General features: G+C 47.0%; 63 protein-coding genes (2 of these 63 only partly in view). 50 read left to right on the forward strand and 13 right to left on the reverse strand.

All coding sequences use genetic code 11. The annotated features are described in order from the left end of the window. On the forward strand, window positions 1-233 hold the 3' portion of the coding sequence (locus ACNFN4_RS06285) for a sucrose-6-phosphate hydrolase (protein WP_072176922.1). The gene continues 1,207 nt to the left of window position 1, outside the view; only the last 233 of its 1,440 coding nucleotides appear in the window; its start codon lies off the left edge, out of view; the stop codon is at window positions 231-233. A 63-nt stretch (window positions 234-296) separates the two neighbouring features. After that, complete coding sequence (locus ACNFN4_RS06290) at window positions 297-572, forward strand: hypothetical protein (RefSeq protein ID WP_042635591.1); 276 nt, start codon at window positions 297-299, stop codon at window positions 570-572. A gap of 30 nt (window positions 573-602) precedes the next feature. On the opposite strand, the gene ACNFN4_RS06295 is transcribed toward ACNFN4_RS06290, so the two are convergent. Further along, window positions 603-1,415: a bifunctional hydroxymethylpyrimidine kinase/phosphomethylpyrimidine kinase gene (locus tag ACNFN4_RS06295; RefSeq protein ID WP_021494752.1), complete on the reverse strand. Its 813-nt coding sequence runs from the start codon at window positions 1,413-1,415 to the stop codon at window positions 603-605. 149 nt (window positions 1,416-1,564) lie between these two features. Here ACNFN4_RS06295 and ACNFN4_RS06300 point away from each other — a divergent pair, with 149 nt between their 5' ends. The 8 genes from ACNFN4_RS06300 (at window position 1,565) to ACNFN4_RS06335 (ending at window position 6,947) form a co-directional block, all read left to right on the forward strand. Continuing rightward, window positions 1,565-1,903, forward strand: a complete 339-nt coding sequence (locus ACNFN4_RS06300) for a PadR family transcriptional regulator (RefSeq protein ID WP_003150960.1) — start codon at window positions 1,565-1,567, stop codon at window positions 1,901-1,903. Next, window positions 1,896-2,531, forward strand: coding sequence for a permease prefix domain 1-containing protein (locus tag ACNFN4_RS06305; RefSeq protein ID WP_021494753.1), 636 nt, complete (start codon window positions 1,896-1,898; stop codon window positions 2,529-2,531). Before ACNFN4_RS06300 ends, ACNFN4_RS06305 begins: the two co-directional genes overlap by 8 nt. Before the next feature lie 44 nt (window positions 2,532-2,575). Next, a complete protein-coding gene (locus ACNFN4_RS06310) occupies window positions 2,576-3,103 on the forward strand; it encodes a hypothetical protein (protein ID WP_017418661.1) in 528 nt (175 codons plus the stop codon). An 84-nt stretch (window positions 3,104-3,187) separates the two neighbouring features. Continuing rightward, on the forward strand, window positions 3,188-3,994 hold the full coding sequence (locus ACNFN4_RS06315) for a glycosyltransferase family 2 protein (RefSeq protein ID WP_007407698.1): 807 nt from the start codon (window positions 3,188-3,190) through the stop codon (window positions 3,992-3,994). Window positions 3,995-4,008: 14 nt separating this feature from the next. Beyond that, entirely contained in the window at window positions 4,009-4,692 is a 684-nt protein-coding gene (locus tag ACNFN4_RS06320; protein ID WP_012118732.1) for a uracil-DNA glycosylase, read from the forward strand. Window positions 4,693-4,751: 59 nt separating this feature from the next. Continuing rightward, window positions 4,752-5,174: a YwdI family protein gene (locus ACNFN4_RS06325; RefSeq protein ID WP_448200102.1), complete on the forward strand. Its 423-nt coding sequence runs from the start codon at window positions 4,752-4,754 to the stop codon at window positions 5,172-5,174. 18 nt (window positions 5,175-5,192) lie between these two features. Beyond that, on the forward strand, window positions 5,193-6,512 hold the full coding sequence (locus tag ACNFN4_RS06330; RefSeq protein WP_053285328.1) for a purine/pyrimidine permease: 1,320 nt from the start codon (window positions 5,193-5,195) through the stop codon (window positions 6,510-6,512). A gap of 63 nt (window positions 6,513-6,575) precedes the next feature. Then, window positions 6,576-6,947, forward strand: a complete 372-nt coding sequence (locus ACNFN4_RS06335) for a DUF423 domain-containing protein (protein ID WP_003150969.1) — start codon at window positions 6,576-6,578, stop codon at window positions 6,945-6,947. Window positions 6,948-6,993: 46 nt separating this feature from the next. On the opposite strand, the gene gerQ is transcribed toward ACNFN4_RS06335, so the two are convergent. Beyond that, window positions 6,994-7,590 (reverse strand): spore coat protein GerQ, encoded by a 597-nt coding sequence (gene gerQ / locus ACNFN4_RS06340; RefSeq protein ID WP_014419171.1) that lies wholly within the window; start codon window positions 7,588-7,590, stop codon window positions 6,994-6,996. Between the two features lie 280 nt (window positions 7,591-7,870). Here gerQ and ACNFN4_RS06345 point away from each other — a divergent pair, with 280 nt between their 5' ends. The 20 genes from ACNFN4_RS06345 to ACNFN4_RS06440 all read left to right on the forward strand — a co-directional run bounded on the left by ACNFN4_RS06345 (window position 7,871) and on the right by ACNFN4_RS06440 (window position 29,260). Beyond that, window positions 7,871-8,641, forward strand: coding sequence for a glycosyltransferase family 2 protein (locus tag ACNFN4_RS06345; protein ID WP_014419170.1), 771 nt, complete (start codon window positions 7,871-7,873; stop codon window positions 8,639-8,641). Between the two features lie 4 nt (window positions 8,642-8,645). After that, on the forward strand, window positions 8,646-10,070 hold the full coding sequence (locus tag ACNFN4_RS06350) for a capsular polysaccharide export protein, LipB/KpsS family (RefSeq protein ID WP_448200061.1): 1,425 nt from the start codon (window positions 8,646-8,648) through the stop codon (window positions 10,068-10,070). A 22-nt stretch (window positions 10,071-10,092) separates the two neighbouring features. After that, window positions 10,093-11,262, forward strand: a complete 1,170-nt coding sequence (locus ACNFN4_RS06355) for a DegT/DnrJ/EryC1/StrS family aminotransferase (protein WP_029972902.1) — start codon at window positions 10,093-10,095, stop codon at window positions 11,260-11,262. Then, complete coding sequence (locus ACNFN4_RS06360; protein WP_017418668.1) at window positions 11,263-12,126, forward strand: GNAT family N-acetyltransferase; 864 nt, start codon at window positions 11,263-11,265, stop codon at window positions 12,124-12,126. It begins immediately after the preceding gene. Continuing rightward, entirely contained in the window at window positions 12,126-13,247 is a 1,122-nt protein-coding gene (locus tag ACNFN4_RS06365) for an N-acetylneuraminate synthase family protein (protein WP_129091313.1), read from the forward strand. The genes ACNFN4_RS06360 and ACNFN4_RS06365 overlap by 1 nt, the downstream gene beginning before the upstream one ends. Then, window positions 13,240-13,980: a cytidylyltransferase domain-containing protein gene (locus tag ACNFN4_RS06370; RefSeq protein ID WP_448200062.1), complete on the forward strand. Its 741-nt coding sequence runs from the start codon at window positions 13,240-13,242 to the stop codon at window positions 13,978-13,980. Before ACNFN4_RS06365 ends, ACNFN4_RS06370 begins: the two co-directional genes overlap by 8 nt. Window position 13,981: 1 nt before the next feature. Further along, window positions 13,982-14,986, forward strand: a complete 1,005-nt coding sequence (locus ACNFN4_RS06375; protein WP_021494761.1) for a PseG/SpsG family protein — start codon at window positions 13,982-13,984, stop codon at window positions 14,984-14,986. Window positions 14,987-15,013: 27 nt separating this feature from the next. Further along, a complete protein-coding gene (locus ACNFN4_RS06380) occupies window positions 15,014-15,751 on the forward strand; it encodes a sugar phosphate nucleotidyltransferase (RefSeq protein ID WP_029972897.1) in 738 nt (245 codons plus the stop codon). Window positions 15,752-15,753: 2 nt separating this feature from the next. After that, window positions 15,754-16,701, forward strand: a complete 948-nt coding sequence (gene rfbB / locus ACNFN4_RS06385) for a dTDP-glucose 4,6-dehydratase (RefSeq protein WP_160183104.1) — start codon at window positions 15,754-15,756, stop codon at window positions 16,699-16,701. 20 nt (window positions 16,702-16,721) lie between these two features. Further along, on the forward strand, window positions 16,722-17,570 hold the full coding sequence (gene rfbD, locus ACNFN4_RS06390) for a dTDP-4-dehydrorhamnose reductase (RefSeq protein ID WP_015418465.1): 849 nt from the start codon (window positions 16,722-16,724) through the stop codon (window positions 17,568-17,570). Continuing rightward, complete coding sequence (locus tag ACNFN4_RS06395; RefSeq protein ID WP_003150986.1) at window positions 17,567-18,022, forward strand: dTDP-4-dehydrorhamnose 3,5-epimerase family protein; 456 nt, start codon at window positions 17,567-17,569, stop codon at window positions 18,020-18,022. The genes rfbD and ACNFN4_RS06395 overlap by 4 nt, the downstream gene beginning before the upstream one ends. Window positions 18,023-18,380: 358 nt before the next feature. Beyond that, window positions 18,381-19,307, forward strand: a complete 927-nt coding sequence (locus ACNFN4_RS06400) for an ABC transporter ATP-binding protein (RefSeq protein ID WP_025649399.1) — start codon at window positions 18,381-18,383, stop codon at window positions 19,305-19,307. 64 nt (window positions 19,308-19,371) lie between these two features. Further along, a complete protein-coding gene (locus ACNFN4_RS06405) occupies window positions 19,372-20,076 on the forward strand; it encodes an ABC transporter permease (RefSeq protein WP_448200063.1) in 705 nt (234 codons plus the stop codon). 20 nt (window positions 20,077-20,096) lie between these two features. After that, window positions 20,097-20,963, forward strand: coding sequence for a DUF4097 family beta strand repeat-containing protein (locus ACNFN4_RS06410; protein ID WP_021494767.1), 867 nt, complete (start codon window positions 20,097-20,099; stop codon window positions 20,961-20,963). Window positions 20,964-21,154: 191 nt separating this feature from the next. Further along, window positions 21,155-21,853, forward strand: coding sequence for a response regulator transcription factor (locus ACNFN4_RS06415; RefSeq protein WP_014419158.1), 699 nt, complete (start codon window positions 21,155-21,157; stop codon window positions 21,851-21,853). 1 nt (window position 21,854) lies between these two features. After that, window positions 21,855-22,790 carry a sensor histidine kinase gene (locus ACNFN4_RS06420; RefSeq protein ID WP_182072101.1) on the forward strand — a complete coding sequence of 312 codons (936 nt, stop codon included), beginning with the start codon at window positions 21,855-21,857 and terminating at the stop codon, window positions 22,788-22,790. Between the two features lie 231 nt (window positions 22,791-23,021). Beyond that, window positions 23,022-24,308, forward strand: a complete 1,287-nt coding sequence (locus ACNFN4_RS06425; RefSeq protein ID WP_014419156.1) for a Glu/Leu/Phe/Val family dehydrogenase — start codon at window positions 23,022-23,024, stop codon at window positions 24,306-24,308. Between the two features lie 207 nt (window positions 24,309-24,515). Then, window positions 24,516-26,063, forward strand: coding sequence for an L-glutamate gamma-semialdehyde dehydrogenase (pruA, locus tag ACNFN4_RS06430; protein WP_182072099.1), 1,548 nt, complete (start codon window positions 24,516-24,518; stop codon window positions 26,061-26,063). 71 nt (window positions 26,064-26,134) lie between these two features. Continuing rightward, entirely contained in the window at window positions 26,135-27,817 is a 1,683-nt protein-coding gene (locus tag ACNFN4_RS06435; protein ID WP_182072097.1) for a M20 family metallopeptidase, read from the forward strand. A gap of 24 nt (window positions 27,818-27,841) precedes the next feature. Further along, window positions 27,842-29,260: an amino acid permease gene (locus ACNFN4_RS06440; protein WP_012118711.1), complete on the forward strand. Its 1,419-nt coding sequence runs from the start codon at window positions 27,842-27,844 to the stop codon at window positions 29,258-29,260. A gap of 32 nt (window positions 29,261-29,292) precedes the next feature. Here the strand turns inward: ACNFN4_RS06440 and ACNFN4_RS06445 are convergent, their stop codons facing one another. Further along, entirely contained in the window at window positions 29,293-30,495 is a 1,203-nt protein-coding gene (locus ACNFN4_RS06445) for a multidrug effflux MFS transporter (protein ID WP_014419153.1), read from the reverse strand. A 222-nt stretch (window positions 30,496-30,717) separates the two neighbouring features. Here ACNFN4_RS06445 and ACNFN4_RS06450 point away from each other — a divergent pair, with 222 nt between their 5' ends. The 7 genes from ACNFN4_RS06450 to ACNFN4_RS06480 all read left to right on the forward strand — a co-directional run bounded on the left by ACNFN4_RS06450 (window position 30,718) and on the right by ACNFN4_RS06480 (window position 38,016). After that, complete coding sequence (locus tag ACNFN4_RS06450; protein ID WP_215797196.1) at window positions 30,718-31,956, forward strand: MFS transporter; 1,239 nt, start codon at window positions 30,718-30,720, stop codon at window positions 31,954-31,956. 161 nt (window positions 31,957-32,117) lie between these two features. Next, the gene (locus tag ACNFN4_RS06455) at window positions 32,118-32,732 is read left to right on the forward strand and encodes a bacilysin biosynthesis protein BacA (protein WP_017418682.1); all 615 of its coding nucleotides are present in this window, start codon (window positions 32,118-32,120) and stop codon (window positions 32,730-32,732) included. Then, on the forward strand, window positions 32,722-33,432 hold the full coding sequence (locus ACNFN4_RS06460; protein ID WP_003151000.1) for a cupin domain-containing protein: 711 nt from the start codon (window positions 32,722-32,724) through the stop codon (window positions 33,430-33,432). The genes ACNFN4_RS06455 and ACNFN4_RS06460 overlap by 11 nt, the downstream gene beginning before the upstream one ends. Next, window positions 33,429-34,190: a dihydroanticapsin 7-dehydrogenase gene (bacC, locus tag ACNFN4_RS06465; protein WP_014419150.1), complete on the forward strand. Its 762-nt coding sequence runs from the start codon at window positions 33,429-33,431 to the stop codon at window positions 34,188-34,190. The genes ACNFN4_RS06460 and bacC overlap by 4 nt, the downstream gene beginning before the upstream one ends. A 17-nt stretch (window positions 34,191-34,207) precedes the next feature. Then, the gene (locus ACNFN4_RS06470) at window positions 34,208-35,626 is read left to right on the forward strand and encodes an ATP-grasp domain-containing protein (RefSeq protein WP_007407672.1); all 1,419 of its coding nucleotides are present in this window, start codon (window positions 34,208-34,210) and stop codon (window positions 35,624-35,626) included. Further along, window positions 35,623-36,804 carry an MFS transporter gene (locus ACNFN4_RS06475; protein ID WP_007407671.1) on the forward strand — a complete coding sequence of 394 codons (1,182 nt, stop codon included), beginning with the start codon at window positions 35,623-35,625 and terminating at the stop codon, window positions 36,802-36,804. Before ACNFN4_RS06470 ends, ACNFN4_RS06475 begins: the two co-directional genes overlap by 4 nt. 12 nt (window positions 36,805-36,816) lie before the next feature. Then, window positions 36,817-38,016 (forward strand): aminotransferase class I/II-fold pyridoxal phosphate-dependent enzyme, encoded by a 1,200-nt coding sequence (locus ACNFN4_RS06480; RefSeq protein WP_448200064.1) that lies wholly within the window; start codon window positions 36,817-36,819, stop codon window positions 38,014-38,016. A 16-nt stretch (window positions 38,017-38,032) separates the two neighbouring features. Here the strand turns inward: ACNFN4_RS06480 and ACNFN4_RS06485 are convergent, their stop codons facing one another. Both ACNFN4_RS06485 and hemQ read right to left on the reverse strand, forming a co-directional pair. Then, window positions 38,033-38,812 carry an SDR family oxidoreductase gene (locus tag ACNFN4_RS06485; RefSeq protein ID WP_007407669.1) on the reverse strand — a complete coding sequence of 260 codons (780 nt, stop codon included), beginning with the start codon at window positions 38,810-38,812 and terminating at the stop codon, window positions 38,033-38,035. Between the two features lie 119 nt (window positions 38,813-38,931). Beyond that, complete coding sequence (hemQ, locus tag ACNFN4_RS06490) at window positions 38,932-39,696, reverse strand: hydrogen peroxide-dependent heme synthase (RefSeq protein ID WP_003151011.1); 765 nt, start codon at window positions 39,694-39,696, stop codon at window positions 38,932-38,934. A 256-nt stretch (window positions 39,697-39,952) separates the two neighbouring features. Here hemQ and pta point away from each other — a divergent pair, with 256 nt between their 5' ends. Beyond that, window positions 39,953-40,924 carry a phosphate acetyltransferase gene (gene pta / locus ACNFN4_RS06495; RefSeq protein ID WP_003151012.1) on the forward strand — a complete coding sequence of 324 codons (972 nt, stop codon included), beginning with the start codon at window positions 39,953-39,955 and terminating at the stop codon, window positions 40,922-40,924. 37 nt (window positions 40,925-40,961) lie between these two features. On the opposite strand, the gene ACNFN4_RS06500 is transcribed toward pta, so the two are convergent. After that, entirely contained in the window at window positions 40,962-41,939 is a 978-nt protein-coding gene (locus tag ACNFN4_RS06500; protein ID WP_448200065.1) for a YeiH family protein, read from the reverse strand. A gap of 115 nt (window positions 41,940-42,054) precedes the next feature. Here ACNFN4_RS06500 and ACNFN4_RS06505 point away from each other — a divergent pair, with 115 nt between their 5' ends. From ACNFN4_RS06505 to ACNFN4_RS06530, 6 genes are all read left to right on the forward strand, one after another. Next, window positions 42,055-42,954: a LysR family transcriptional regulator gene (locus tag ACNFN4_RS06505; protein WP_007407666.1), complete on the forward strand. Its 900-nt coding sequence runs from the start codon at window positions 42,055-42,057 to the stop codon at window positions 42,952-42,954. A 46-nt stretch (window positions 42,955-43,000) separates the two neighbouring features. Beyond that, window positions 43,001-43,864, forward strand: coding sequence for a lipoate--protein ligase family protein (locus tag ACNFN4_RS06510; RefSeq protein WP_007407665.1), 864 nt, complete (start codon window positions 43,001-43,003; stop codon window positions 43,862-43,864). Between the two features lie 151 nt (window positions 43,865-44,015). Further along, window positions 44,016-44,195, forward strand: coding sequence for a hypothetical protein (locus tag ACNFN4_RS06515; protein ID WP_003151018.1), 180 nt, complete (start codon window positions 44,016-44,018; stop codon window positions 44,193-44,195). A 48-nt stretch (window positions 44,196-44,243) separates the two neighbouring features. Continuing rightward, window positions 44,244-45,167 carry a DUF6895 family protein gene (locus ACNFN4_RS06520; RefSeq protein ID WP_448200066.1) on the forward strand — a complete coding sequence of 308 codons (924 nt, stop codon included), beginning with the start codon at window positions 44,244-44,246 and terminating at the stop codon, window positions 45,165-45,167. Beyond that, on the forward strand, window positions 45,136-45,933 hold the full coding sequence (locus ACNFN4_RS06525; protein ID WP_032868176.1) for a hypothetical protein: 798 nt from the start codon (window positions 45,136-45,138) through the stop codon (window positions 45,931-45,933). The genes ACNFN4_RS06520 and ACNFN4_RS06525 overlap by 32 nt, the downstream gene beginning before the upstream one ends. After that, window positions 45,924-46,760 carry a hypothetical protein gene (locus ACNFN4_RS06530; protein WP_047936276.1) on the forward strand — a complete coding sequence of 279 codons (837 nt, stop codon included), beginning with the start codon at window positions 45,924-45,926 and terminating at the stop codon, window positions 46,758-46,760. The genes ACNFN4_RS06525 and ACNFN4_RS06530 overlap by 10 nt, the downstream gene beginning before the upstream one ends. Here ACNFN4_RS06530 and ACNFN4_RS06535 read toward each other — a convergent pair. The 5 genes from ACNFN4_RS06535 to ACNFN4_RS06555 form a co-directional block, all read right to left on the reverse strand. Next, complete coding sequence (locus tag ACNFN4_RS06535; protein WP_014419138.1) at window positions 46,750-47,703, reverse strand: ABC transporter permease; 954 nt, start codon at window positions 47,701-47,703, stop codon at window positions 46,750-46,752. The two genes, ACNFN4_RS06530 and ACNFN4_RS06535, sit on opposite strands and share 11 nt — an antisense overlap. Further along, complete coding sequence (locus tag ACNFN4_RS06540; RefSeq protein ID WP_007407659.1) at window positions 47,700-48,620, reverse strand: ATP-binding cassette domain-containing protein; 921 nt, start codon at window positions 48,618-48,620, stop codon at window positions 47,700-47,702. The genes ACNFN4_RS06535 and ACNFN4_RS06540 overlap by 4 nt, the downstream gene beginning before the upstream one ends. Before the next feature lie 97 nt (window positions 48,621-48,717). Next, the gene (locus tag ACNFN4_RS06545; protein WP_095060297.1) at window positions 48,718-49,272 is read right to left on the reverse strand and encodes an HAAS signaling domain-containing protein; all 555 of its coding nucleotides are present in this window, start codon (window positions 49,270-49,272) and stop codon (window positions 48,718-48,720) included. Further along, window positions 49,273-49,587: a PadR family transcriptional regulator gene (locus ACNFN4_RS06550; RefSeq protein WP_012118696.1), complete on the reverse strand. Its 315-nt coding sequence runs from the start codon at window positions 49,585-49,587 to the stop codon at window positions 49,273-49,275. 260 nt (window positions 49,588-49,847) lie between these two features. Continuing rightward, window positions 49,848-50,621, reverse strand: coding sequence for an RsfA family transcriptional regulator (locus tag ACNFN4_RS06555; RefSeq protein WP_429774387.1), 774 nt, complete (start codon window positions 50,619-50,621; stop codon window positions 49,848-49,850). A gap of 202 nt (window positions 50,622-50,823) precedes the next feature. Between ACNFN4_RS06555 and ACNFN4_RS06560 the strand changes: the two genes are divergently transcribed. From ACNFN4_RS06560 to ACNFN4_RS06570, 3 genes are all read left to right on the forward strand, one after another. Continuing rightward, window positions 50,824-51,048, forward strand: a complete 225-nt coding sequence (locus ACNFN4_RS06560) for a DUF1450 domain-containing protein (RefSeq protein WP_003151034.1) — start codon at window positions 50,824-50,826, stop codon at window positions 51,046-51,048. Window positions 51,049-51,207: 159 nt separating this feature from the next. Then, window positions 51,208-52,509, forward strand: a complete 1,302-nt coding sequence (locus ACNFN4_RS06565; protein WP_003151035.1) for an HD domain-containing protein — start codon at window positions 51,208-51,210, stop codon at window positions 52,507-52,509. A 39-nt stretch (window positions 52,510-52,548) separates the two neighbouring features. After that, window positions 52,549-53,049, forward strand: coding sequence for a YwgA family protein (locus ACNFN4_RS06570; protein ID WP_007407653.1), 501 nt, complete (start codon window positions 52,549-52,551; stop codon window positions 53,047-53,049). 65 nt (window positions 53,050-53,114) lie between these two features. On the opposite strand, the gene ACNFN4_RS06575 is transcribed toward ACNFN4_RS06570, so the two are convergent. Continuing rightward, complete coding sequence (locus ACNFN4_RS06575) at window positions 53,115-54,494, reverse strand: amino acid permease (protein ID WP_032865071.1); 1,380 nt, start codon at window positions 54,492-54,494, stop codon at window positions 53,115-53,117. Window positions 54,495-54,879: 385 nt separating this feature from the next. Here ACNFN4_RS06575 and ACNFN4_RS06580 point away from each other — a divergent pair, with 385 nt between their 5' ends. Then, window positions 54,880-55,299 (forward strand): MarR family winged helix-turn-helix transcriptional regulator, encoded by a 420-nt coding sequence (locus ACNFN4_RS06580; RefSeq protein WP_020957978.1) that lies wholly within the window; start codon window positions 54,880-54,882, stop codon window positions 55,297-55,299. A gap of 37 nt (window positions 55,300-55,336) precedes the next feature. On the opposite strand, the gene ACNFN4_RS06585 is transcribed toward ACNFN4_RS06580, so the two are convergent. Further along, window positions 55,337-55,525 (reverse strand): 2-hydroxymuconate tautomerase, encoded by a 189-nt coding sequence (locus ACNFN4_RS06585; protein ID WP_020957977.1) that lies wholly within the window; start codon window positions 55,523-55,525, stop codon window positions 55,337-55,339. Window positions 55,526-55,630: 105 nt separating this feature from the next. Here ACNFN4_RS06585 and ACNFN4_RS06590 point away from each other — a divergent pair, with 105 nt between their 5' ends. Together ACNFN4_RS06590 and ACNFN4_RS06595 are read left to right on the forward strand one after the other, a co-directional pair. Then, window positions 55,631-56,290 carry a site-2 protease family protein gene (locus tag ACNFN4_RS06590; RefSeq protein WP_003151043.1) on the forward strand — a complete coding sequence of 220 codons (660 nt, stop codon included), beginning with the start codon at window positions 55,631-55,633 and terminating at the stop codon, window positions 56,288-56,290. Between the two features lie 12 nt (window positions 56,291-56,302). Next, window positions 56,303-56,405, forward strand: partial view of a YwhD family protein gene (locus ACNFN4_RS06595; protein WP_215797195.1) — the start only. The gene runs 416 nt beyond the window's last position; 103 of the gene's 519 nt are visible here — the first part of the coding sequence; its start codon is at window positions 56,303-56,305; the stop codon falls past the right edge of the window.

A 56,405-nucleotide genomic window follows, 5' to 3' on the forward strand; every position in this document is an offset into this window, starting at 1 on the left:
CTGTGCTGGAGCGCACCGCTTTCAGCGGAGAAGAAAAAGAAAAGAGAATCTGCGCCATCAGCGAGGTGCATTCCGTGCAGCTCTTTCTGGATGCATCCTCCATCGAATTGTTTTTGAATGATGGAGAAGAGGTTTTCAGCGCCAGATATTTTCCTTTCCCGGGAAATGATGACGTAACCGTCACTTCGATAGGAAAAACGGAAATAAATGGCTCAATTTGGACACTTTTGTAGAAAATCGTTCTTTTTTCTTATGTGAAACCTATGCCATCTGTGCTATTCTTCAAACGAAAGACTATGATTCCAGGAATAAAAGGAGTTGTTTTCTCAGTTTTGAAAAATCAGAAGATGACGCCGAAATGTTTACTTGTCAAAGCCGCAGAGCAAGTGGAAGATAAGCGGGAAGAATATAAAGAAGTATTGCTTCAGCTGAATCGCATGCTCAAGAGGGCTGAGCCGCACAATGAATGGAGTGATCGGCTGATGCATACATATGAACAGATGAAGGAATATGCGCTGTTTGTGCAATCGATTGAGATGTTTTTGCGGTCATCCGCGAAAAAAATGAAATAATCCCCCTCGATCATGAGGGGGATATTTATTTTATTTTCCGCTAAGACGCATCGCCGAATGTTTAGTCGGTCCGATGTATTGGTTCAGCGGGAAGGATTCTTTGATTGCCGCGGTGATAAATTCTTTCGCCGCATAGATGGCTTCCTTCACTTCAGCGCCTTTGGCCAGTTCTGCCGTCACGGCGGCGGAGAATGTGCATCCGGCTCCGTGCGTGTAAGGTGTATCAATCATTTCGCTTTCTAATACTTCCGCGGTTTCTCCGTCATACAGCACGTCGATCGCTTTTTCATGTTTCAATTTGCCTCCGCCTGTAATCAATACATATTTCGCGCCGAGTTCGTGAATTTTCTTGGCCGCTTCTTTCATGTCTTCCACCGTTTTTAATTCATCCATACCGCTCAGCTGGCTTGCTTCAAACAGGTTTGGCGTGATGACGGTTGCCAGAGGCGCCAATTGGGTGCGAAGCGCTTCGGCATGCTCCGGATACAGCACTTCGTTCGCTCCTTTGCAGACCATGACAGGATCGATAACGACATTCTTCAGCTGTTTTTCTTTAATCGTTTTCGCCGCAAGCTCTATGATCTCCACGGTAGGGAGCATTCCCGTTTTCATGGCGTCTGCGCCGATTCCGTCAACAATCGTCGCCAGCTGTGCGCGAATCGTATCAGCATCGATCGGAAATACTTGATGATCCCAGCTGTTCTCCGGGTCCATCGCTACGATCACGGTCAAAGCCGTCATTCCGTATACGTTTTTTTCTTGAAATGTTTTTAAATCGGCCTGAATTCCCGCGCCGCCGCTGGAATCAGAACCGGCAATAGTAAGTGCTTTGTGCATTGACATATCAATGGCCTCCATCAGTGTTTTATATCTCATTATAGTTAGATTTTCTCCCGATCACAATACGGAAGGCTTGGAGGAACGATTTGACAGCCGCGGGGGATGTGCGTACAATACCTACATAAGATTACTAGGTAAGGGTGAGAAAATAAATGCTCAACAGGGAGCTTGTAAAGGGAAGCACGGTCATTCTGGTGCTGACGCTGCTGAATGAACGGCCCATGTACGGGTATGAACTAGTGAAAGAAATGGAGAAAAGAAGCGGGAATGAACTGCAAATGAAGGAAGGCACGCTGTACCCATCGCTTCATAAGCTTGAACGCCAAAGCTATATTTCTTCTTACTGGGAAAAGCAGACCAAAGGGCCGGACCGAAAATATTACCGGATCACCGATGAAGGAAAAAACATTCTAGCCGAACGGACGAAGGAATGGAATCTGTTCTCTGCTCTGATGGACCGGATGCTGAAGCGGGGCGGGCAGAATGGATAAAGACCTTTATGTGCAGGAAATCAGAAAAGGGCTGGAAGGCAAGGCCGGAAGCCGTGAATTATTAAAAGAAATCGAAAGCCATATTCATCATGCCATATGTGATCATCTGGAAAAAGGCAAAACCGAAAGCGAAGCGATGGCGCTTATTCTGCGGGAAGTGGGGACTCCGTCTGAGATTATCTCTGCTTTTCAAAAAGCTTCGGCGGTGCCCGCGCGGACTTTTATGTTCTTTTATCTGTTCTGCAACTGCGGTCTTTTTGTGATGGGGGCGATGATTACGATGATGCACGCGTGGAGGATTCATCCCGCTGTTGACGCGCTGTGGAAAGGAATTTCCGTGTCAGTATGGCTGATTATGATCGGTTATGTGCTGTATTGGTTCCAAATCGGCTATCAAGCTGGCAAGGAGTTCGGGGCTGGCGGCAAAAAGCTTGCTGAGCGGACGGTATGGGCTTCAATGGTGCCGAATCTATGTTTTATGTTTGTCTTTTTGTTCAATCTGGTTCCGGCTGGGCTGTTTCCTTCGGCGGTCACACCGAGTTTTGCGGCAGTATGCGCCGTTGTGACGGTATGTTTTCCGTTTTGCGGCAAAATAGGTTTTTACGCAGGCAGGCAGAGACTTGCCTGATCTTTTTCACTATATACATAGGGAATCTATATAGGGGTGTTAAAATGAGATTAGGTTCGTGGATGTACGGCGCGTGCGCCCAAATAACCGTTACCGTATTTACCGTCTGCGGCTTGGTTCTTGCATTGCCCGTTGTGAGTCTTTTTATTATGGTTCTGAATGGGATGCAAGACGCTATTTTTGTTGTTTTCAGTATTTTGCTTCTTCTATTGTTTTATGCGCTGGGATGGATTTGGGCCGTTTCGTTTGCGCGTGAGTGGAAGGTGAAACTTTTCGAGCTGCAGATCAGTTCGCTCATTCCGCTGGCGGGTATATTATACTTGTACATTGACAGCGGAGTGAGTATACCGGAACTGATTCATGATTGGCATGAGGATGGATGTGCGCTTGTCCCGCCGGCTTTTGTCTGCTTGTGCACATGCTATGCGATGGTGTTGGTGCCTGTTTATCAATCAAAACTTTGGAACGCCATGGAGGCGGGCAGACTTAATGCCAAGGCGGTATGCACTGTTTGGGGAGACCTTCTGATCATTCTCGTTTTGCTGGCGGGCATGACCTGGATTTGTTTCTGAATGGGCCGAAATCAAAAATCCCCCCTGATCTCTCCGCCGCTTTATGTTTTAATAGAACATGAGAAAAAGCAGAAGGAGCGGGTCATGAATATATCAATTGTCATAGTCACGTATAACCGGATTCCGGCTTTGTGTGAGCTGCTGGAGTCGATTTCCATGCAGACCATAAAGCCTTATGAAGTGATCATCGTAAATGATGCCGGGGAATCGGTCGAACAAGCGAAGCAGCTGTACAGCGATCTGCCGATTCAGATTATTGATTTAGAACAGAATGCCGGACATGTGGAAGCGCGGAACGCAGGTGTGAAAAAAGCGTCGGGTGATTGTATCATGCTGTGCGATGATGATGATTTCATTACGCCGGGCCATTTGGAAAGAATGGCGGCTGCACTTGCTGATGCGGATTTTGTCCATTCTGACGCGGAAATTGTGTCATTTGAAGAACGGGGCGGCACGAGATACCCGGTGTCACGAAAGCCGTTCGCCTATACGGCGGATTATGCGGATATGCGGGTGTTTTCCACGTACGTTCCGTCAGGCAGCATGTACAGGCGTTCTCTGCATGACACGTTAGGGTATTTTGATCCGGATGTCCATAATTATTGGGACTGGGACTTTTATTTGCGCGCCGCGAAACAGCACCGTGTGAAGCGTGTTCCTTGCGCGAGCGTCATATATGCGTTTTTTGAGGGAGGCGGCAATCAGTCCGCGGATCTCGGCGGCAAACGGAAGCGGTACTTAGACCGGTTAAGCGAAAAGCACGGGCTTGGGGAGCTCCCGACGAAAAACTTCGCGGTTCTTCTTGAAGAGCCGGACATGAAGAGGCGGGAGGCGCCGACTGACATTGTGTGGGACGGAAAGCCCGTCCATTCAAGACTGCACAGTTCATAAGGGGGACGGACAGTTTGAAACAGCTTTTAAAGGACAGCTGGTGGAATCAGCTGAAAGATGAATTTGACAAACCGTATTATCAAGAGCTGAGAGAGATGCTGAAACAAGAATACAGCAGCCAAACGATTTATCCTGACAGCCATGATATTTTTAACGCCTTGCATTATACGCCCTATGAGGATGTAAAAGCGGTCATTCTCGGACAGGACCCGTATCACGGACCAGGACAGGCGCACGGGCTTAGTTTTTCCGTTCAGCCCGGGGTCAGACAGCCGCCGTCTTTGAAAAATATTTTCATAGAGCTTCAGGACGATATCGGCTGCTCCGTACCGAACCACGGATCGCTCGTCAGCTGGGCGAAGCAGGGAGTGCTTTTGTTAAACACAGTGCTTACGGTTCGCCGCGGTCAGGCCAATTCCCACAAAGGCAAGGGGTGGGAGCGGCTCACTGACCGCATCATTGATGTGGTGAATGAAAGAGAGAAGCCGATTGTCTTTATCCTGTGGGGGCGTCACGCGCAGATGAAAAAAGAGCGCATTGACACATCGAAACACATTATTATTGAATCGACTCATCCGAGCCCGTTTTCGGCAAGGAACGGTTTTTTCGGGAGCAGACCGTTTTCCCGTACAAACGCCGCCCTTGAAAAAATGGGGGAGCAGCCGATCGATTGGTGCATCCCCGACCTGCCGCAATAAACGTTTTTTTTGAGGCGCTTCCGCCCGGCGGAAGCGTCTTTTTTGACGTTCCGGGCGGTATGCGGTCAGAAAAAATAACAAACTCAATTCTGCGATTCGCTCAGAAATTTGATAAAATGCAGGAAGAAGACAAATTACTGCTGGAGGATTTACTCATGAACATACATATCTCTGCTTTGATTCAGAAGATGGAAGAAGAACTGAGGCAGGCGAAAACAGCGACCCGCACCGAGGAGGTCAAAATGCACGCGGCCGCCATCCGCTCTCTGTGTGATGTCGTGCTCGGCACTCAGACGCACACCGCTCCGGAGCCTGTGCAGAATCCGATTCCGAAAGCGGCGCCGAAACCTGCCGCGTCTCCTTCGACAGACCCGCTGCTGCTTGAAAAAATGATGGGCAGCGCCGGGCTGAACCAATATCAGAAAAAAGCGAAAGACGAACATGAGGAAGACGGAAACGGGGATTCCATTTTCGATTTTTAACAGGAGAGGTTGATTGACTTGAAACTGATACTCGGGGGTTTGCAATGGACGGCATTTATGATTGCGGCTGCGATTGTAGTTCCTGTCGCCATCGCACAATCATTTCACTTGAACCATGCCGATTCTGCCGCATTGATTCAGAGCACATTTTTTGTGCTTGGCGTCGCCGCGGTCATCCAATGTCTCCAGGGACATCGTCTGCCGATTAATGAAAGCCCGGCAGGCTTATGGTGGGGCGTATATACGATTTACGGCGGACTGACGGGCACGGTGTTTGCGACATTCGGCGAGACGCTGCGGGCGCTGCAGGGGGCGCTGTTATTAAGCGCTGTCTTTTTCTTTTTGTTCAGCCTTTTTAAAGTGATTGAACGGCTGGCCGTGCTGTTTACGCCGGTTGTGACCGGTGTGTATCTGCTGCTGTTGGTCATGCAGCTGAGTCAGCCGATTGTGAAAGGCCTTTTAGGCATCGGCTATTTAAAAAACAGCGTCGACGGCCTTGTATTCGGGCTCGCCATGGTTGTGACGGCGGCGATGTTCATCATGTCCCGATCGAATGTTACGTTCTTAAGACAGTATGCGATTCTCCTTTCGCTTGCCGGCGGATGGATCTTATTCGCCGTCTTCGGCGCAGCCAAACCGATTCAAATACCGGACCGCGTGATTCAGCTGCCGGCTCTTTTTCCGTTTGGAAAACCCGTGTTTGACAGCGGCCTGATCATTACGTCACTCTTCATTACCGTTCTTTTGATTGTCAACATGCTCGCGAGCATACGGGTTGTAGAAGCGGCGGTGAAAAAATTCGGCGGCACCGTTGGGAAGCGGCGTGAGCGTCCGGCAGGGTTTGCGGCTTCGATCAGCCACCTTTTGAGCGGGCTGTCAGGGGGCATTGCGCCTGTACCGATTTCAGGGGCGGCCGGTTTTATTGAGACGACGAAGCTTCCTTCGAAAAAGCCGTTTCTTTTGGGAAGTGTATTTGTCATGATCATCAGTATGATCCCGCTATTTATGAATGCGTTTGCGAGTCTGCCCTCACCGGTCGGCTTTGCGGTAAACTTCGTCGTTTTTTCCACGATGGCGGGTCTTGCCTTTACGGAGTTTGACTCTTATGAGAAAGCGGAGCAAAAACGAATCCGCTCCATTATCGGTCTGGCGCTCCTGACGGGGGTCGGCGTCATGTTTGTGCCGGAGAGCGCGTTATCAGGGATGCACCCGATCCTGATTTCGCTCTTAAGCAACGGCCTTGTGCTCGGGACGCTGCTGGCGATAGCGATTGACCGAATCCAGCTTATCAAAAAGAAAAAATCCGACAATCTCGTGTCATCGGATGACGGACGTTGAATTTTGCCGATGTTGGGTTATGATTGAATTGGAAACTTTAACGAAAAGGCGGGAGAAAAATAGATGAAAGTGTTTATTATTCTTGGTGCGATTAACGCTTTATTGGCCGTGGCGCTGGGCGCTTTCGGCGCGCATGGGCTTGAAGGGAAAATCCCCGATAAATATTTGCAGGTGTGGCACACAGGCGTGCAATATCATATGTATCACGCGCTCGGTCTTCTGGCTGTCGCGTTTTTGGCCGAAAAGCTCTCTGGCGCAGGCAGTGTTTCTGTTGCGGGCTGGCTGATGTTTGCGGGCATCGTTCTGTTTTCAGGAAGCCTGTACGTATTGAGCGTGACGCAGATTTCTATTCTCGGCGCGATTACACCGCTCGGCGGCGTGGCGTTTATCATCTCTTGGATTATGATTATCGTCGCGGCCGTCAAATATTTATAAAGAAAAAAAGCCAATCCTCTGTCAAGTGAGCGATTGGCTTTTTGATTTATCTCGGAGAATAAGAAGACATGGAGTACGGATAAGTATAAGCGATTTCCTCATCAAACGTGATGTAATCAAGGTAAATGGTCAGAAGCAGATAGCGGGTGCCCGTTTTCGGATCGCTGATGATGATATGGTCACGTCCCGCCGCCTGAATCACACCGCGGAAAATCTTTGAATTCCATTCTTTGCTGTTTTCAAATGTCATATAAATCGTCGCCGTTTTGCCCCGGTTCAACCGCAGAATATTTTCAATGTATGACTCTTCAATCGGCAGCATGCCGGGAACGTTTTGTGACGATGATGGACCTGACGGAATCTGAAAGCTGCCGCCGCCCTGCTGCTGCGGCTGGCCGGGGAACCCCCCGCCGAAGCCCTGCTGGCCCTGCTGCTGCGGCTGGCCGGGAAACCCCCCGCCGAAGCCCTGCTGGCCTTGCTGCATCGGCATTGTCATTTGCTGCTGCATCGGCATCATTTGCGATCCTTGGCCGCCCTGAGGCTGCGGATAAGGATTAGGCCCGAGCTGCGGCTGGTATCCTTGCATATCCATTCCCATCCCCATCCCTTGCATTTGCTGATATTGATTCTTTTTCGGTTTCATATTGTTCCTCCTTTGATGAAAACCTCTTCATGCTGAAACCTCCTGACAAGTATCAGACAGCCGACAGAGAAGCTGCTGTTTTTATCTATTCCACCATATGAGCCCGCAGAAAGATTTATGCGAAAAAAGAAAATACGCTCCAATGAGTCCGGACATCAGAGCCGGTTTTTTTTGTGCGCGCAATGCTGACTTTTCACATAATAGTCTGTATTCCTATCGCATCTTCCGCATAATGAACATATGATAGCGGTAGTTTCAGGTGCGAAAAGGGGGTGACGAGTTGCCTAAAGTGTCAGTGATCATGACGAGCTATAACAAAAGTGACTATGTGGCCCGCTCTATTAAAAGTATTCTGTCTCAGACGTTTACGGACTTTGAGCTGTTCATTATGGATGACAACTCAAATGAAGCGACATTGGCGGAAATACGTCCTTTTCTCACGGATGCCCGCGTCCGGTTTTATCAAAGCGATGTATCGGGCGTCAAAGAAAGAACGGAAAAAACACGCTACGCCGCCTTGATTAATCAGGCAATAGAAATGGCGGAGGGCGAGTACGTGACGTATGCGACCGACGACAACACGTATGTGCCGGAACGGCTTGAGAAAATGGTGAAAGAGCTTGATGAAGACCCGGAAAAAGCCGTCGTGTATTCAAGTTCCAAAACCTATCATCTGAATCAGCGGAAAGAGACGGTGAAGGAGACGGCCAGGCCCGCCGAACGGATCGTGTGGAACGCGCCGTGCGCCATTGACCATTGTTCGGTCATGCACCGGTTTTCCGTGCTGGAACAGGTCAAATCGGCATTCGGTTCCTATTGGGATGAAAGCCCGGCGTTTTACCGGATCGGTGACGCCCGTTTCTTCTGGAGAGTGAATCATTTTTATCCGTTTTACCCGATTTCTGAGGAGCTTGATATCAATTATATTACTGATCAATCCATCCATTATCAGCTTTTCGCGGCGGAGAAAAACGAGTTTGTGAACAGCCTTCCGCAGCAGACCACGTGCCGGGAGCTGAGGGAATCATTAAAAAAGCTTGGAAAGGGGTGAGGGCTTGTCGGCATACTTAGCGAATTATTGGGTGCTGTACCGGCAGTATATTGACCTTTTTCAGTCACTTCGCTACAAAGACATCCCGCTCGCATTGATCAGTAATTTTTATCAATATATCAGTCCGGCGCTTCGGGAGAGCATGGAGCAGAACCCAGAGCTTTTCGGTCCGGCTGATCAGCATATTCCTGAAGCCGGTATACAGCCATATTATGATCAAAAAAGGCAAAACATTAAGAAAACAGATGAGAAACCGGTAAACGGAAAAGTCATTCTGCATTTCGATCATCTTCGGTTCACCGAGGGAAGCTACCGGCAGTTTGATCCGGCAAAAACAGCGGTACTGGCCAGATGGAGTCTGCCTGACCATTACGGGCTGCCCGTTATCTGCAAATTGGAGCTGACGGGAATGGGGCAAAAAGGGAACCCCGTCCCTTATATTGAAAAAGCCCATTCCATTTTGAAAGAGCTTCACAGCCATCCCGCTTTCGGAAACAGAGAATTTCAGGAACGTTTGTATAAAGACATTCCATTATTTATTGAAGCGATTGACGCCGTTGATATTTTGTTTACGGCCGAGAAGATTTCCGCCGTTGTAGTCGGCACGGCGGAGGATATTTACAGCCGTGTGCTGGCGCTGATGTCAGCGAAAAAAAACGCCGTCAGCATCTGTCTGCAGCACGGAGCGCTCATGGGAGATGAAGCGTTTCTGCCCGTATTTACGGACTATCAGGCTGTATTCGGGGCTTATGAAGCGGAGTGGTATAAAGCAAAAGGCTGCAGGGATGAACAAATCATCATCACGGGGCATCCCCGTTTCGACGAGATTTTCTCAAGAGAGCCGATAGATCAAGACACGTTTTACCGCAAACTTTCTTTTCTCCCGTCACAGCGGACGGTGCTGATCGCCACGCAGCCGTTTTCTGATGAATTTTATACGGGCGTGCTTGAAAAGCTTGCCGGCCAAAAGAACATGCAGCTCATTATTAAACCGCATCCGTGGGAAATCGGCAAAAACAAGCTGGATGCTTACAATCAGGTGCTGCGGAAATATAAAGCAGGAAAAATCATCAAAAAAGAGATGGAGCTGTATGATATTCTCCCGTATGTTGACACTGCGGTGACACAGACATCAACGGTCGGTCTTGAAGCGATGCTGTTTCAAAAGCCCGTGCTGATCGGAAAATCAGCGGGAACCCGTCGATACCCTTATTATCATTCACTTGGAGAATTTGTTTTTGAGGACCCGCAGGCACTTGCTCAGGAATTAATCCGGATATGCGAAAGCCCCGCGGAATATCAAAAAGCGGAACAGGCGCGCCGTGCTTTTGTCGCCGCGAACTACCCGGTTCAGGATTCGCTTGCCGCTTTATGCCAAGTGCTTCAGGAAAAAACCGGAGTCAGCTTCAGACGGGTTGACCCTTCATAAAAAAGATAGGAGCGCAAAGAAAATGGTGCAAAAAAGATCAGCTTTTCTTCCTTATTCATTGCCCATGATCGGGAAGGACGAAATTCAGGAGGTTATTGATACGCTTGAATCGGGCTGGCTTTCAAAGGGACCGAAAGTAGAGGCGTTTGAAAAAGCCTTTGCCAACTGGACGGGGGCAAAGCACGCGATCGCGCTGAACTCATGTACCGCCGCTTTGTTTTTGGCCCTGAAAGCGAAAGGGATCGGTCCCGGCGATGAGGTCATCACGTCTGCCGTGACGTTCAGTTCAACAGCCAATACAATCGTGCACACAGGCGCCGTTCCGGTGTTTGTTGACATCGATCCGCTTACGCTGAATGCGGACCCTGAAAACATTGAGGCGGCCGTCACCCCGCGGACAAAGGCGATTGTACCCGTTCATTTCGCCGGCCAGTCGTGTGATATGGATGAGATTCTGGCCATTGCCGAAAAGCATCAGTTATTTGTCTTAGAGGATGCCGCACATGCCGTGTATACCACTTATAAACAGAAAATGATCGGATCAATCGGTGATGCGACGGCATTCAGCTTCTACGCGACAAAAAACCTGGCAACCGGTGAAGGCGGCATGCTGACGACGGACGATGACGGGCTTGCCGATCAGATCAGGGTGCTCAGCCTTCACGGCATGAGCAAAGGCGCGTGGAACCGCTATTCTTCAAACGGAAGCTGGTACTACGAGGTCGAAACGCCCGGCTATAAAATGAATATGTTTGATCTTCAGGCAGCGCTTGGGCTTCATCAGCTGAAACGGATTGACAGCATGCAGCAAAGAAGAGCCGACATTGCGAGCCGCTACCAGGACGCCTTCAGACACATGAAAGGGCTGACCATCCCGCATGTCAGTGATGACGGACGGCATGCATGGCATCTGTATGTTCTTCAAATAGAGGAGCAGGAGGCCGGGGTCAGCCGGAACGATCTGATTTCCGCTTTAAAAGACCAATATCATATCGGCACAAGTGTTCATTTTATTCCGGTTCCGTTCCATCCGTATTATCAAAAAACGTACGGATATAAGGAAACTGACTTTCCGGCCGCGGCAGCGTATTATCACCGCACCGTGTCACTCCCTCTTTATCCGTCAATGACAGATGACGACGTTGAATACGTCATTGCAGCCGTTACGGATATCGTCAAAGGGGCTGATTAGGTGTACAGACTGAGGGAAAATCTTGCTCAGGACATGATTCATGCCTTCCTGCATCAGAAGGGCATCCAGCCGGAAGCCTATGAATCGTCGCTCTGTTTATTGGAAGAAAACAGCCTTCAAGGCGTGATTTTATATGAAAACTCTTCGTGGGAAAGTCAATTGTTCCGAAAAAATATCATCAATGTGAAGCTTGCAGCCGCAAACAGCACCGGACAGCTCAAAAGGCTGTTTCAGGAATTTTACGCGGCAAGGCGGGCGGCAGGCACTGATTTTATATTTATTAAAATACCGGCTGAAGATATCGGCGCGATGCAGGTCGTTCAGCAGCTTCCGAACGCTTATTTTGTAGGGAGTCTGCTCAAGCTCGTCAGTCCGGTGCGTGTATATAACAGCACGCCGCCGTTTGAGATTACAGAAGCCGGACCCGGCGACACGGAAGCGATCAGCCGGCTGGCCCGCGACGCCTTTACAAAAAGCAGGTATTACCAAGATCCCCGCCTCAGCTATGAAAGTGCAAACCGCCTGTTTGAAGAGTGGGCGCGGAATAACGCGGAAGGCAGAGCTTCGTTACAATTCGCCGCCACATATAAGGGAGAGACCGTGGGCTTTGTTCAGGGGCTGTCTAAAGGCGATGAATTCGTCCTTGATCTGATGGCGGTAAAGCCGGGCTTTGAAGGAAAAGGAGCGGGATTCCATTTAGCGGCGCACGTGATTGAACAATCATTGCGCTTTCAGCATAAGACTGTATCAGCGGGAACGCAGCTCCACAATGTAAGAGCCATCCGCCTGTATGAAAGAATGGGATTTAAAGCGGATGCGTCCTATTACTACTATCATGTGTGGCCCGGGAAGGAGGCGGACTGATGGCATCATGCAAAATCGGAACGAAGTCAATCGGCGAAGGTTCGCCCGTATTCATCATCGCCGAAGCCGGAATTAATCATGACGGAAAACTGAGCCAGGCGTTTGAATTGATAGATGCGGCCAGTGAGGCCGGCGCGGACGCGGTCAAGTTTCAAATGTTTCAGGCTGACAAAATGTATCAGAAAGACCCCGGCTTGTACAAAACCGCTGCGGGAAAAAACGTCTCTATTTTTTCTTTGGTGCAATCAATGGAAATGCCCGCCGAGTGGATCGAACCGCTGCTTGAATATTGTAAGAAAAAAGGCGTGCTGTTTTTAAGTACGGTATGTGACGAAGGCTCTGCCGACTTACTGTATGCGACTTCCCCTTCAGCCTTTAAAATCGCCTCCTACGAGCTGAACCATCTGCCGTTATTGAAATATGTCGCGGGGCTGAAGACCCCGATTATTTTTTCCACCGCGGGCGCTGATATTTCAGATATTCAGGAGGCTTATCAAACCATTACCGGCGAGGGGAACACAGAAATTGCGATCATGCATTGTGTGGCGAAATATCCCGCGCCGCCTGAATACAGCAATCTGAGCGTCATTCCCATGCTTGCCGCCGCATTCCCGGATGCAGTGATCGGTTTCTCCGATCACAGCGCCCATCCGTATGATGTGCCGTGCGCGGCTGTCAGGCTCGGAGCGAAACTGATTGAAAAGCATTTTACGATCGATAAAAACCTGCCCGGTGCCGATCACTCCTTCGCCCTCAATCCGGATGAATTAAAAGAAATGGTTGCGGCGATCCGCTCAGTTGAAGCGGAGCTGCGGCAGGGTCTTCACGCTCCGGTGCCGGAAGTGCTGTCGGGAAGTTCTCATAAAACGACGACACCGATTGAAGGGGATATCAGAAGGTTCGCTTACAGAGGCATTTTTTCAACAGCGCCGATTCAAAAAGGCGAATATTTTACGGCGGAAAACCTTGCCGTCCTTCGTCCCGGCCAAAAACCGCAGGGGCTTCACCCGAGATATTTTGAGCTTTTAACTGACGGGGCGCGTGCGGTCAGGGATATCCCCGCCGACACGGGCATCACTTGGGATGACCTTTTGACGAAAGGCAGCCCATATGATGACTGACATTTTGTTTATCATTCAGGCGCGGATGGGAAGCGGGCGTCTTCCCGGTAAAGTGCTGAAACCGATCGGCGGGTATACGATCCTCGATATGATTGTCAAAAGGGTTCGGCAAAGCGCGTATTATGATCAATCACGGGATAATCTGATCGTCGCCTCGTCTGACAGCAAGACCGACGACATTCTGTCTGCGCACTGCATCAGCAAGAACTACCGTGTGCACCGCGGCAGCGAGCAGCGCGTGCTTGACCGGTTTGCACAAGTCATCGAACAAGTAAAACCGGACATCGCAGTCAGACTGACGGGGGATAACCCGTTTGTCGACCCTTCGCTGCTTGATTTTCTGATTCAATCGCATTTAGATCAGCACGCAGACTACACGTATATCTGCGGTACACCGCTCGGCATCGGCGGCGAGGCGGTAAACGCGCGTCTTTTAACGGAGATCAATGCGGACAAAACGCTGGCGGACAAATATCAGGAGCATGTCACGCTTTTAATAAGAGAATCCTCTGAGAAGTACCGGCTTCTCTTTCCTGAGCCCCCGCAGGAACTCCGGGCTCCTCACTTGCGGCTGACCGTCGATACCGAAGAGGACTACAGGCTGGCCCGCGAGCTGTACGTAAAAGCGGGCTCGCGTCCTGATATTCCGGCAAGAGAATTGATCCATCTGCTGAATAGTGATCCGGAGCTCAGGGCCATTAATCAAATGATCCGGCAAAAAGAGGCTGATTAGCATGCGGGTTTTGATTTTCGCGGACGGGGGCCGTGACATCGGCATGGGGCACGCGGTCCGGATGAAGCTGCTTGCCGGTGCCATTAAGAACAATTGCGCAATAACGTTCTACACAAATAAAGAGGCTTCTTCTTATCTGTCTTCTGATCAATGGGAAGTGATCATCAAGCCTGACAAGGGACAGAAGGAATTTATTGTCCGGGAAATAAACAGGCAGGCTCCTGACCTTCTCATATTCGATCTGCTCGATATGCCGTGTGACTGGTTAGAGGAAGTCAAAAAGCATTCATCGGCACGTATCGTCTTATTTGAAGAAAAACGGGAACATGTCATTCATTTATGCGATGCCGTTATAAACGGCATTTACGGAGGGCTGAAAAGCCGGACGGTTCAAATGGGCGGCGCCGTTGTATATGAAGGCCCGGAATATATCATTCTTCATCCGGGTTTTGAAAAAGCAAAGCAGCTCTATCAGCTGAGAAAAGAATGCCGGACCATATTGGTCTCATTAGGAGGAAGCGACCCGAAGAAGCTTGTCTTTAAAGTGATGGAAGCATGCCGCCGCATCCCCGATATTCAGCGAAAACGAGTGATCATCGTCATGGGCGGCGCCGCGCCTCATGCTGATGACGTGCGCGCGCATCTTACACAAATGCCTTATGCCGAGATGGTAAGGCAGACAAATGACATGGCCGCGCTTCTTTCGAGGGCTGATATGGCCGTCGTGTCCGGCGGGATCACTTTATATGAGACCATTTGTACGGGTGTGCCCTGCATCGTACTTTCTCAAGTGGAGCATCAAACTGAGACGGCGGAAAAATTCGCCGCACGGGGGGCCGCCGTTCATCTCGGCCTTGGTGAATGCATATCAGCGGACGTTCTCGCACGGCATATGTCTGACATGGCCGCTGATTATCCGATGCGGTCCGGACTTCATCAAAACGGAAAGCCGCTGGTTGACGGCAGGGGCATCAAACGGGCGGCGGCGATTCTTTATGATTTGTGATAAAACCACACGTAAGGAAGTGTTCATGTGAAAGGTGTTATCTTAGCCGGAGGCACCGGCTCACGCCTTATGCCGCTGACAAAAGCGGTCAATAAGCATTTACTCCCTGTCGGTCCATATCCGATGATTTACTGGTCGATCATGAAGCTGGAAGAAGCGGGGATTACGGATATCTTGCTGATTACGCAAAAAGAATATATTCCGCAATTTCATAAACTTCTCGAAACCGGAGAAGAACTCGGCGTCTCAATCACATATCAGGTTCAGCCAGCCGCATCCGGCATTTCCGACGGTTTATCATACGCAAAGCGGTTTACCGGGCGCGACCCGTTTGTCCTGCTTTTGGGAGATAATATTTTTGAAGATTCATTAAAACCTTATACGGAGCGTTTCGCAAAGCAGGGAAAAGGAGCGAAAGTGCTGCTGAAAGAAGTGGACGATCCGGAGCGCTTCGGCATCGCCGAGATTGATGAGGAAAACAAACGGATCAAGTCGATCATTGAAAAGCCGGAGCAGCCGCCGACCAGACTATGCGTCACAGGGATCTACATGTACGACGCAGAAGTGTTTTCTTATATTGAACAGATTTCCCCTTCAAAACGCGGCGAACTGGAAATTACAGATGTCAATAATTTATACATTGAACACAGTGAGCTGACGTATGATGTGTTAACGGGCTGGTGGGTGGATGCGGGCACGCATGAATCGCTCTACCTCGCCGGAAGCCTGGCGCATCAGGCAATACAGAAAGGACAGGAGCATTAATCATGCCAAAATCATATTTAATTACAGGCGGCGCCGGATTTATCGGCCTTACCTTCACAAAGATGATGCTGAAAGAAACGGACGCGCAGATTACCGTCCTGGATAATCTCACGTATGCAAGCAGGCCGCTTGAAATAGAAGCCTTAAAAAAGAACGGCCGTTTCCGTTTTATCAAAGGTGACATTTCTAAAAAAGAGGACATTGACAAAGTCTTTTCCCACATGTATGACGCTGTCATTCATTTTGCGGCTGAATCCCATGTGGACAGAAGCATAAATCAGGCAGAGCCGTTCATCACAACAAATGTGATGGGCACATACCGACTGGCGGACGCGGTGTTGCAGGGAAAAGCCGGCAGGCTGATTCACATTTCCACAGATGAGGTGTACGGAGATTTGGCGCCGGATGATCCCGCTTTTACAGAGACGACGCCGCTTTCTCCGAACAATCCGTATTCCGCCAGCAAGGCAAGCTCAGACCTGCTCGTCATGTCTTATGTGAAAACTCATAAGCTTCCAGCCATCATTACAAGATGCAGCAACAATTACGGGCCGTACCAGCATCACGAGAAAATGATTCCGACCATTATCAGGCATGGCGTAAACGGCACGCCGGTTCCGCTGTACGGCGACGGATTGCAGATCAGAGACTGGCTGTTTGCCGAAGACCATTGCCGCGCCATTAAGCTCGTCCTGGAAAAAGGAACACTCGGTGACATTTACAATATCGGCGGAGGAAATGAACGGACGAATAAAGAGCTTGCGTCATTTATCATGAAGGAGCTCGGTGTCGAGGAACGGTTTGCTCATGTCGAAGACAGAAAAGGGCATGACCGCCGCTACGCCATCAATGCTTCAAAGCTGAAAAATGAGCTGGGATGGCGGCAGGACGTCACATTTGAAGAAGGAATGAGAAGAACCATTCGCTGGTATACAGACAGCCAAGACTAATCGGAAAGAAGGTGATCCGATTGACGAAGGTATTAGTAACCGGAGCGGCCGGCCAGCTGGGGCGGGAGTTATGCCGCCAGCTGAAGCGGGAAGGGTATGAAGTGATCGCCTTGACAAAAGCGATGATGAACATATCCGACCAGCGTTCGGTGCGGCACTCGTTCAGCCATTACAAGCCGGATATCGTCGTCAATACGGCGGCATACACCTCCGTTGACAAATGTGAAACGGAGCTCGACAAAGCGTATTTAATAAACGGAATCGGCGCTTATTATGCCGCGCTTGAGGCTGAAAACACCGGCGCGAAATTCATTCACATCAGCACCGATTACGTCTTCAGCGGCAAAGGAACACGGCCATACCAGACCGACGATCCCGCAGATCCGGGCACGATTTACGGAAAAAGCAAAAAACTCGGCGAAGAACTGATCCGGTTAACGGGAAAAAACCACACCATTATCAGAACATCGTGGGTGTACGGCAGCGGCGGGCACAACTTTGTCAATACGATGCTGAAACTTGCGGATACACATGATCAGGTGCGTGTCGTTAACGATCAAGTCGGCGCACCGACGTACACAAAGGATTTAGCCGAAACGGTGATCGGTCTGTTTGACAGGCCGCCGGGCTTATATCACGCCGCAAACAGCGGAGTGTGCAGCTGGTATGAATTTGCCAAGGCTATTTTTGAAGAAAGCGGCAGAACCGCCGCCGTGCTGCCCGTCACGACGGAGGAATACGGAAATGAGACGCCGCGCCCCGCTTATTCGGTGTTGAGTCTTGAGTCGATTGAACGGCAGGGGCTCGGCATGAGGCATTGGCGGGAAGCGCTGCATGATTATTTACAAAGGGAGGGACAGTGCAAGTGATCGAAGGCGTAAAAATCAAAAAGCTGATCAAACACAGCGATGACCGGGGTTTTTTCTCAGAACTCGTCCGTGACGATGAACATCTCTTAGAGCGTTTCGGGCAGGCTTCCTGGTCCAAAAGCTATCCCGGCGTCATTAAAGCATTTCACTATCATGAGAAACAGGATGACCTGTGGTTTTTTCCGACGGGTCACGCCCAGGTCGTGCTCCATGACCTTCGCGAAGAGTCGGCAACCAAGGGAGAAACGGATGTCTACTACATGGGAGAAGACAATCCGATGCTCCTTCTCATTCCCAAAGGCGTCGCACACGGGTACAGAGTGCTGGGCGAAACCCCGCTGACCATTATTTATTTCACGACGATGTCCTACAATCCGGATCAGCCTGACGAAAAAAGAATTCCGTGGAATGATGACACCATCGGATTTGACTGGCAGACGGCTCACCGGTAGCGCACAAGACGAAGACAGCGGATGTCTTCGTTTTTTTGTGCTGATGTTAGCATTTGCTGTGAATGGAGCTAGTGAATAAGATACGACCGTCGACTATCATGATTGCTGGCCTGAAGGACAATTTCATCAAAAATGTCTTGGAAGATGTCAGTTAATCCTTAATGGAACCAAAAATTAAAAGATTCTTATTTTCTTCTCCTATGAAGAACATACATCCTAAAAAACAATAAATGATTTATAGAATGGGGATAGGATTAGGATTTAATTAGAAAAATCTTAAGAAAAAAGTAATATTTGCTTAAGGGAAAAGAGAACTTTCCTTTATATAGTAGGAGTATATATGGAAAGGGGAAAGCGAATGACATACATCTTAAAAACGAGTCAGCTTACAAAAACATTTAAAGGAAAAGAAGTTGTTTCCGGGGTTAATATGCACGTGAAAAAAGGGGAGATTTATGGATTCTTGGGTCCCAATGGTGCAGGTAAAACAACCATTATGAAAATGATTACCAATTTAATCAAGCCAACAAGTGGGGAAATAGAAATTTTCGGTGAGAAATTAACAGATACGTCATTTGAAGTTTTAAAACGAATGGGCACCATTATTGAATATCCCATTTTCTATGACAACCTCACTGCTAAAGAAAATTTAGATTTCCATTGTGAATATATGGGCTATTACGATAAAAAATCCATTGACCACGCTATCGAGCTTGTAAAGTTACATAATATTGATAATAAAAAAGTGAAAGAGTTTTCTTTAGGAATGAAACAAAGGTTAGGAATAGCCAGAGCTATTTCTACAAGACCAGAACTTCTCATTTTAGACGAGCCGATTAACGGTCTGGATCCAATAGGTATAAAAGAGTTGAGGGATCTCTTTAAGTTACTTTGCAGAGAATATGGAATTACATTATTAGTCTCCAGTCACATTTTAGCCGAAATGGAACAAATGTCAGATACTGTTGGTATCATACAGAATGGCAAGTTAATAAAAGAAGTTTCTATGAAGAGTATAAACGGAAAACAAACAGAGTATGTAGAGGTAAAAGTCCAAAATATAAAAAAAGCGTTATATATTTTAGAGCAAAATCTGGGGATAAGAAATTTTAAAATGATTGACCAGCAATTAATTCGTATCTATGAAACAGCAGTTACACAACAAGAAATCTCTAAAGCACTTATTCTGAATGACATTGGTATAGAAAGTATAAATAAAAAACACAGTTCTTTAGAAGAATACTTCTTAAATTCTATGAATGGGGAGGGAATACACACTAGATAGATTGCCCGTCTGTGTTATGCACCTATTTGCATTGTCTTAAATTCTTCTGCTGGAGGCTATTAGCATGTTAAAACTTATGAAATTAGAGTACAAAAAACATCACTTATCACAGTATTTTAAATGGGTGGCACTTTGGATATTCATCATCTTTGCCTTAGCGGCTTTTATGGGATGGGAATCTAAAAATGAAAATGAACTTATGTTTCGTGATTATGCAGATTTTATATCTCTAACTAATATTTTAATCAGAATTGTGTTTATTTGTTTTTCTGCTGTGATTTTATCCCGTTTAGTTATTGATGAATATAAAAATAAAACAATACAATTGCTGTTTACTTATCCTTTACAAAGAAAAAAATTAATGCAAGCTAAACTATCTATTGTCTTCCTATTCTGCTTTGTAAGTATTGTTATTGCTACGTTTGTTATTAACTTGTTAATTCTCTTCGTGAGTCCGCACTTATATTTATTCGAGAAGCCTGTTGAAATGAGTGAAGTTATTTCCGCTATGCCATCGACTCTTCTCACCGCTTTTATGATGGGAGGAGTGAGTCTGATTCCTTTATTTTTCGGCATGAGAAAAAAATCAACTTCTGCTACAATCACTTGGGCTGTCATAATCGGGGTCTTTATCAATGCAACAGTTTCCGACGGAGGAGAAACAGTCAGTTTAAGTCAATTTATTATCATTCCAATTATACTTTGTTTATTTGGTTTTTTAGTGGGTTATCTTTCTTACCGTAAGGTGGATCAGAAAGATTTATTGTAGATAAAAGGAGAAATTATACAATGAAGAAGATTATAGCATCATGTGCAGTGTTAATCGTAATCGGCGGAATTGTTTTAAGCCTTTATAAGACAGATACTAAAAACTTTAAAAAGAACGTGTCCTACAATGTTGAAAAAATTGATACTTTAAAAGTATATACTGACTCATGGGATGTGAAGTTTAAAAAGAGTAATTTAAATAAGGTAACAATATCTGCTGAGGGGAAACAGAAAGATAAGGCTCCAGTTACATTTCAAGAAAATGGGAGAGATTTGGTCGTTAGTCAAAAAGAACAAAAGAATGGCGGCTTTTTGGATGGATTTACTTTTGGGAAGCAGGGCGGCACAATCTATATTAATGTTCCCGATTCAGGTATGAACAATATTGAAATAACCAATAAAGATGGGAATATACAATTAAGTGAAATTTCAGCTGAACATATTGTCGTTGATAATCATTCCGGTGATGAAAAAATCAATAATGTTTCGGCTCATACTGGAAAGTTTTCATCCAAGGATGGGGCGTTAAGCGTTGAAAATAGTTCTTTTGAGAAATTAAATATAACATCTGCAAGCGGCGATAACGAGATGAAGGAAATACATAGTTCCAATGTAAAGGTTACTTCTAAAGATGGAGCGGTTTCAATCAAGGACATAACAGAAGGAACATCTTTATCAGTAAATACGAAATCAGGAGATATAGGTGTATCTTATAAAAAAGCGCCAACTTCACTTGCTGTTTTTGCTCAGAGTAATTCTGATGTAACGTTTGATCTAGATGGGCTTAATAAGAGCCATGATGGCGTAAAACTGAAAAAAGGTGAAATTGGCGCGGGAAGTAATAAAGTAAGTCTATCTAGTGAAGATGGTTCGATAAAGGTGAGATAAAAAGAGAAAAACACAAAACAACAATTCCCGCTATTGAAGAATGGTTGTCTTATTTGTTTGTATTTAAAATGTTTTGGAATATTTATCTCCTTTTGTATAAAAAATAATTATAATGAGATTAATTATCTGTATAATGATTGAAATAAACAGTGAATTAAGAATATCAGTTTTATATTTAAGGAGCGGAAAGCTTGGGTTACAAAATATTAATTGTAGAAGACGACCAATTCATAAGCGATATGGTAAGCGAAAGCTTAACGAAAGAAGGGTTTGAAGTAACAGCAGCTTTTGATGGTGAAGAAGCTTTAGACATATTGAACACCCAAAAGTTTGAGGTTATATTGTTGGATTTAATGCTTCCGAAGATAGATGGGATGGAATGTTTAAGAATGATTCGTTCCAAAAGTATGGTTCCCGTTCTTATCATGTCTGCAAAAGATGAAGATGTAGATAAGGCACTTGGTCTCGGCCTCGGGGCTGATGATTATATTTCTAAACCTTTTTCTATGCTGGAGGTAATAGCCAGAATTAAAGCAACCATTAGAAGAGAAAGACACTATAAGAGCTCCCTGTCTTCAAAGGAAGAAAAAATCATTAAAATAGGTGATTTAAGTGTTGACCTGCATGGCTTTTCTGTTAAAAAATTCAATGAAAAGATTAATCTCACGGCAAAAGAATTTAATATTTTAAAACTCTTTATTTCTAATCCTTCACAAGTATATACTAAGTCTCAACTTTATAAATCCGTATGGGAAGATGAGTATCATGGAGATGAGAATGTAATTAATGTTCATATTAGACGGCTCAGAGAGAAAATTGAGGACGATCCATCTCATCCAATGTACATAAAAACTTTGTGGGGAATCGGTTATAAGTTGGGAGATTTTTAAATTGTTTTATATGTTGGTTATTTTATTCATATGCTCTGCAGCAGTAAATATATTTCTTTTCCGAAGCCGATTAAATCTAAGGACTGAGATTAAATATATAAGAAATAAACTTCGAAAAGTTGTTAATGAAGAGACAGGCGAAAGATTATTGCTTAACACGGAAGATAAATATATAAAATCCTTGTTAATTCAAATAAACCGTCTTTTAGACCATAATCAAAAGATCAAAGGGAACTACAATAGTATTGAACTGTCCATGCGAAAAATGTTATCAAATATTTCACACGATTTAAAGACGCCTTTAACAGTTATACTAGGTTATATTGAAATGATAAATAACGATAAAAGTCTGACTTCGGAAAAGGTTATGAGTTTACTAAAAACAGTTAATTTAAAAACGGTCGAGGTATTAGCGTTAATAAACCGTTTTTTTGAACTTGTAAAATTAGAGTCAGGAGATAAAAAATTAAATTCTTCACGAATTGACATATGTGAAGTCAGCCGAAAAATAATTTTGGATTACTACGAAATTTTAATCAGCAAAGAATTTGAAGTAGTGATTGATATACCCGATGATTCTGTCTTTGTTAGCGGAGATGAAGATGCAATTGAGAGGGTTCTGAATAATTTAATTATGAATGCAATTCAATATGGTTCCGATGGTAAGATGGTGGGTTTAAAGATCAGAATAACTGATAATGATGTTTTTGTAGAAGTATCAGATAAAGGAAAAGGGATAAATGAATTGCATAAAGACCGTGTCTTTGAACGAATGTACACATTGGAGGACTCGAGAAATACCAATTATCAGGGAAGCGGATTGGGGCTGACGATTACTAAGAGATTAGTAGAGCAAATGGAAGGAAGTATATCTCTAAATAGTGTCCCCTTCAAAGAAACAACGTTTTCTGTACGTTTAAGACGTATTAAATTTTAATAAAAGCAGTAAGGTTTCTTCTGTATACGTCTTCAAATCCCCTTTCTCTTTAATCTGAGAGGCTGACAACAGCCTCTTTTTTTACACACAAAAACCTGGCATGAATCTTGCATATAAAAAGGGGCGTAACGACAATGTGAAAGGGATTGATGGGTTTTGGTGTAAAAGCGCTTACATTTTGTTCTGCCGGTAATTGAAGCTTACACGTAAAATACGATGAGGTGATAAAACATGTCAGCCAACCCGCTTTCTAAAAGCAATCAGAAAGATGAAGAAAAAGAAGTTCTTAATTTGTTCTTGTCAACACAATCGATCATAAAAGAGGCCCTGCGCAAACTGGGGTACCCTGACAATATGTATGAATTGATGAAAGAGCCGATGCGGCTTTTGACCGTCCGCATCCCTGTCAAAATGGACAATGGCTCAGTACAGGTTTTCACGGGCTACCGCTCACAGCATAATGACGCAGTCGGCCCGACAAAAGGAGGCGTGCGGTTTCATCCGGAAGTCAGTGAAGAAGAGGTTAAGGCGCTTTCGGTCTGGATGACTTTAAAATGCGGCATCACAAATCTTCCTTACGGGGGCGGAAAAGGCGGCATCATCTGTGATCCGCGGACGATGTCATTCGGAGAGCTGGAACGGCTGAGCCGCGGATATGTGCGCGCGATCAGCCAGATCGTCGGTCCGACAAAGGATATTCCGGCTCCCGACGTATATACCAACTCGCAGATTATGGCATGGATGATGGACGAATACAGCCGCCTGAGAGAATTTGATTCACCGGGATTCATTACGGGCAAACCGATCGTTCTCGGCGGTTCACAGGGGCGGGAGACAGCGACCGCGCAAGGCGTCACGATTTGTATTGAGGAAGCCGTTAAGAAAAAAGGGATTCCATTGGAAAATGCGCGGATCATCATTCAGGGGTTCGGAAATGCGGGGAGCTTTCTCGCTAAATTTATGCATGATGCCGGCGCCAAGGTGATCGGCATCTCAGACGCCCACGGCGCTTTGTATGACCCTGACGGCCTTGACATTGATTACCTGCTGGATAAGCGGGACAGCTTCGGCACGGTGACGAATCTCTTCTCGGATGTCATAACGAACAGGGAGCTGCTGGAAAAGGACTGTGATATTCTCGTGCCTGCCGCAATCTCCAATCAGATTACGGCTGAAAACGCCCATCACATTAAAGCCTCAATCATTGTGGAGGCGGCGAACGGGCCGACAACGATAGACGCCACGAAAATCCTGAATGAAAGAGGCGTGCTTCTCGTGCCGGATATTTTGGCAAGCGCCGGCGGCGTGACGGTGTCTTATTTTGAATGGGTGCAAAATAATCAAGGCTTTTACTGGTCTGAGGAGGAAGTCGCCGGAAAACTGCGCAGCGTCATGGTGAATTCGTTTGAATCCATTTATCAGACAGCGCATACCCACAAAGTCGATATGCGTTTGGCCGCCTATATGACGGGCATCAGAAAGTCGGCTGAAGCGGCCCGGTTCCGCGGCTGGGTATAAGTGTTATCCGCAAAGAGATTTTGCATCAGTTATATAGCAGATCGCAAAATTTCTTTGCGTTTTCAGATTGCAGCTGACAGATTCGGACAAGCTTCGTCCGCTTTCGGCAAAGATTTTCTCATTTTTATCACAAATTGCTATGCTGGTATGCTTCTTGCATCTTCATAAAGCGTGAGCACACATTACAAAATACGGGGAGGAATTCTAATGACAGTTTCATACGCACACGAACCATTTACAAATTTTCAGGAAGAGACAAATAAACAATCGTTTCAGGAAGCGCTGGCTTATGTGAATTCACAGCTCGGCAAGCATTATCCGCTTATCATCAACGGTGAAGAGATTGAAACGGATAAAAAGATCATTTCCGTCAATCCGGCAGATAAAAAAGAAGTGATCGGTTCTGTATCGGCAGCCGGAAAAGAACTTGCGGAAAAGGCCATGCTGGCTGCGCTGCAGGCATTTCAAACATGGAAAAAAGTACGGCCGGAACACCGCGCGAATGTGCTGTTTAAAGCGGCGGCGATCATCCGCAGAAGAAAGCACGAATTCTCCGCGTATCTAGTGAAAGAAGCCGGAAAACCGTGGAAGGAAGCGGATGCTGATACGGCGGAAGCGATCGACTTTTTAGAGTATTATGCCCGTCAGATGCTGAAACTGAAAGACGGTTCCCCTGTAAAGAGCCGTGACGGAGAATTTAATCAGTATCACTATGAGCCGCTTGGGGTGGGAATCGTCATTTCTCCATTCAACTTCCCGCTTGCGATCATGGCGGGAACGGCGGCGGCAGCCATCGTAACAGGCAACACGATACTGCTGAAACCGGCGGATGCGGCGCCTGTCGTGGCGGCGAAATTTGTTGAAGTGATGAAAGAAGCGGGCCTGCCGGACGGCGTGCTCCAATTCATACCGGGCGACGGAGGAGAAATCGGCGACTATCTGGTTGAGCATCCGAAGACGAGATTTGTGTCGTTTACAGGTTCCCGTGCGGTCGGATGCCGCATCTATGAACGCGCCGCAAAAGTACAGCCGGGCCAAAAGTGGCTGAAACGGGTCATTGCCGAAATGGGAGGGAAAGATACGGTGCTTGTAGACAGAGGTGCTGATCTTGATCTTGCCGCTTCCTCAATCGTGTATTCCGCCTTCGGATTCTCAGGCCAAAAATGTTCAGCCGGTTCCCGTGCGGTCATTCATCAGGACGTCTATGATGAAGTTGTTGAAAAAGCCGTCGCTTTAACAAAATCACTCACCGTCGGAAGTCCGGAAGATTTTGATACATACATGGGGCCAGTCATCCACGAAGCATCTTATAATAAAGTCATGAGGTATATCGAAATCGGCAAAACAGAAGGAAAACTCTTGACGGGAGGCGAAGGTGATGATTCAAAAGGATACTTTATTCAGCCGACCATTTTTGCGGATGTTGATGAAAACGCCCGCCTGATGCAGGAGGAAATTTTCGGGCCGGTCGTCGCGATCTCAAAAGCCCGTGATTTCGACCATATGCTTGAGATTGCCAATAATACCGATTACGGACTGACGGGCGCTCTGTTATCAAAAACCCGCGCGCACATTGAACGCGCCCGCGAAGATTTTCACGTCGGGAATCTATACTTCAACCGCGGATGTACGGGAGCGATTGTCGGATACCAGCCGTTCGGCGGTTTCAATATGTCAGGAACCGATTCAAAAGCCGGAGGACCTGACTATCTGATTCTTCATATGCAGGCAAAAACAACGTCTGAAGCCTATTAATCTTTCGGAAATAGCGCGATGAAAAAGAGAGTCGCGCTATTTTCTCTATATGAGGGTAAGGAGGATGGAACATGTATCAGCAGCTCAGCAAAATGCTTCCGGAGGAGAAAATAGAAGCCATTACGAAATCACTGGTGGCGTTAAACAGCATCAACGGCACATTGGGAGAAGGAAAAAAAGCCGACTATATCAAAGATATGATCAAGAGCTTTCCCTACTTTCAGGAGAACCCGTCACATGTGTGGGAGCAGGCGATTCCAGAGGACCCTTACGGCCGCAAAAATATTTTCGCATTTATTGAGGGAAACGGCGACAGCCTGAATACGGTCATTTATCACGCTCATCTTGATACGGTCGGCATCGAGGATTTCGGCCCTTTAAAAGATATCGCTTTTGATTCCGACCGTCTCGCGGAGTATTTCTCAAACTATGAATTTGATCGGGATGTGCAGCGGGACGCCCGCTCAGGCGAGTGGATGTTCGGAAGGGGTTCAGTTGATATGCAAAGCGGTATTGCCGTTCATCTCGCCAATCTGCTTCACTTTTCTGAGCAGCGCGATCAGCTGCCGGGCCATATTCTGTTCATGGCAAACCCGGATGAAGAAAGCCAGCATTCCGGCATTTTAACCAGCATTTCTGAATTAAAACGGCTGAAACAAGAAAAGCAGCTTCGTTATTTAGCAGCGATTAATAACGACTTCATCACGCCGCTGTATGAGGGTGACACGACAAGGTACATCTACACGGGCGCGGCAGGGAAGCTTTTGCCTTGCTTTGCGATTTACGGGCGGGAGGTGCATGTCGGTGATACGCTGTCCGGCATCGATCCGAATTTGATCGCGTCAGAAATCACCAGAAGAGTTCACAACAATATTCATATGGCGGAAAACATTGAAGGGGAGCTTGTGCTTCCGCCGACCTGCCTGTACCAGCGTGACAACAAGGAAGCGTATAACGTGCAGACCGCCGTCAGCAGCTATGTCTATTTTAATTATTTTATTTACGAGAAAACCGCCAAAGAAGTCATGGATCAGCTGACTGCGGTGGCTGACGAAGCCTGCAAAGAGACAGAACGAAAATTATCTGATTATTACGACGAATACTGTGAGAGAACGAGCCTGCCGAAAAAAGAGATGTCATGGAACGTTCAAGTGTACAGTCTGGAAGATTATCTGAAAAGGCTGAGAAGCCGCGGGATAGACCCGGCGCAGTGTATCGAGCAGGCATTTAAAACATATGAACATCTTGAACTGCGGATGAGATGCTTTAAAGCCGTCGAGGAACTGCAAAAACTCGATCCTGAGCAGGGAGCCAAGGTCATTATTTTCTATGCGCCGCCTTACCTTCCGCACAATTATCTGAAGGAAGAAAGCACACGGGACCGGCTTTTGCAGCATGTCATTCAAGAAGCGGTCGATAAAACAGCGGCATCAACCGGAGAAACATTCGTCTTTAAAAAGTTTTTCCCTTATTTAGCGGACGGAAGCTTTTTATCGCTGCATGAAACAGACGAGGAGGTCTCCGCCTTTACCGATAATTTTCCGGGCTGGGATGTCATCGGGACGATTCCTTTTAAAGAAATCAGGGAATTGAATATTCCGTCGGTCAATATAGGGGTATACGGAAAGGACGGCCATAAATGGACGGAACGCGTGTACAAGCCGTACACATTCCATGTGCTGCCGGAGCTCATTCAGCAGACGACAATGCACCTTTTGCACAGCTACCGACTAGACATACGCACAAATGGCTGACATAACGGAATAAGGGGGATGTATATGCAGGGAGATACCAATCAAACTGAATTGCAGCGCACGATGAAGGGCCGGCATTTGTTTATGATCGCCCTCGGCGGCGTGATCGGGACGGGGCTTTTTCTGGGCTCCGGTTTTACGATCAGTGAAGCGGGACCGATCGGCGCGATATTGGCTTATGTGATCGGCGGATTTTTAATGTATCTGGTGATGCTTTGTTTGGGGGAGCTCGCGGTCGCCATGCCGGTTGCAGGATCATTTCAGGCGTATGCCGCAAAGTTTCTCGGGCCGTCGACGGGTTTTACGATCGGATGGATGTACGCATTCAGCTGGGCCAATACAGTGGGGCTTGAACTGACGTCGGCGGGGATTTTAATGCAGCGGTGGTTTCCGGCCGTTCCGATTTGGGTGTGGTGCCTGGTATTCGGCGTCGTCATTTTTTCCATTAACGCGCTGTCTGCGCGGAGTTTTGCGGAAATGGAATTTTGGTTTTCCAGCATTAAGGTCATGGCCATTGTATTGTTTATTATTCTCGGCTGCGCTGCGGTATTCGGCTTTGTCGGTTTTAACGGCGGGCAGACGGCTCCGTATCTGTCAAACTTTACGACGGACAAAGGGCTTTTCCCGAACGGCGCCCAAGCCGTGCTGTTTACCCTTGTCATGGTGAATTTTTCATTCCAGGGCACCGAACTGGTCGGAATCGCCTCGGGAGAAAGCGAAAATCCGGAAAAAACGCTTCCCCGCTCGATCCGAAACGTCATATGGCGGACGCTGTTTTTCTTCGTGCTGGCGATGTTTGTTCTCGTGTCCATTTTGCCGTACCAAACGGCAGGCGTCATCGAAAGTCCGTTTGTGGCTGTGCTGGATAAAATCGGCGTTCCCTATGCGGCTGATATCATGAACTTTGTCATTCTGACCGCCATGCTGTCGGTGGCGAATTCCGGACTGTATGCTTCGTCCAGAATGATGTGGTCCCTGTCAAAAACTAAGATGGGCCCCGCTTCCTTAACGAAACTGACGAAAAAAGGCGTGCCTCTGAAAGCTCTTTCCATCACCATCGCCATCTCCGGTTTATCCCTGCTGACAAGTGTATTCGCGGCTGAAACGGTGTATGTGTGGCTCATTTCCATCTCCGGTATGATTACCGTCGTCGCGTGGATGTCAATCTGCGCTTCACAATTCGTTTTCCGGAGACGCTTTCTCGCTGAAGGAGGAAATCTGAAAGACCTGGCGTTTAAAACGCCTCTTTATCCGATCGTGCCGATTCTCGGATTTTCGGTTTACGGTCTTATCTTAATCAGTCTCATTTTTATCCCCGACCAGCGTATCGGTCTGTACTGCGGCGTCCCGCTGATGATCATCTGTTACGCGTATTATCACTTCGGTATCAAAAAACGCCTGAAGCGTGAGCCGGCTTCTTCGGAAAAAGGCGCTGCCGGATAAGAAAAAAAGCCCTCCGCTTAAAGCGGCGGGCTTTACTTTGTTTTCCGTTTTGCCGACAGCACATAGGATAGAACGGCACAGAACTCAAAACCGAAAATGCTGACGGCCATCGGCCAGGCATTTTCTTCTCCGGCAATACCGACAAGGGGAGCGGCAGCCGCACCGCCGATAAAGGGCAGGAGTCCGAGAAGAGCCGCAGCGCTTCCCGCGCCTTTCTCCTGTTTCTGCATAGCCAAAGAAAATCCCGTCGTCGTGACGATCCCGACAGAAGAAACAATGATGAATAAAGAAATGCAGACCGCCGTCAGGCCTAAACCAAACGCAAGTGATAAAAGCAAAGCGATGCTTCCGATGACGGCGATCAACAGCCCGGAGACAAACAGCTTCCGTTCATCATGTGTTTTAGCCATCCGTCCGGTGATTTGGGTGGCGCATATGATTCCCGCACCGTTTACGGCGAACAGCAGGCTGAACATTTGCGCTGATACGCCGTAGATGTTTTGCAGTACAAACGGCGACCCGGCAATGTATGCGAACATGCCGGTCATCACAAATGCCTGGCTGAGCGCAAATCCCATAAACATCCGGTCGCCAAGCAGGCCGCGAAACGTCATCAGCGTCTCCCGGAGTCCGCCGCTTGTCCGCTTTTCCGGCGGGAGTGATTCAGGCAACGCCGTAAGCACGGCGGCAGAAATGATACAGCCGATCACCGCCAGCACGATAAATACGATTTTCCAGCCGGCGAACTGAAGGATAAATCCCCCTGTAATCGGCGCTAAAATCGGCGCCGCCCCATTGACGAGCATCAGTAATGAGAAAAAAGCCGTCAATTCTTTTCCGGAATACATATCGCGTGCGGAAGCCCGTGCGATGACGATTCCGGCCGCCCCGGTGAATCCTTGAATAAACCTCATGACAATTAAAAACGAAACAGAAGGGCTGAAGGCGCATAATAAAGAAGACAGCGTATAAAGCAGCAATGACAGAATCAGCGGCTTCCGGCGCCCGATCATATCACTGAGCGGCCCGACAACGATCTGCCCGACCGCCAGCCCCAAAAGACAAAACGTCAGGCTCAGCTGCGCAAGTGACGCTGTCGTATGAAGATCGGCCGCCACTTCAGGCAAAGCGGGCAGATACATATCGAGCGAAAGCGGCCCGAATGAAGCGAGCGTCCCGAGAATCAGTACCATGCCGAGGCCTGCGCGGGCGGCCTTTGAATCAGCGTTATTCATTCCATGACCCCCACCTTAACAAATGATTCTATCACTATAGCATAACCGGACGGCGTATTTTATATTATTTGTTGAATATAAACTAAATATTTTATTTAAAATCTGAATGTAAATAAAAAATCAGAATTGGTTTTCATGTGAAATGTAAAATGAAACATAAGGATGCTAAACTATAAAACAACAAAAAGTAGAAAAGTTTTACGGAAGAGGTGTTCACAGAGCATGAACAGCAAACAAACCGATCACATCGAAACGAAACGCCGATTTCCGATCTGTCTCGCGCTTGCTTTGACATTAGGCGTATTTGCCGCCGGTTCTGAAGAGCTGGTGATTTCTCCGCTGCTTCCGGATTTGGCGCGGGCTTTCAGCTCGGATGTCAGTGTGCTGGCGCTTTCCATCAGTATTTACGGAGTGATGATTTTTATCGGCGCTCCGCTTCTCGTTCCGCTGGGAGATAAATATTCCCGGGAACTCAGCCTGCTGGCGGGGCTGCTTATATTTACGGCCGGCACGGTGATCTGCGCGCTGGCGCACAATCTCTTTTTCTTCTTTCTGGGCAGGGCGCTTTCCGGGCTTGCGGCGGGTGCGTTTGTGCCGACAGCATATGCGGTGGTCGGCGACCGTGTGCCTTATGCGTACCGCGGCAAGGTGATGGGTCTGATCGTGTCAAGCTGGTCGCTCGCTTTGATTTTCGGCGTTCCGATCGGCTCTTTTATCGGCGGTGTTTTGAATTGGCGGTGGACGTTTTGGATTTTCGCCCTGATGTCTGTCCTCGTTGCTTCGCTCATTTTCATTGAGGCGCGCCGCAGTACGGCGGATGGGGATAAAACAGAAGAGGAAAACGGACGGCAGGCAGGCACTTTCCGGGATGCGCTGAAGGTGCCCCGTGTCCCTGTATACCTCACGATCACTTTTTGCAACATGATCGGTTTTTACGGCATGTATTCCTTTCTCGGCACATATCTTCACCGCGTGCTGCCGGGGGGGAATACAGCTTCAGGGCTGCTGATCATGGTGTACGGAATCGGTTTTTCCATGAGCGTGTTCACCGGAAAAATCGCAGATAAGGCGGGGAAAATGCGCTCTTTGATCGCGGCATTGGCCATGATCAGCATATGGCTTTCCTGTCTCGCCTATGCGCCGTCATCAATGCCGTTTTTGGTCATCGGGTTATTCGTCTGGGGATTGATGCAAAGCCTGACGGTGACCTTGCTCAGCACCATTTTAAGTGATTGCTCACAGAGCCGCCGGGGCAAAATCATGGCATTTTACAGCCTGGCGTCCAATTTGGCCGTCACCTTGGGTTCTGCTGTCATGGGTCCAGTCTATGTCGGATACGGATATGCAGCTGTCGGATTTATCTGTGCGGCCGTCACCCTCATCGGTTTTGTCCTCAGCGTTTTCGCATACAGAAGGTATGGGAAATATGAGCATCAGGCCGACCAATCATTGTATCGGTAAAATAAAGTTTCTATAATTTTGTAAATGTTAATTTTTAACACCTTATATCTTAAGGTGTTTTTTAATATATAGGAATAATTATCAATATTTTCAAATAATATTGACAGCTTGAACGTCTATGGATAATATTTACTTAAAATTTAACAGATTGGTTGGTGCTCATGATTATATTGGATAATAGCATTCAAACAAAAAGCAAGGCTTATTCAATATCTAAACTGATTACGATCAACACGCTCGGTCCTGAAGGGACAAGCAGTGAGTACGCAGCAAAAAACTTCATCACCAATTTTACCCTTCTCCAAGGGGTGAACAGTAAATTATCACTGCATGATACATTTGAATCGTGCATTGAAAAAACGCTTCAAAGTCCGCTGGAATACACAATTGTGCCTCACGCGTATGACGGCATTAAGCACTTCTACATGAGACCGGATCTGCAGCTTCTGCAAATTTTCAGGTGCGACACCCCGATGTACGGCCTGGCTGTCCGGCCCGGTTTTGAATATACGGATGACATGCTTGATAAGGCTGTCATCGTATCCCACCCGTCTCCTATCAATTTGATTAAGTATTTTACCCGTAAAGATGTCACGTTTGATCTGGTGAACTCAACGAGCGCAGCCGCGAAAAGAGTGAAGGACGGTTTGTCCGACATCGCGCTGACAAATGAGCTGGCCAGACAAAAGTACGGCCTTCACTTTGTCAAAACATTTAAAAGCATTCCCATGAGCTGGTCATTATTCGGAAAAGGAGAGATTCATGATGAAAACTGAACAAGATTTGCAGGAACTTTATTTCCCGACGCCTAAATTAATAGAATGGGATAACGGAGTAAGACAATATTCGTCCGTCAGAGGCGATACGGAAGTTCTGCTTTCTTACGTTCCGCCGCATACAAACGTGGAACCGCATCAGCATAAGGAAGTCCAAATCGGCCTTGTCGTTTCCGGAGAGCTGTCCATGACTGTCGGAGATGTCACAAGAAAGATGACAGCGCTGGAATCAGCCTATATCGCGCCTCCTAACGTGCCTCACGGCGCAAGAAATGAGACGGATCAAGAAGTGATCGCCATTGATATTAAACGCCTGAAAGCCGGTGAAACCTACACAAGCCCCGAGGACTATTTTTTGAATATTTTTAAAACGAGAGACTTATTGCCTGGGATGGAAGTCACGTTCTTCGTGGAAGACTGGGTGGAAATCATGCTTGCCAACATTCCGGGCAATGGAGGAGAAATGCCGTTTCATAAACACCGCAATGAACAGATCGGCATCTGCATCGGCGGCGGCTATGATATGACCATTGAAGGCTGCAAAGTGGATATGACATTCGGCACAGCTTATTTCTGCGATCCGAGAGAAGATCACGGCGCCATCAACAGATTTGAAAAAGATTCAAAATCAGTCAATATCTTTTTCCCTCCGCGCTATAACAGAGCAAAAGCGAAAAAATTAGAGGCGAAAGAGTCATGAACCTGACGGATAAAACCGTCCTCATCACAGGGGGCGCATCAGGCATCGGTTATGCCGCGGTTCAGGCGTTTCTGAATCAGCAGGCGAATGTGGTCGTCGCGGATATTGATGAGGCGCAGGGAGAAGCGATGATCAGGAAAGAAAACAATGACAGGCTGCATTTTGTGCAGACGGATATTACAGATGAGCCGGCATGTCAAAACGCCATCCGGTCAGCGGTAGACAAGTTCGGCGGATTGGATGTGTTAATCAATAACGCCGGCATCGAAATTGTCGCGCCGATTCATGAGATGGAGCTGAGCGATTGGAACAAGGTGCTCAACGTCAATCTGACGGGCATGTTTCTTATGAGCAAGCACGCGCTCAAGTATATGCTCAAAAGCGGCAAGGGCAATATCATTAACACGTGCTCCGTCGGAGGAGTCGTTGCATGGCCCGACATTCCCGCATATAACGCCTCTAAAGGCGGCGTATTGCAGCTGACGCGTTCGATGGCCGTCGATTACGCCAAACACAACATCCGCGTCAATTGCGTGTGTCCGGGAATCATTGACACACCTTTGAATGAAAAGTCGTTCCTTGAAAACAACGAAGGCACGCTTGAAGAAATCAAAAAAGAAAAAGCGAAAGTCAATCCGCTGCTGAGACTCGGCAAGCCTGAAGAAATAGCGAACGTCATGCTGTTTCTCGCGTCGGATTTATCAAGCTATATGACCGGAAGCGCGATCACCGCAGACGGTGGATACACCGCACAATAGAGAAGGAGTGTTTACATATGGAGAGAAAAACAGTATTGGTCATTGCTGATCTTGGAGGCTGCCCGCCGCACATGTTTTATAAAAGCGCTGCTGAAAAATATAACCTGGTCAGCTTTATTCCAAGGCCTTTTGCAATTACAGCCTCTCATGCGGCTTTGATTGAAAAATACTCGGTCGCGGTCATTAAAGATAAAGACTATTTTAAGAGTCTGGCTGATTTTGAGCATCCCGATTCGATTTACTGGGCTCATGAAGATCATGACAAACCTGAGGAAGAAGTAGTCGAAGAAATCGTCAAGGTGGCCGGCATGTTCGCGGTTGACGCCATTACGACCAACAATGAACTGTTTATCGCTCCGATGGCAAAAGCGTGTGAACGTCTCGGCCTGCGGGGAGCGGGCGTACAGGCCGCTGAAAATGCCAGAGATAAAAACAAAATGAGAGCCGCCTTCAACCGGGCCGGCGTCAAATCCATCAAAAACAAACGGGTGACGACGCTGGAAGATTTCCGCGCCGCGCTTCAGGAAATCGGAACGCCGCTCATTCTGAAGCCTACATATCTGGCGAGCTCCATCGGCGTGACGCTTATCAAAGAGAGGGAAACGGCAGAAGCCGAATTTAACAGAGTCAATGAATACCTGAAGTCGATCAACGTACCGAAAGCGGTCACGTTTGAAGCGCCGTTTATCGCGGAAGAATTTTTGCAGGGCGAGTATGACGACTGGTACGAAACAAGCGGTTATTCCGACTATATCAGCATAGAAGGCATCATGGCCGACGGGGAATACTTCCCTGTCGCGATTCATGATAAAACACCGCAAATCGGATTCACGGAGACATCGCATATTACGCCGTCCATCCTGGATGATGACGCGAAGCGGAAAATCGTCGAAGCAGCCAAAAAGGCGAATGAAGGACTAGGCCTCGAAAACTGCGCAACACATACAGAGATTAAATTAATGAAAAACCGGGAAGCCGGACTGATTGAATCAGCGGCACGATTTGCGGGCTGGAACATGATTCCGAATATTAAAAAGGTCTTCGGCGTCGATATGGCGCAGCTGTTATTGGATGTTCTCTGTTTCGGAAAAGAAGCCGATCTGCCGAAAGGATTATTGGAGCAGGAGCCATGCTATGTCGCCGACTGCCACTTGTATCCTCAGCATTTCAAAGAGAACGGCCAGCTGCCTGAGACGGCTGTCGATTTCGTCATTGAAAGCATTGACATTCCCGACGGCGTCTTAAAGGGAGACACCGAAATCGTTTCTTTCTCGGCGGCCGAGGCGGGTACGTCCGTGGATCTGCGGCTGTTCGAAGCGTTCAACAGCATTGCGGCGTTCGAGCTGAAAGGAAGCAATTCGGGTGACGTGGCCGAATCAATCAAACAAATTCAGCAGCAGGCGAAGCTGACTGCAAAGTATGCGTTACCGGTATGAAACAGCTGAAACCGAACTCTAAGTATTTGCTTTTCGGGCAGGCGCTTTCGTTTATGGGAGACTATTGCGTTCTCCCGGCTCTGCTCATTTTGTCTACATACTATCACGACTACTGGGTGACGTCCGGCGTCATCGCGGTCCGCAGTATTCCGATGGTGTTTCAGCCGTTTTTAGGCGTGCTCGTGGACCGGCTCGACAGGGTGAAAATCATGCTGTGGACGGATGTGATCAGAGGTGTCATCTTTTTGGGGCTGACATTTCTCCCGAAAGGCGAATATCCGCTGCTTTTTCTGGCGCTGCTGTTTGTTTCTTACGGAAGCGGCGTGTTTTTTAACCCGGCACGTCTCGCGGTCATGTCGTCTTTAGAAGCGGATATTAAAAATATCAACACTTTGTTTGCAAAAGCCACGACGATTTCGATTATTGTCGGCGCTGCAGCCGGCGGACTTTTTCTGTTAGGCGGTTCTGTGGAGCTTGCCGTCGCGTTTAACGGGGTGACCTATCTTGTCTCCGCGTTTTTCATCAGCCGCATTAAGCTTCAATACGTGCCGATTCAGTCAGAAAACGTAAGGGAAGCTTTTCAGTCGTTTAAAGAAGGCCTGAAAGAAATCAAAACAAATGCTTTTGTGTTAAACGCCATGTTCACGATGATTACGATGGCGCTTTTGTGGGGTGTCGTCTACAGCTATTTCCCGATTGTCAGCCGCTTTTTAGGCGACGGGGAAATCGGCAATTTCATCCTGACGTTCTGTATCGGCTTCGGCGGCTTTATCGGCGCCGCTCTTGTCAGCAAATGGGGCTTTAACAACAATAAAGGGCTGATGTATTTTACAGTGTTATCGATCGTCTCGCTTGCGCTGTTTTTGTTCACCCCGATTTTCGCCGTGTCAGTCATTGCCGCCATTCTTTTCTTTATCGCAATGGAATACGGTGAAGTGCTGGCAAAGGTCAAAGTTCAGGAGAACGCGGCGAACCAGATTCAGGGCCGGATCTTTTCGGTGGCGGAGGCCTCCATCGGATTGTGCATCGCCGTCGGTTCCATGCTGATCAACATTGTAGACGCGGCAGTCATCATGGCGTTTATCGTCCTTTTGGTCAGCGGGCTGTTTCTGCATACAAAACTGGTCAATAAATCCTTTTCAGAACGGAATAACGAATCAGAGCAAATTCATTTATAAGGAGCCTTTCAGATGGAAACCATACCGTCCGACGTCATCAAGACACTTCCGAAACAGGAATTTTCGCTCGTTTTTCAAAAGGTAAAAGAGATGGAGAAAACGGGAGCTCAGATCATTAACCTCGGGCAGGGGAATCCCGATCTCCCCACACCGCCGCATATCGTTGAAACATTGCGGGAGGCTGCGCTGAATCCTTCGTATCACGGATACGGCCCGTTCAGAGGCTATCCGTTTCTGAAAGAAGCCATCGCGGAATTTTATGAGAGAGAGTACGGGGTATCGGTCAATCCGGAGACAGAAGTCGCGCTGTTCGGCGGAGGGAAAGCTGGTTTGTACGTTTTGACGCAATGCCTGCTGAATCCCGGCGATATCGCCTTAGTCCCGAACCCCGGCTACCCTGAGTATTTATCGGGAATTACAATGGCCAGAGCGGAGCTGCATGAGATGCCGCTTCATCCGGAAAACGGCTATTTGCCGGATTTTGAGCGGATTGATCCCGCCGTCCTGAAAAAAGCCAAGCTGATGTTTTTGAATTACCCGAATAACCCGACGGGCGCGACTGCGGATCAGGCGTTTTATGAAAAAGCGGCAGCGTTTGCAAAAAAACATGACATCCATCTTATTCACGATTTTGCATACGGCGCGTTCGAATTTGATCAGAACCCGGCCAGCTTTCTTCAGGCGAAAGAAGCGAAAACGGTCGGCGCGGAGCTTTATTCATTTTCGAAAACCTTCAATATGGCAGGCTGGAGAATGGCATTTGCTGTGGGGAATGAGAAAATCATTCAGGCGGTCAATGAGTTTCAGGATCACGTCTTCGTCGGCATGTTCGGCGGCCTTCAGCAGGCGGCAGCGGCGGCGCTGTCAGGAAATCCTGAGCATACCGAGCGTCTGAAGCGCACATATAAAGAACGGATTGACTTTTTCACGGCGTTATGTGAAAAGGAATTAGGCTGGAGCATTGAAAAACCGAAAGGGACTTTTTATGTCTGGGCTGAAATTCCGAATGAATTCGAGTCTTCACACCAGTTTTCGGACTATCTGCTGGAGCATGCCCATGTTGTCGTGACGCCCGGCGAGATTTTCGGCAACGGCGGAAAGCGTTATGTCAGAATATCAATGGTGGCCAAGAAGGGCGATTTGAGGGAATTCGTGCTGCGGATTCAAAAGCTCGGTTTGTCCTTTCCTTCATTACAAGAAACATCCCGCTGAGAGCGGGATGTTTTTATTATATGCTTTTCATGCTGCCGCCGTCGGCTGATACTTGCTGTCCGGTAATATAGGAGGCTTCTTCAGAGGCAAGAAAGGCAGCCAGCGCCGCGGTTTCTTCCGCAGTTCCGACACGCTTCATCGGGACGCCTGAGGCAATCCGTTCTTCCGCTTCCGCTTTAGAAATGCCGTTTTGCTTCATGACATTCTTCACGAATTGGTGATAACGGTCTGTGGCGATAAACCCGGGATTCAGACAGTTGACAGTAATGTGAAAAGGCGCAAGCTGAATGGCGATGTTTTTGCTGGCATTAATTAAAGCGGCGTTCATCATGCTGTTGGTAAACATATTGGCGCCGGGTTCTTTCCATAGGTTTCCGACGATATTAATGATTCTGCCGAATTCGTGCTGCTTCATGATTGCTGCGGCCGTTTTCATAGAGTCGATATAAGCGATCGTTTTATTCGTAAAGGTATTTGTCATATCTTCTATATCGCAGTTTTCAAAGGTATCCGGCGAGCCGCCCGGAATGTTGTTGATCAATACATCAAGCCGTCCGCATTGTGATCTGATCTCTTCAAAAATGCCGGCTCTTGTCTTCTGGTCCGACATATCCCCGGCCAGAACGGTGACGCCCGCATCCGGATGTTTGGCGAGGATCTCTTCTTTTACCGATTCGATATTTTCGGGAACTCGTGAATTAATGACGGTATGAAAGCCATTGTCCGCCAGTTTCAGAGCGATCGCTTTGCCGATCCCCTGACTGGCTCCCATAATAAACGCGGTTCGTTTTGACAACTGTCTGCACCCCTTTACCAAAATGGAATCTCCTTTACATCGTAAAAAAAAATGATAAAAATAGCAAATTTTATTTAAATTCTGACAAAGGAAAAACCCGCCGGACAGGCGGGTGGTTGTTACACGTGCAAAAACTTCGGAAGCGTGTCAAGAGACAAGCGGTTTCCGACAAAAAATGAACCGAATTCGCCGTAGCGCGCGCTGACTTCATCAAAGCGCATTTCGTAAACAAGTTTTTTGAACTGAAGCACATCATCGCTGAAGAGCGTGACGCCCCATTCGTAATCGTCAAAACCGACAGATCCCGTGATAATCTGTTTGACTTTGCCGGCATAGCTCCGTCCGATCAAGCCGTGGCTTCTCATCAGGTTTCTGCGTTCATCCATAGAAAGCATGTACCAGTTGTCATTGCCGCTTCTTCTTTTATCCATCGGATAGAAGCAGACGTATTTCGCTTCGGGCAGCTCAGGATACAGGCGGGCGCGGACATGCGGATTTTCATACGGATCGCCTTCTCCGCTTGCGAGGTAGTTGCTCAGCTCAACCACGGACACGTAAGAATAAGCCGGGATTGTAAATTCAGCAAGCTTTGATTTGTTAAATTCAAGCTCGATTTCGTTCAGCTCTTCCATTGTCGGGCGAAGAATCATCAGCATAAAATCAGCTTTCTGTCCGACGATGCTGTAGATGGTTTGCGAGCCTTTGCCTTCTTTTTGGGCGACACCCCATTTTTCAAGCAGTCCCGTAAATTCGTGAATAATCGACAGGCGCTCATCGCTGGATAACATCTTCCATGACGTCCAGTCCATTGTGCGGAAATCGTGAAGCGCGTACCAGCCGTCAAGCGTTTGGGCGGCTTCGTTCGTTTTTTGCTGCTCACTCATGTATCTTCACTCCTATATCTATTCATTGATGCCTTCACTATATCACAGTTTAACCGTTTCGGCTGTGGAGAAACCTTGAATAATCCGAAGCCTTGTGTCAGAAACTATGCCGTGAACAAACGGTCAATTAAATTAGTTAGAAAAATAAGATTTCTTTTTGAAAGCGCTATAATGGAAGTTGGTTATTTGAATTTAGCTGGAAGAAGAGTATGCTGTAAAAGTAAGCGTTTTTTGTCAACATAGAGGAGGGTATATCGTGGCAGATTTATTTACAAAAGTACAAGAAAAAGTCGCAGGAAAAGATGTGAAAATCGTATTTCCTGAAGGGTTGGACGAACGTATCCTGGTTGCGGTCAACAACTTGGCGGGCAACAAGGTATTAAAGCCGATCGTAGTCGGCAATAAAGAAGACATTCAAGCAAAAGCGAAAGAATTAAACCTTACGCTTGACGGCGTGGACATTTTTGACCCGCATACATATGAAGGCATGGAAGAACTCGTTCAGGCTTTCGTAGAACGCCGCAAAGGCAAAGCGACGGAAGAACAGGCCCGCAAAGCTTTGCTGGACGAAAACTATTTCGGCACGATGCTTGTGTACAAAGGTCTCGCAGACGGACTTGTCAGCGGAGCTGCACATTCTACAGCCGATACGGTGCGCCCTGCACTTCAAATCATTAAAACAAAAGAAGGCGTGAAAAAAACATCAGGCGTCTTCATCATGGCCCGCGGTGACGAGCAATATGTATTCGCTGATTGCGCGATCAACATTGCCCCTGACAGCCAGGACCTTGCCGAAATCGCCATTGAAAGCGCCAATACGGCTCAAATGTTTGACATTGACCCGCGCGTTGCCATGCTCAGCTTCTCTACAAAAGGATCGGCGAAATCAGATGAGACGGACAAAGTGGCTGAAGCCGTGAAAATTGCGAAGGAAAAAGCGCCTGAGCTTACGCTTGACGGCGAATTCCAATTCGACGCTGCATTTGTGCCGTCTGTCGCGGAGAAAAAAGCGCCGGACTCCGACATTAAAGGAGACGCGAATGTATTTGTATTCCCAAGCCTTGAAGCAGGAAACATCGGCTACAAAATCGCTCAGCGCTTAGGCGGCTTTGAAGCGGTCGGACCGATTCTGCAAGGATTAAATATGCCTGTAAACGATCTTTCCAGAGGATGTAATGCGGAAGACGTCTACAATCTTGCGTTAATTACGGCTGCTCAAGCGCTGTAATCCGCAAAAGCCGGCCTTTACGAGGGCCGGCATTTTTTTATAGAAAGAACGTCACTGCGGCCCAGCCGAACAGGGACAAACAGAGAGAACCGATCAAGCCTGCTGCGAGCGCCCGCCAGCCGTTATGACGAAACGCCGATATATGGACTTTCAAACCGAGACCCGCCATCGCCATGCCGATGAAAACATAAGACACTTGAACAAGAAACGCGGAAAACGAGGCTGAAATAACGCCTGATGTATGGATGGCGCTCATTCCGAGAAATCCGAAGATAAACCAAGGGATGGGGAGCGAAGCGGCAGAAGCCGTCTTTGACTTTCCGCTGCGGCGCGCCCGCATTCCGAGCATGAATGCGGCCGGGACGAGCAGCGCGACCCGGGTCAGTTTGACGATCACCGCCATCTCGACGGCTGATTTTCCTCCGGCGCTGCCGGCCGCCGCCGCATGCGCCACCTCGTGAAGCGTTGCCCCGCAAAAGGCTCCGTAAGCCGCAGGAGAAAAGCCCAATCCATGATAAGCAAGAGAATATACAACAGTAAAAACGGTTCCTAATAACGAAACGGCGGCCGCGCTGATGGCGGCTGCATTTTCATTTGATCTGATCTGCGGCGCGATCGCGGCAATGGCAGCCGCCCAGCAGATCGCTGTGCCGCAGGCTGTCAGCGTGCTGAGTGTCTGATCTATACGGAACAGCCGGGACAGTCCGTATACAACGGCACCCGCAAACATCATACAGCAGACGGCAATTGCAAATACGTGCCAGCCCGCATGATAGATATCCGCCAGATTCAGTCTCATGCCAAGCAGGATGATGCCTGCTTTCAGCAAGTATTTGCTTGAGAACGCGATCCCCGGCTCTAATGCCGCCCGCTGTCCGAATACGGCGCGCCAGAGCATGCCGATCAGCATTGCAAGGACAAGCATTCCGAACATATGCAAAAACGGCAGGCGGCTGACATAGAAAGCCGCAAACGCAATTCCTGCGGTAACTGAAACACCTTTTACCATCTTCATCTCAGTCACTTCCCATTATCTTGATAACTCCACTTTACTGCGGTCTCAATCATTAGTAAAATATATTTATATGATCTAAACGATTAGGAAAAATAATGATTAGGGGCGATGCTTTTTGTATTATGGGGAACTGAAAACATTCATTGCCGTCGTGGAAGAAAAAAACTTTACAAAGGCGGCGCAGAAGCTGATGATTTCTCAGCCGAGCGTCAGCCTTCACATTAAAAACCTGGAGAAAGAATTTCAAACCGCCTTGCTGAACCGCTCTCCGAAGCACTTTACGACTACGCCGACGGGGGACATTCTCTATCAGCGCGCCAAGCAGATGGTCTTTTTGTACGAACAGGCGAAATCCGAAATTTACGCCCATCATCATTATGTCAAAGGGAAGCTCAAAATCGCCGCGAGCTTTACCATCGGCGAATATATTCTGCCGCCGCTTCTCGCAAAGCTTCATAACGAGTATCCCGAGCTGAACCTGGACGTCATGATCGGAAACACGGAGGAGGTCAGCGAAGCGGTTCGGATGCTTCAAGCCGATATCGGATTAATTGAAGGGCATACGGGGAAAAACGAGCTCGACATTCAGCCGTTTATGGAGGATGAATTGTGCATTGCCGCACCGAACGGACACCCGCTCGCCGGCAGAAAAAACATCCCGGCTGCTGAATTGCAAAATCAAGCGTGGGTGACGAGGGAGAAGGGTTCGGGAACGAGGGAATATTTAGACCACGTCCTTCAATCAAACGGACTGCGGCCGAAATCCATGATGACGATCAGCAGCAACCAGGGCGTCAAGGAAGCCGTGATCAGCGGAATGGGTCTTTCCGTACTGTCAAAAAGCGTGCTGCAAAAGGATCTGCTTCACGGCAGCATTTCCGTGCTTGAGATAAAAGGATTCTCCTTAAAACGGAAACTGTCTATCATCCAATCTTCCATTATGGAGAACACAAAAAACAAAGAAATCTTCATCGCTCTTTTGAAAAGCCAATTTCAATCATCACAAGCGGAGTGATATAATAAATGCATGGAAAGCCTATGACGAAAGGGATTTAATATAGATGGGAAAGCAACCGATTGATTTACTGATGCAGCCGAGCTGGAGAATCATTGACCAATCCAGCCTCGGCCCTTATTTTGATGCGAAGCAGTCATTCGCAATGGATGATACGCTGTGCGCCTCCGTAGGCAAAGGGGAATCGCCTGCGACGGCACGCTCTTGGGTGCACCACCGGACGATCGTGCTCGGCATTCAGGACACGCGCCTGCCGTTTTTAGAGGACGGCGTGAAATTGCTGGAGGACGAAGGCTACCGTGTCATTGTCCGCAATTCCGGAGGCCTCGCCGTCGTACTGGACGAAGGCGTATTGAATATCTCCCTTATTTTTGAAGACGAAAAAAAAGGCATCGACATCGACAGAGGCTACGAGGCGATGACAGAGCTGGTGCGGCGGATGCTGCGTCCGCACCATGCCGAAATTGAAGCATATGAAATTAAAGGATCGTACTGTCCGGGCAGCTATGATCTCAGCATCGGCGGACGAAAATTCGCGGGAATCTCACAAAGACGCCTGCGGGGCGGAACCGCGGTTCAGATTTACCTTTGCGCCGATAAAAGCGGAAGCGAACGCGCCGATCTGATCAGACGTTTCTATCAAGCCGCTTTAAAAGACAAAAGCAACGATACAAAAGGCGTATATCCCGATATCCGGCCCGAAACGATGGCTTCATTAAGCGAATTGCTGCAAACGGACATTACCGTGCAAGACTTAATGCTGGCGCTTTTGACTGAACTGAAGGAACTCAGCGGACGCCTGTATGCAGCCGGATTATCGCCGGAAGAGGAAATGGTATTTGAAAAAAATCTGACCCGAATGCTGGAACGGAATGAGAAGGTGTTCGGCACGCAGGAAAGCTTGGACTAAGTCCGGGCTTTTTTGTTTTTGGTAATTATATACTATTTAGTTATAGTGAAAAAGAATCGTTATATCAAAACTAGTTTACATTATATACCTTATTTGATTAATATATTTATGTAGGTTCCAAATAATTCTATAAACTGAAGGAGATGGAGATATGAACTTTAAAAAAATAAAAGAAGAAAAAAGAATCACGATCCCGACACATTTGTTAGCCGGAGATGCGGAACAATCAGGCAATTCTTTCGCTTGGAGCGGCTGGGTGCTTGTAGTGCCGAGCCAAGAAGACAATCAAAACCCGAATTTGAATTTCTCTGATTTAGCCGCTCAAAAGTAGGATAATCACTGTTTGGAGCCTACACATCTGAGACGAGGCGGTGAGAGTTTGACACAAGAGTATATAAAAGAAATTAAGCGGGGAGCACTGTCATGGATTGTTAAAAATATCCATTATTTTGATATGAATCATAAAGTAGCGAATGATTTCAGATGGCGCCTTAAAACATTTATAGAACTCATTTTTCTTACCAATTACCTGATCAGAAATCAGGCAGATGATAAGGAAGTTGCTGTTTTAACGGAGTTTATTACAGAAAGGCTCCGTAATGATCAGCTTGAAGAATTTATTCATTTTGATCCGGACGGTCTCGCCGGATTGGCTATTGCGGGTGAATTTCTTACCTTGACTGATCATCCGTCACGGGCTTCGGTGATATGGGAGCTGGAAAAATTCACGGCAGCGCGTTTTGATTGCAGCCTTGCTAAAGTTCCCTTTCGGAAAATGGATCTGAAGTACAGTCTGCAAAGAGCAGGCGTAACCTCGGAAATAACGGATTTTTCTGACTTATATCACTACACAGCAGCTGGTCAGGATATCCCAAATACATATATGACGGATCATGATGCGTACAGCATCACTCATACGATTTTTTATATAACAGACATGGGATGTTCTTCGCTTACGGATAAAGAGTATCATCTGCCGTCCTTAAAAGAAAAGGTCCTGAAATTTCTCGGGATCTATATCTGTCTTGAGAATTTAGATATTACCAGTGAATTATTGATGTGCAGCTCTTTTTTACATATCAACATGGATAAGGACAACCATAAACCGCTCTATGAAGCAGCCTGGAATAAAATCTATCAGGGCCGAATGAAAGAGGGGAATGTCCCGAGCATCACCTATCAACATAAACCCGGTTTGACAGGTGAACAGCGAAGAGAAGATGTGTTCAAACATTGCTATCATACAACACTTGTCGCCGCTGGTGCCGCGCATGCCTGTCTTAGAGCAGAAAGGAACGATTAACTTGAATAGATTAGCTGAAGAGACGGATCAATTTTTATTATCTTTTGCTGAACAATCGCTTCCGGATCAAAAGAGCCTTCAGCTGTTTGCCGGCTTCTGCAAGTACTACAGGAAGACGAGCCATTCTTCCGCTGTAAAAGAACATACTGAAAGGATTGCCTCCGCTTTCGTTGATAAGTCATGCTGGGAAGATCTGTTTCACTGTAACACGGCCATTGTCAATGAGTTGATTCATATCTATTTAACGGCAAAAGCTTATAAAAAGAAACAGGGAATGGATTCGGATGATCAGGTCATACGTCACGGATTGCAAAACGGCTATCTTATAAAAAAAGAATGGCCTTATTTTAAATACGCCGAATTCGTCGGTTTGCTGAGCGAGCTGGGAATGTCAACTGACCATGAAAAAGTGCGCTTTTACAAGAATTCGATGTTTCAGCCTTTGCTCCATGACGCATGGAAAAGAACAGCTGAAAACGAGCTGGAGTTTGTCGAGTACTGTCTTCTTCATTTGAATGAGGGAGAGCATCTGCTTCATCCCGGCTTGAAGGCGTCCATTCAAAAATGGCTTGTGTTTTGTCTCGGCAGCCGAAAAATGAAACAGCTGTGCAATATGTTATTTATCCAATCGTGTATCGATCCATTTTTTTATGGCTGTCAAGCGGCTCTTCATCATATAAATAACGAGAATCCATCCATTCATTGTGCTCCGGCTCTTCTGCCGGCGATTGAGATTCTGAATCTGGAGTGTGGAACATGCAGATAGTCAAGGAACATTTTAATATAAAAAAAACAGAAGAATGGCTGCTGGGTTTTTGGAAGAACATTCAGCTGCAGCCGGAAGAAATAGAAGCAGATGATCTCATGCACCTGTTTTGCGGTTTAGCGGCATGTCATCACTTTGAAAAAAGAAAGGATACAGAAGAAGTCATTCTATTCCTAGATCGTTATTTTGGAGAAAAAACGCACGAATGCCATCCGGTCCTGTTCGCGTATGCGTATCATGTGTACCGCAGGATAGATGCCGCAAAAAGCATCTTTTTTCATAACGGACTTGAACAAATGGTCCGCGGTTTACAAGAGGAACTGAAATCAGAGCCGTCCTCTATGATCCTCATGGTGTTAGGAGTTTATTTTGGGGCGGTGACTCCGGAAGAACTGATCGTGTTCTTAGAAACCGGGATGAAACGTGAGGCCGATTTGCTCATGGCACCGGGCGGCATGCAGGAAGAACAGGCGGATGCCCTTTATGCCGTCACTTATTTGCAAATGAAAGAATTGCAGCCTTTTCTCACGGAATGGTACAAAACATCAGACTTTGCTTTTTCAGGTTTAATGTTAGCCGAGTGCAGAAAGTATCACATTGACGCCGTTGCAAAATACACAGCCATTATGAAATTTCTCCGATTCGATGAGGCGCTTTTTATACGGGAAGGGCGGGAATTTCTACGCTTTCAGCAGCGAAGCAGCGGGAGCTTCGGTTATTTGAATCCATTAGCGATGGACCAAGGGGCGGTCAGCGGCAAATTACTGGACCGTCAGTATTTCCTGCCGTCCGCTCATTATGCCGCCGCCTCTCTGTCTATGCTGTAATGTCTCTCTTTTGAAAGACGGAAAAAGAAATCAATAAACATATAAGAAAGTAGATCGCTATAACCGTCACGGAATAGGGGATGTTTAACGTTGAAATCGCATCACCCGCACTTTTATTTACATAAGCAACGAGATTTAAATGCGGAAAGAGCGTAAATTTATACCACGTAAATTGGGCAAGCAAATCAGTTCCGCCCAATATACTGCCGGCAAACAGCAGTAAAATCGATAAGCAAAGGGAGAGCGCCTGGCTTTTGCACAATACTGACAAAGTGAACGCAATGGTGACAATGCTTATAATTGATATGAAACGCAAAAGCAGAATGATTCCGGATGCTTTGATTGAACTGATGGTATACAGACTGTCATTTAAATGAGTATAGACGAGCGGATATGAAGCATTGGAAAAACCGAATAACACGCCGCCGATCAGCAAACAGCTCACACAGTAAAATAAGTAAATCATACCGGTAAACAGAAGGGAGGCCAGAAATTTCGATGTTAAAATCCGCCATCTTCGGTTCGGGCTTGTAGCGATAAACTTAATCGTCCCAAGGGCAAACTCTTTAGAAACAACCCCGCTGACGGTTAAAATCGCGGTCAAGCTGACGAAAATCTCAAGCCCGTTTGAAGTAACCGTGCCGAAAAACCTCCAGCCGTTCCATTCATAAGGGTTGATGTTATGCTCCAAATAATAGTCTTTATTCTTAACATCAGCAGAATAATAAACGCCTGTCGTTTCAGCGGGTTTATCAATTTCTTCCTGTTTTTTTTCGGCGAGAAGCCGTTCTTTCCAATTGTTATCCGAGGAAGCATCTAACTCATGATTCATAATAAGGCCGGCCAGCAAAACGATGAGAAACAGGAAAAAAAGAGATAAAAGTGTGCCTTTTTTTCGGGTTATTTTTATGAATTCGTTCTGCGCCAGATGAAATATGCTCATACCGCGTCCTCCTGATCTGTAATCATCATGTATTTCTCTTCCAATGACAAAGTTCTTGCAGAAACGCGGGAAATCAGAATCTCTTTCTCTGCCAAAGATTTAATGACATACGGGATGGTATCTTCTTCCGCTTCCAATTCAATGATGCGGCTGTCTTTTTGCTGTACTTGAAGAATACCGTCCTGCTCTAATATTTCTTTCGCCCTTGCCGGATGATCGACCGTGACGGTAAACAGCTTTTTCTGACCAAGGTCATGTCTGTTCTTCATGTCTTCAATTCCTAAAATCCGTCCCTTTTTAATATAGGCAACCCTGTCGCAAATCTCCTCCATTTCCGACAATAAATGGCTTGATAATAAAATGGAAACCCCTTGCTTCGATAAATCGGAAAGAATGGTGCGCAATTCTTTCATTCCTTTAGGATCGAGGCCGTTCATCGGTTCATCCAGAATTAATAATCCGGGATTGTGAAGAAGAGAATAAGCGAGCCCCAAGCGCTGTTTCATACCTAATGAGAAATGTTTCACTTTTTTGCGGGCAGCCTGCTCTAGCCCGACTTTTGCAAGGGTATTCATAAGGTCATCCGTTCGCAGCGAGGTGCTGCGCAGTTTAGTAAAATATTTTAGGTTTTGCAAAGCGGTCATATTCGGATACATATCCGGGCCTTCAATGATAACCCCGATATGTCTCATAAAATATTCAAAGTCGCTGTCCGGTCTGCCTCTGAATGAAATGGCTCCTTCTGTTTTTTTAATAAGCTGTACGATCATTCTGAAAATAGTGGTTTTTCCTGAGCCGTTCGGCCCTAAAAGGCCGAATATCTCGCCTTTTCTCACATCGAAAGAAATTGACTGTACAATAGGGGTATGATTGATTGTTTTAGAGACATCTTTTAATATCAGGGCTGGTTCAGTCATGATATTTGCACACCTTCCTTATGATTTAGGGTAAAAGCCGTCAAAACCGAAGAACATGCTTCCGATCAGGCCGGCAACGATTAAAATGAGAGCAATGCTATACCACATTTTTCGATTCAATGGTTTCCCTCCTTACAACGCTGACATTCCATTTGAAATAGCGCAAAAAGATGCGGAATATCAGTTTCGAAAGATCAAATCCGGCCATAAACACCGCCATACCCGCTCCAAGAACCATACATCCGTTAAAAATGGCTGTTACAATCGGCACTTTTACAAGGAGAAAGAATGATCCGGTCATCAGCATCAGGCCGATCGCCATCAAACTTAACACCGCAACAGAGGCAAAAAGAAACGGTGTCAGCATAAACATGAAGTTGAACATGCCCATACCCAGCATCAGGCCGAATGCTTTGAAAAAGGAGCGCCATGTTTTCTGCTCCTCGGCATCACTGATGAAAATATCCGCTTTTAAGGCGCGCGCAAGTGTTTTGGGGTTTCCTAAATTGCCGGCGATTTGTTCATCGCTTTTTCCTTCAGCGTCGCCCATTTGGAATATTTCGCCGATATCGGCGAGTATCTCTTTTTGCTCAAATTCCGGCAGATCTTTTATTTCCCGCCGGAGATGTTTTAAATATTGGTCTTTACACATTCATTTTCCCTCCTTAATGATGCTGTTCACTTTTTCGGACAGGTCAAGCCATTCCGATTTTAATGTGTGATGATAAAAGGCGCCTTCTTCTGTTACTTTGTAATATTTGCGTGATGGGCCTTGATCGGAAGCTGCTGTATACGTTTTTAGGTAGTTATTTTTTGTGAGTCTTCGTAATATGGGGTAGATGGTGCCCTCCGATACAGGGAACGTTTCACTTATGATCTTGATTAATTCATAACCATATAAATCTTCATAAAGAAGCAGGGACAACACACAAAGTTCCAACGCTCCTTTTCGTAATTGGCTACTCATTTACTATCATTCCCATCATATCTAATAATTGTATTCTCTATACAGTGTATTGCACAGTAGCTAATCGATCAATAATTCCCAAGAACCATTTGGGATGAGGAATTGAATCTTTATGCTTATGTGCGGGCGGGGACCGAGATGCGCAGCCCTTGCGGGAAGAAGGCCTCCTGAACAATGTTTACATTAATATAGATCAGGATTCGCGTCATTGACAAATGGCAAAAACCCCTTTTTCCATGACAAGGAAAGGGGTTTTTCCGTTATTCGGCCATTTTTTCTAAATTGCCGTTCCGGTCCATTTTAAAGGACGGAGAGGCATGTTCATCGTCTTCAAATAAAACTAGTTTTCTGGCTCTGTTCATAATTTTCACCAAGGTTTCGTAGTCTTCCTGAATGGTTTTTTGATCTTTTTCAAGCTTTTCGACGGCCGCTTCCAGCTGCTCGGTTTTAGACTGAAGTTCTTGGTTTTCCCGTTTTAAACGGTCATTTTCCATTTGCAGGGCGGAAGTTTGCTTTCCGCTGCCTTCATAGCTCTGCAGAAATTGAATGACGTCTGCCATTGTGAGCTCCGCCTTTTGGCTCGGCTGCTGAGGCGCCAGCAAATGTGATAAACTAGCTAACTCTTCCTTGAAGCTTTCATCGACATAAGGCATATGTTCGCCGGACATGACGGCTTGCCGATCCTCTTTTGGCGCTTCCGTTTGAACCGTCTCTTCGGCTGTGGTTTCCTGCATGATGTCCGCATCCGGTGCAGGCGGCTGGTATAATAGTTTCTTCTTGGCCGGCTGGCCGTTTCCGAGCGCGCGCATCCGCTGTTTCCGCTGTTTTTTGGCAAGCTGAAGCGCTTTTTCATATTGATGGCGGACGACGGCATTCCACCTGAATCCGCACGCTGCCGACGTTCTGTTTAATTTATCGCCTACCTCTTCAAAGGCGTTCAGCTGCGTGCTTCCTTCCCGAACGTGACGGAGCACGGTTTCCGCAAGCAGCAGGTCATTTTCCTCCGACCAGGCGTCCTGTCTTTGTTTTGTCAATGTTCTCAACCCCCAATATCTTTGATGGTATTAGAATGTCCAGATTGGAAAATATTTATACAAATTGGCTGAAAGAATGAGAGATACGCAGAGCCTTGCAGGATAAGATGAATCCTTGTACAATGAGATGTGATGTGATTTTTTTCGTTTTTAAAATTAAGATTTAACATAGAGGAACATTGAATGAAGGGAAGCGTACATCATGGCTAATGAATTCCGAGTGTGTGATGATTGCCAGGCCACCAATATTAAGACTTTGCTGCCGCGTTTGAAAGAAGCTGACCCGGATGCAAAAGTGGAGGTCGGATGTCAGTCATATTGCGGGCCCGGACGCAAAAAATCGTTTGCTTTCGTAAACAACCGCCCGCTGTCGGCGCCGACTGAGGACGAGCTGATTGAGAAAGTGAAAAAGAAGATCAAAAAGTAAATGTGTATTTTACGACAGCCTCGCCCGATGGGTCAGGCTTTTTTGCTTCAAAAAATCAATGACGGAAAACTGGAACAAAACGCCGGACAAATTCAAGGATGTTTTCAAATTACAGAGCCGATATAATAGAATCACGGCTAAAAAAAAGAGGGAATGACGATGGCGTATCCAAACGGAAAATTATCAGAAGAAAAAGTGTTTAAAGATCCCGTTCACCGCTATGTTCATGTGCGGGACAAGCTGATCTGGGATTTGATCGGCACCCGTGAATTTCAGCGGCTGCGCCGGATCAAACAGCTCGGTACGACGTATTTGACGTTTCACGGCGCGGAACACAGCCGTTTTAACCATTCTCTCGGCGTCTATGAGATTGTCAGACGAATGGTTGATGATGTTTTTAAAGGGCGTCCTGAATGGGATGACAATGAACGCGAACTCTGTCTCAGCGCCGCGCTTTTGCACGATTTGGGACATGGGCCGTTTTCGCATTCCTTTGAAAAGGTTTTTCATCTGGATCATGAAGACTATACGAGGGAAATCATTCTCGGCGACACCGAGGTGAATCAGGTTCTCAGAAAGGCGGGACCGGGATTTCCGCAGGATGTTGCCGAAGTCATTGCCAAAACATACAAAAACAAGCAGGTGGTCAGCCTGATTTCGAGCCAGATTGACGCCGACAGGATGGATTACCTTCAGCGGGACGCATACTATACGGGCGTCAGCTACGGACATTTTGATATGGAACGGATTTTAAGGGTGATGCGTCCGCGAGAGGACCAGATCGTCATTAAGCAAAGCGGCATGCACGCCGTCGAAGACTATATTATGAGCCGCTATCAAATGTACTGGCAGGTGTATTTTCATCCAGTGACGAGAAGCGCTGAAGTCATTTTGACGAAAATTCTCCACCGTGCGAAGCAGCTCCATGAAGAAGGGTATATATTCACTCATGCTCCCGTTCATTTTTATTCCATTTTTGAAGGGAAGCTGACGCTTGCGGATTATCTGAAGCTTGATGAAGCCATCATTTTATATTACTTCCAGGCTTGGGAGGAAGAAGAGGACCCGATTCTGTCCGACTTGTGCCGCCGCTTTATTAACCGCCAGCTGTTTCAATATGCCGAATTTAACCCCAATGAGGAAATGTCGGCTTATTTTGAACTGACCGCTCTGTTTAAAGAGGCGGGAATTGATCCCAATTACTATTTAGTGGTCGATTCTTCATCGGATCTGCCGTATGATTTTTACCGGCCGGGTGAAGAGGAGGAGCGTCTGCCGATTCACCTGTTAACGCAGAACGGCCAGATCAAAGAGCTGTCCAGGCAGTCCGCCATTGTCGAATCCATTTCGGGCAAACGCCGGACGGACCATAAGCTCTACTATCCGATGGACCTCATTTGTGACGATTCAGAAAACCCTGAAGCAAAATTAAAAATCCGGCAGCTGCTGGGACTGACATAGAAGGATTTTGGTAAAGAAGGAAAAGGAGATGTCGGGAATTTGTTGAAAGAACATGCAAAACTGATGAAGGTGTTCTCGGATTCTGGAGAAATCATCGGGCGGAAAAAGCTGCAGAAAATCATTTATATCGCGAAGAAAATGCAGTATCCTTTCTACGAAAAATATGATTTTCATTTTTACGGCCCGTATTCCGAAGAACTGACGCTTCGAATTGAAGAGCTGTGCAATCTTGGGTTTCTGGATGAGGTGAAGGAAAAAAAGGGCGGCTACTTTCAATACCGGTACTCGCTGACGGAGACGGGAGCCGAGTTTTTACATCATGCGGAGCTTACGATGCCGGATATGAAGAAGTACATCGACAGCGTCAACAGCCGCTCATCGCGGTTTCTGGAGCTGGTGTCTACGATTTTGTATTTTGACGGCCTTGAAGCTGAGGAAAAGAAAGAGAAAGTGTTTACGATAAAAAGCAAACAGAAATATACGGATGAAGAATATGATGAGGCGCTTCACTACATAGAAGAGCTGAAACACATTTGTTAAAGGCGATGGCTTTCGTCTTTTTTGATGAAAAAACCAGGCCGCACATAAAGCGGGCCTGGTTTTGTTTATTGTCTCAATTTGCTGTGCTTGTACGAATATAAAAAGTAAACGATCACGCCGATGATCAGCCAGACGGCAAAATAAAGCCACGTTTTCAGCGGCAGATTGACCATTAAAAACAAACAGCAGATAATGGCCAAAATCGGCAGAACGGGTACAAAAGGCACTTTAAATCCCCGTGGCAGATCCTTATGGGTGCGGCGCAGAATCAGCACGGACAGACTGACCATGGCGAATGTCAATAATGCGCCGATGTTTGAGAGATCTGACAGCTCTTTCAGATCAACAAAACCCGCGATGCAGGCGCTGATCAGTCCGATCAGCCACGTATTAAAGATCGGCGCTCCCGATTTCTTTCCGACAATGGTAAAGACTTTCGGCAGCATTCCGTCTCTTGCCATCGCAAAAGATATACGGGTCGCCGCATAGGTATGGGCGAGAACGACGGCCATTAGTCCGATCACCGCACCGGCAGCGATAACGCCCGCCACCGCGTTTTGTCCGACAGACTGCAGCACATAAGACATGGCTTCCGGCACATTAAGCTGTGAATACGGAACCATCCCCGTCATGACGAGACAGACGATGACGTATACCAATGTACAGATCACCAGTGAACCGATAATACCGATCGGCAGGTTGCGCTGCGGTTTTTTGACTTCTTCAGCCGAAGCGGAAATCGCGTCAAATCCGAGAAACGCAAAAAAGACGGCAGAAGCCCCCGTAATGACGCCTTTGATTCCAAAAGGCATAAAAGGATGCCAATTGCCCGGCTTTACAAAAAAGCTTCCTGTGATGATAAACAGCAAAACAATTCCGATTTTTACGAGAACCATTATATTATTAAAGGTTTTGCTCTCTTTGGAGCCGCGTGACAGAACGACGGCAATTAATAGAGTAATGATGATGGCAGGAAGGTTGACGATGCCCCCCTGGCTCGGCACGTGCAGCAGACTGTCCGGCAAAGGCATGCCGATTTCGGCTAACAGATTATTAAAATAACTTGACCAGCCGCTTGCCACCGCCGACGCCGTCACCATATAAACGGATAAGAGCGTCCAGCCCATTAAATGGCCGACAATTTCTCCCATGGTGGTATAAGAGTAAATATAGGCGCTTCCGTAAACCGGGAGAACAGAAGCGATTTCGGCGTAACATAATGCTGCAAGGCTGCAGACAACGGCTGCAATGATAAAAGAAAAGATTACGGAAGGTCCGGCGTTTTTCGCGGCCGTAATGCCTGTAAGAACCATGACGCCCGTCCCGATGACGGCGCCGATGCCCAGTAAAGTTAAATCAAATCCACCCATCGTTTTGGCAGTCTGCCTGTTTCTGCTTTGTTCAAGCAGCTGGGTGATGTCTTTTTTTTGTAGGATATTCCGCAACACGCATCCCTCCATCCAAAAGCAAAAGCCAAGAGGGGCTCTTTGGCTTTTACCCGTGTCACATCTTCTGTGTAATCGACAATCCTGTGTTCTGTTTCCCCGTCTGTTCCGTTTCTTTTCCAGTCATATTGTCTGCCGCATCCGATCAGATTATCCTTTCCGTCAAACGCAGTCACCCTTAATGATTTTACCTGAATCATGTCTATAAAACCAGCATTGCATAAAAGGGATGGGTAAAAAAGCAGGAGATAATAGTCTGTATAGGGCAGGATAAAAGTTGCGGGCTTTCCGGCCGAAATTTTGACTTTCCCCGCGAGGTATCAGTAAAATGTAATAAAAAACAATCAAATGATGATGGATGCATCTTGAAATGGGGAGTTTCTGCATGGAGTACGATATATTGCAAGCAAATGTACTGGATTACGCGCTCACGAAATATTTAAAGAGCACGAAAAAGCTTGATGAGGCGACAATTCCGAAGAGTATAAACAATATCAGAGGATTTATTCTCAGGATTATTTACCGGCACGGCACGTGCACGATTAAAGATATATTGCAGGAAGTCACATTATCGCCTTCAGCCACGACAACCGCTCTGAATCATTTAGAAAAAGAGGGTTTCGTGGAAAGGTCGAGAAATAACGAAGACCGACGCACGGTATGGATGACGCTTTCCGAATCGGGAAAAATGGCGGCCATGCAAATGATTGAAAACCGGCAGATGCTCATTGACGAGCTGTTCGAAGCATTGACAGAAGAAGAAAAGAATACCTTTTTCAGCCTCGTTGAAAAAGTAATGAAATAAGCCGGCCTGACATAGCAGCGCCGGCCATTATCAAGGATTACTCCGTATCGCTGATCCGTTTGCCGGCGACGGCGTAATGATCCTTTCTCATTTCATCAATCATGACAATGATCTTTTCTTCGGCTGCGCCTGTCGTTTCTTTTACGGCTTCTGTCACTTTTTCAACCAGATTCCGTTTTTGTTCATCTGTGCGGCCTTCAAGCATTTTAACGGTTACGAGCGGCATGGTGCTGATCCTCCTTTATCGTTTCCTCTCTTTGGAAGAGAGGTCACTTATAGTATACTGAATGAAGGACAATCTTGCATTTTTTAAAAAAGGGGATTTTTACATTTGGACAGATTTTTATATTATCCGCTGGAGCTTATGCCCTATGTCGTGATTACGCTGATCGTGGCATTTACGATGCATGAACTGGCGCACGCGTATGTCGCGTATCGGTTCGGAGACGATACCGCGGCGAGACAGGGCAGATTAACGCTCAATCCGATTAAACATCTTGATGTTTTCGGAACGATTCTAATTTTGGTCGCGGGTTTCGGCTGGGCCCGTCCGGTGCCGGTGAACCGCCGCGCCTTTAAAAGACCGCGGCTGGCGGGAGTGCTGGTTTCCGTCGCCGGGCCTGTAAGCAACCTGCTTCTTGCCTTTATCGGTTTCTTTTTGCTAGTGTTGATGCATGCTTACGGAATGGAGCTGCTTTCTGCATTCAGCATGGGGCTTGACCGCTTTTTCTCTATTTGGATTCAGCTGAATCTCGCGCTGTGTTTATTCAACCTGCTGCCGCTTCCTCCGCTTGACGGCTACCGGATTATTGAGGATCTCGTGCCGCCGCGGGTGCGCGCCAAAATGACTCAGTTTGAGAGCTACGGGATTATCGTGTTTCTCGTGCTGTTTGTGACACCGGTCGGCTCCTATGTCGTGTGGCCGCTGTTAAGCGAGGGGAGAGACTGGATTCTCAAGGTATTTGCCATTATATTTCAACCGCTTTTGTAGGAGGGTATTTTCATGGAAGAAAAAAAGAAGAAAACAATCGGATTTAATATTATTAAAAGTGATCCGACCGACGGACATGGCGGTTTTGGCGCCGGGGCGCTGAGCCTTGACAATA

It is taken from the genome of Bacillus sp. N1(2025) (assembly GCF_053470005.1).

What these genes read in the sequence shown, in the direction of transcription:
- ACNFN4_RS06290 (WP_042635591.1), top strand. Translation starts at nt 297, where the DNA reads ATGATTCCAGGAATAAAAGGAGTTGTTTTCTCAGTTTTGAAAAATCAG.
- ACNFN4_RS06295 (WP_021494752.1), bottom strand. Translation starts at nt 1,415, where the DNA reads ATGTCAATGCACAAAGCACTTACTATTGCCGGTTCTGATTCCAGCGGC.
- ACNFN4_RS06300 (WP_003150960.1), top strand. Translation starts at nt 1,565, where the DNA reads ATGCTCAACAGGGAGCTTGTAAAGGGAAGCACGGTCATTCTGGTGCTG.
- ACNFN4_RS06305 (WP_021494753.1), top strand. Translation starts at nt 1,896, where the DNA reads ATGGATAAAGACCTTTATGTGCAGGAAATCAGAAAAGGGCTGGAAGGC.
- ACNFN4_RS06310 (WP_017418661.1), top strand. Translation starts at nt 2,576, where the DNA reads ATGAGATTAGGTTCGTGGATGTACGGCGCGTGCGCCCAAATAACCGTT.
- ACNFN4_RS06315 (WP_007407698.1), top strand. Translation starts at nt 3,188, where the DNA reads ATGAATATATCAATTGTCATAGTCACGTATAACCGGATTCCGGCTTTG.
- ACNFN4_RS06325 (WP_448200102.1), top strand. Translation starts at nt 4,752, where the DNA reads ATGCGGTCAGAAAAAATAACAAACTCAATTCTGCGATTCGCTCAGAAA.
- ACNFN4_RS06335 (WP_003150969.1), top strand. Translation starts at nt 6,576, where the DNA reads ATGAAAGTGTTTATTATTCTTGGTGCGATTAACGCTTTATTGGCCGTG.
- gerQ (WP_014419171.1), bottom strand. Translation starts at nt 7,590, where the DNA reads ATGAAACCGAAAAAGAATCAATATCAGCAAATGCAAGGGATGGGGATG.
- ACNFN4_RS06355 (WP_029972902.1), top strand. Translation starts at nt 10,093, where the DNA reads ATGGTGCAAAAAAGATCAGCTTTTCTTCCTTATTCATTGCCCATGATC.
- ACNFN4_RS06365 (WP_129091313.1), top strand. Translation starts at nt 12,126, where the DNA reads ATGGCATCATGCAAAATCGGAACGAAGTCAATCGGCGAAGGTTCGCCC.
- ACNFN4_RS06370 (WP_448200062.1), top strand. Translation starts at nt 13,240, where the DNA reads ATGACTGACATTTTGTTTATCATTCAGGCGCGGATGGGAAGCGGGCGT.
- ACNFN4_RS06375 (WP_021494761.1), top strand. Translation starts at nt 13,982, where the DNA reads ATGCGGGTTTTGATTTTCGCGGACGGGGGCCGTGACATCGGCATGGGG.
- rfbB (WP_160183104.1), top strand. Translation starts at nt 15,754, where the DNA reads ATGCCAAAATCATATTTAATTACAGGCGGCGCCGGATTTATCGGCCTT.
- ACNFN4_RS06400 (WP_025649399.1), top strand. Translation starts at nt 18,381, where the DNA reads ATGACATACATCTTAAAAACGAGTCAGCTTACAAAAACATTTAAAGGA.
- ACNFN4_RS06405 (WP_448200063.1), top strand. Translation starts at nt 19,372, where the DNA reads ATGTTAAAACTTATGAAATTAGAGTACAAAAAACATCACTTATCACAG.
- ACNFN4_RS06410 (WP_021494767.1), top strand. Translation starts at nt 20,097, where the DNA reads ATGAAGAAGATTATAGCATCATGTGCAGTGTTAATCGTAATCGGCGGA.
- ACNFN4_RS06425 (WP_014419156.1), top strand. Translation starts at nt 23,022, where the DNA reads ATGTCAGCCAACCCGCTTTCTAAAAGCAATCAGAAAGATGAAGAAAAA.
- pruA (WP_182072099.1), top strand. Translation starts at nt 24,516, where the DNA reads ATGACAGTTTCATACGCACACGAACCATTTACAAATTTTCAGGAAGAG.
- ACNFN4_RS06435 (WP_182072097.1), top strand. Translation starts at nt 26,135, where the DNA reads ATGTATCAGCAGCTCAGCAAAATGCTTCCGGAGGAGAAAATAGAAGCC.
- ACNFN4_RS06440 (WP_012118711.1), top strand. Translation starts at nt 27,842, where the DNA reads ATGCAGGGAGATACCAATCAAACTGAATTGCAGCGCACGATGAAGGGC.
- ACNFN4_RS06445 (WP_014419153.1), bottom strand. Translation starts at nt 30,495, where the DNA reads ATGAATAACGCTGATTCAAAGGCCGCCCGCGCAGGCCTCGGCATGGTA.
- ACNFN4_RS06450 (WP_215797196.1), top strand. Translation starts at nt 30,718, where the DNA reads ATGAACAGCAAACAAACCGATCACATCGAAACGAAACGCCGATTTCCG.
- ACNFN4_RS06455 (WP_017418682.1), top strand. Translation starts at nt 32,118, where the DNA reads ATGATTATATTGGATAATAGCATTCAAACAAAAAGCAAGGCTTATTCA.
- ACNFN4_RS06460 (WP_003151000.1), top strand. Translation starts at nt 32,722, where the DNA reads ATGAAAACTGAACAAGATTTGCAGGAACTTTATTTCCCGACGCCTAAA.
- bacC (WP_014419150.1), top strand. Translation starts at nt 33,429, where the DNA reads ATGAACCTGACGGATAAAACCGTCCTCATCACAGGGGGCGCATCAGGC.
- ACNFN4_RS06470 (WP_007407672.1), top strand. Translation starts at nt 34,208, where the DNA reads ATGGAGAGAAAAACAGTATTGGTCATTGCTGATCTTGGAGGCTGCCCG.
- ACNFN4_RS06475 (WP_007407671.1), top strand. Translation starts at nt 35,623, where the DNA reads ATGAAACAGCTGAAACCGAACTCTAAGTATTTGCTTTTCGGGCAGGCG.
- ACNFN4_RS06480 (WP_448200064.1), top strand. Translation starts at nt 36,817, where the DNA reads ATGGAAACCATACCGTCCGACGTCATCAAGACACTTCCGAAACAGGAA.
- hemQ (WP_003151011.1), bottom strand. Translation starts at nt 39,696, where the DNA reads ATGAGTGAGCAGCAAAAAACGAACGAAGCCGCCCAAACGCTTGACGGC.
- ACNFN4_RS06500 (WP_448200065.1), bottom strand. Translation starts at nt 41,939, where the DNA reads ATGAAGATGGTAAAAGGTGTTTCAGTTACCGCAGGAATTGCGTTTGCG.
- ACNFN4_RS06510 (WP_007407665.1), top strand. Translation starts at nt 43,001, where the DNA reads ATGGGAAAGCAACCGATTGATTTACTGATGCAGCCGAGCTGGAGAATC.
- ACNFN4_RS06515 (WP_003151018.1), top strand. Translation starts at nt 44,016, where the DNA reads ATGAACTTTAAAAAAATAAAAGAAGAAAAAAGAATCACGATCCCGACA.
- ACNFN4_RS06525 (WP_032868176.1), top strand. Translation starts at nt 45,136, where the DNA reads ATGCCTGTCTTAGAGCAGAAAGGAACGATTAACTTGAATAGATTAGCT.
- ACNFN4_RS06530 (WP_047936276.1), top strand. Translation starts at nt 45,924, where the DNA reads ATGCAGATAGTCAAGGAACATTTTAATATAAAAAAAACAGAAGAATGG.
- ACNFN4_RS06535 (WP_014419138.1), bottom strand. Translation starts at nt 47,703, where the DNA reads ATGAGCATATTTCATCTGGCGCAGAACGAATTCATAAAAATAACCCGA.
- ACNFN4_RS06540 (WP_007407659.1), bottom strand. Translation starts at nt 48,620, where the DNA reads ATGACTGAACCAGCCCTGATATTAAAAGATGTCTCTAAAACAATCAAT.
- ACNFN4_RS06545 (WP_095060297.1), bottom strand. Translation starts at nt 49,272, where the DNA reads ATGTGTAAAGACCAATATTTAAAACATCTCCGGCGGGAAATAAAAGAT.
- ACNFN4_RS06550 (WP_012118696.1), bottom strand. Translation starts at nt 49,587, where the DNA reads ATGAGTAGCCAATTACGAAAAGGAGCGTTGGAACTTTGTGTGTTGTCC.
- ACNFN4_RS06560 (WP_003151034.1), top strand. Translation starts at nt 50,824, where the DNA reads ATGGCTAATGAATTCCGAGTGTGTGATGATTGCCAGGCCACCAATATT.
- ACNFN4_RS06565 (WP_003151035.1), top strand. Translation starts at nt 51,208, where the DNA reads ATGGCGTATCCAAACGGAAAATTATCAGAAGAAAAAGTGTTTAAAGAT.
- ACNFN4_RS06580 (WP_020957978.1), top strand. Translation starts at nt 54,880, where the DNA reads ATGGAGTACGATATATTGCAAGCAAATGTACTGGATTACGCGCTCACG.
- ACNFN4_RS06585 (WP_020957977.1), bottom strand. Translation starts at nt 55,525, where the DNA reads ATGCCGCTCGTAACCGTTAAAATGCTTGAAGGCCGCACAGATGAACAA.